Source organism: Aeromonas sp. S15(2024) (assembly GCF_041402265.1).
In the GTDB taxonomy this organism is placed as follows: domain Bacteria; phylum Pseudomonadota; class Gammaproteobacteria; order Enterobacterales; family Aeromonadaceae; genus Aeromonas; species Aeromonas dhakensis.
This window is the reverse complement of sequence record NZ_JBGLQY010000007.1, coordinates 1-54,525: the sequence shown is the minus strand read 5'-3', so window position 1 is coordinate 54,525 and position 54,525 is coordinate 1. Positions and strand designations below refer to the sequence as shown.

General features: G+C 60.3%; 59 protein-coding genes and 1 other RNA gene (1 of these 60 only partly in view). 16 read left to right on the top strand and 44 right to left on the bottom strand.

The genetic code is table 11. The annotated features are described in order from the left end of the window. From hppD to ACB033_RS15110, 3 genes are all read right to left on the bottom strand, one after another. Positions 1-685, bottom strand: the 5' portion of a protein-coding gene (gene hppD, locus ACB033_RS15120) for a 4-hydroxyphenylpyruvate dioxygenase (RefSeq protein WP_005302356.1). Its footprint begins 413 nt before the window's first position; only the first 685 of its 1,098 coding nucleotides appear in the window; it begins with the start codon at positions 683-685; the stop codon falls past the left edge of the window. Positions 686-922: 237 nt separating this feature from the next. Then, positions 923-1,576, bottom strand: a complete 654-nt coding sequence (locus ACB033_RS15115) for an HAD family hydrolase (protein WP_371140588.1) — start codon at positions 1,574-1,576, stop codon at positions 923-925. An 11-nt stretch (positions 1,577-1,587) separates the two neighbouring features. Then, entirely contained in the window at positions 1,588-2,247 is a 660-nt protein-coding gene (locus tag ACB033_RS15110; RefSeq protein WP_139725163.1) for a TIGR01621 family pseudouridine synthase, read from the bottom strand. A gap of 86 nt (positions 2,248-2,333) precedes the next feature. On the opposite strand from ACB033_RS15110, the gene ACB033_RS15105 reads away from it, so the two are divergent. Then, a complete protein-coding gene (locus ACB033_RS15105) occupies positions 2,334-3,917 on the top strand; it encodes a GGDEF domain-containing protein (protein ID WP_139725162.1) in 1,584 nt (527 codons plus the stop codon). Positions 3,918-3,984: 67 nt separating this feature from the next. Here ACB033_RS15105 and ACB033_RS15100 read toward each other — a convergent pair whose 3' ends face one another. The 4 genes from ACB033_RS15100 to ACB033_RS15085 form a co-directional block, all read right to left on the bottom strand. Next, a complete protein-coding gene (locus ACB033_RS15100; protein WP_025201504.1) occupies positions 3,985-5,538 on the bottom strand; it encodes a PAS domain-containing methyl-accepting chemotaxis protein in 1,554 nt (517 codons plus the stop codon). Between the two features lie 155 nt (positions 5,539-5,693). Then, positions 5,694-6,380, bottom strand: a complete 687-nt coding sequence (locus ACB033_RS15095; RefSeq protein WP_139725161.1) for an AcvB/VirJ family lysyl-phosphatidylglycerol hydrolase — start codon at positions 6,378-6,380, stop codon at positions 5,694-5,696. 9 nt (positions 6,381-6,389) lie between these two features. Continuing rightward, a complete protein-coding gene (gene mprF / locus ACB033_RS15090) occupies positions 6,390-8,939 on the bottom strand; it encodes a bifunctional lysylphosphatidylglycerol flippase/synthetase MprF (RefSeq protein WP_139725160.1) in 2,550 nt (849 codons plus the stop codon). A gap of 453 nt (positions 8,940-9,392) precedes the next feature. Next, on the bottom strand, positions 9,393-11,018 hold the full coding sequence (locus ACB033_RS15085) for an MCR-3-related phosphoethanolamine--lipid A transferase (RefSeq protein ID WP_026459105.1): 1,626 nt from the start codon (positions 11,016-11,018) through the stop codon (positions 9,393-9,395). A 388-nt stretch (positions 11,019-11,406) separates the two neighbouring features. Between ACB033_RS15085 and ACB033_RS15080 the strand changes: the two genes are divergently transcribed. Further along, on the top strand, positions 11,407-12,186 hold the full coding sequence (locus ACB033_RS15080) for a hypothetical protein (protein WP_139725159.1): 780 nt from the start codon (positions 11,407-11,409) through the stop codon (positions 12,184-12,186). 121 nt (positions 12,187-12,307) lie between these two features. Beyond that, positions 12,308-13,522 (top strand): MFS transporter, encoded by a 1,215-nt coding sequence (locus tag ACB033_RS15075; protein ID WP_371140587.1) that lies wholly within the window; start codon positions 12,308-12,310, stop codon positions 13,520-13,522. A gap of 130 nt (positions 13,523-13,652) precedes the next feature. Here the strand turns inward: ACB033_RS15075 and ACB033_RS15070 are convergent, their stop codons facing one another. The 28 genes from ACB033_RS15070 to sctW form a co-directional block, all read right to left on the bottom strand. Then, entirely contained in the window at positions 13,653-14,285 is a 633-nt protein-coding gene (locus tag ACB033_RS15070; protein WP_371140586.1) for an HrpE/YscL family type III secretion apparatus protein, read from the bottom strand. After that, on the bottom strand, positions 14,264-14,890 hold the full coding sequence (locus tag ACB033_RS15065; protein WP_371140585.1) for a Yop proteins translocation protein K: 627 nt from the start codon (positions 14,888-14,890) through the stop codon (positions 14,264-14,266). Before ACB033_RS15065 ends, ACB033_RS15070 begins: the two co-directional genes overlap by 22 nt. Next, a complete protein-coding gene (sctJ, locus tag ACB033_RS15060) occupies positions 14,890-15,627 on the bottom strand; it encodes a type III secretion system inner membrane ring lipoprotein SctJ (protein ID WP_371140584.1) in 738 nt (245 codons plus the stop codon). The genes ACB033_RS15065 and sctJ overlap by 1 nt, the downstream gene beginning before the upstream one ends. A 6-nt stretch (positions 15,628-15,633) precedes the next feature. Beyond that, a complete protein-coding gene (gene sctI / locus ACB033_RS15055) occupies positions 15,634-15,972 on the bottom strand; it encodes a type III secretion system inner rod subunit SctI (protein ID WP_371140583.1) in 339 nt (112 codons plus the stop codon). Further along, a complete protein-coding gene (locus ACB033_RS15050; protein ID WP_371140582.1) occupies positions 15,972-16,526 on the bottom strand; it encodes a YopR family T3SS polymerization control protein in 555 nt (184 codons plus the stop codon). Before ACB033_RS15050 ends, sctI begins: the two co-directional genes overlap by 1 nt. After that, complete coding sequence (locus ACB033_RS15045) at positions 16,523-16,876, bottom strand: YscG family type III secretion system chaperone (RefSeq protein ID WP_371140581.1); 354 nt, start codon at positions 16,874-16,876, stop codon at positions 16,523-16,525. Before ACB033_RS15045 ends, ACB033_RS15050 begins: the two co-directional genes overlap by 4 nt. Then, positions 16,876-17,133 carry a type III secretion system needle filament protein AscF gene (gene ascF, locus ACB033_RS15040; RefSeq protein ID WP_005302405.1) on the bottom strand — a complete coding sequence of 86 codons (258 nt, stop codon included), beginning with the start codon at positions 17,131-17,133 and terminating at the stop codon, positions 16,876-16,878. Before ascF ends, ACB033_RS15045 begins: the two co-directional genes overlap by 1 nt. After that, a complete protein-coding gene (locus ACB033_RS15035) occupies positions 17,126-17,338 on the bottom strand; it encodes an EscE/YscE/SsaE family type III secretion system needle protein co-chaperone (RefSeq protein WP_017786730.1) in 213 nt (70 codons plus the stop codon). The genes ascF and ACB033_RS15035 overlap by 8 nt, the downstream gene beginning before the upstream one ends. Beyond that, a complete protein-coding gene (sctD, locus tag ACB033_RS15030; RefSeq protein ID WP_139397817.1) occupies positions 17,301-18,602 on the bottom strand; it encodes a type III secretion system inner membrane ring subunit SctD in 1,302 nt (433 codons plus the stop codon). The genes ACB033_RS15035 and sctD overlap by 38 nt, the downstream gene beginning before the upstream one ends. After that, positions 18,599-20,443, bottom strand: coding sequence for a type III secretion system outer membrane ring subunit SctC (gene sctC / locus ACB033_RS15025; protein WP_193557966.1), 1,845 nt, complete (start codon positions 20,441-20,443; stop codon positions 18,599-18,601). Before sctC ends, sctD begins: the two co-directional genes overlap by 4 nt. Next, positions 20,416-20,841: a YscB family type III secretion system chaperone gene (locus ACB033_RS15020; RefSeq protein WP_005302418.1), complete on the bottom strand. Its 426-nt coding sequence runs from the start codon at positions 20,839-20,841 to the stop codon at positions 20,416-20,418. The genes sctC and ACB033_RS15020 overlap by 28 nt, the downstream gene beginning before the upstream one ends. Before the next feature lie 15 nt (positions 20,842-20,856). Next, a complete protein-coding gene (locus ACB033_RS15015; protein ID WP_005302420.1) occupies positions 20,857-21,675 on the bottom strand; it encodes a T3SS regulon anti-activator ExsD domain-containing protein in 819 nt (272 codons plus the stop codon). Positions 21,676-21,794: 119 nt separating this feature from the next. Then, positions 21,795-22,610: an AraC family transcriptional regulator gene (locus ACB033_RS15010; protein ID WP_005302423.1), complete on the bottom strand. Its 816-nt coding sequence runs from the start codon at positions 22,608-22,610 to the stop codon at positions 21,795-21,797. A 347-nt stretch (positions 22,611-22,957) separates the two neighbouring features. Next, on the bottom strand, positions 22,958-23,365 hold the full coding sequence (locus ACB033_RS15005; protein ID WP_139430480.1) for a YscW family type III secretion system pilotin: 408 nt from the start codon (positions 23,363-23,365) through the stop codon (positions 22,958-22,960). After that, positions 23,362-23,595: a T3SS regulon translocated regulator ExsE family protein gene (locus ACB033_RS15000; protein ID WP_139725155.1), complete on the bottom strand. Its 234-nt coding sequence runs from the start codon at positions 23,593-23,595 to the stop codon at positions 23,362-23,364. The genes ACB033_RS15005 and ACB033_RS15000 overlap by 4 nt, the downstream gene beginning before the upstream one ends. Positions 23,596-23,597: 2 nt before the next feature. Continuing rightward, positions 23,598-24,041 (bottom strand): type III secretion system chaperone, encoded by a 444-nt coding sequence (locus tag ACB033_RS14995; RefSeq protein ID WP_005302426.1) that lies wholly within the window; start codon positions 24,039-24,041, stop codon positions 23,598-23,600. Between the two features lie 134 nt (positions 24,042-24,175). Continuing rightward, positions 24,176-25,066, bottom strand: coding sequence for a type III secretion system translocon subunit AopD (gene aopD, locus ACB033_RS14990; RefSeq protein WP_139725154.1), 891 nt, complete (start codon positions 25,064-25,066; stop codon positions 24,176-24,178). Between the two features lie 12 nt (positions 25,067-25,078). Then, on the bottom strand, positions 25,079-26,266 hold the full coding sequence (gene aopB, locus ACB033_RS14985) for a type III secretion system translocon subunit AopB (RefSeq protein ID WP_139725153.1): 1,188 nt from the start codon (positions 26,264-26,266) through the stop codon (positions 25,079-25,081). Continuing rightward, positions 26,247-26,750, bottom strand: a complete 504-nt coding sequence (locus ACB033_RS14980; RefSeq protein ID WP_371140580.1) for a SycD/LcrH family type III secretion system chaperone — start codon at positions 26,748-26,750, stop codon at positions 26,247-26,249. The genes aopB and ACB033_RS14980 overlap by 20 nt, the downstream gene beginning before the upstream one ends. Before the next feature lie 9 nt (positions 26,751-26,759). Beyond that, positions 26,760-27,698: a virulence-associated V antigen gene (locus tag ACB033_RS14975; RefSeq protein ID WP_005302437.1), complete on the bottom strand. Its 939-nt coding sequence runs from the start codon at positions 27,696-27,698 to the stop codon at positions 26,760-26,762. Positions 27,699-27,707: 9 nt separating this feature from the next. Then, positions 27,708-27,992 carry a hypothetical protein gene (locus tag ACB033_RS14970; RefSeq protein WP_005302440.1) on the bottom strand — a complete coding sequence of 95 codons (285 nt, stop codon included), beginning with the start codon at positions 27,990-27,992 and terminating at the stop codon, positions 27,708-27,710. A 39-nt stretch (positions 27,993-28,031) separates the two neighbouring features. Continuing rightward, positions 28,032-28,487, bottom strand: coding sequence for an LcrR family type III secretion system chaperone (locus ACB033_RS14965; RefSeq protein WP_139725152.1), 456 nt, complete (start codon positions 28,485-28,487; stop codon positions 28,032-28,034). Then, the gene (ascV, locus tag ACB033_RS14960; protein WP_371140579.1) at positions 28,484-30,646 is read right to left on the bottom strand and encodes a SctV family type III secretion system export apparatus subunit AscV; all 2,163 of its coding nucleotides are present in this window, start codon (positions 30,644-30,646) and stop codon (positions 28,484-28,486) included. Before ascV ends, ACB033_RS14965 begins: the two co-directional genes overlap by 4 nt. Beyond that, positions 30,579-30,923 (bottom strand): type III secretion system chaperone AscY, encoded by a 345-nt coding sequence (gene ascY / locus ACB033_RS14955; protein WP_021464323.1) that lies wholly within the window; start codon positions 30,921-30,923, stop codon positions 30,579-30,581. Before ascY ends, ascV begins: the two co-directional genes overlap by 68 nt. A 2-nt stretch (positions 30,924-30,925) precedes the next feature. Then, positions 30,926-31,291: a type III secretion system protein AscX gene (ascX, locus tag ACB033_RS14950; protein ID WP_005347926.1), complete on the bottom strand. Its 366-nt coding sequence runs from the start codon at positions 31,289-31,291 to the stop codon at positions 30,926-30,928. Continuing rightward, entirely contained in the window at positions 31,288-31,659 is a 372-nt protein-coding gene (acr2, locus tag ACB033_RS14945; protein WP_139725151.1) for a SycN family type III secretion system chaperone Acr2, read from the bottom strand. Before acr2 ends, ascX begins: the two co-directional genes overlap by 4 nt. Beyond that, on the bottom strand, positions 31,656-31,937 hold the full coding sequence (locus tag ACB033_RS14940; RefSeq protein WP_139725150.1) for a TyeA family type III secretion system gatekeeper subunit: 282 nt from the start codon (positions 31,935-31,937) through the stop codon (positions 31,656-31,658). The genes acr2 and ACB033_RS14940 overlap by 4 nt, the downstream gene beginning before the upstream one ends. Beyond that, positions 31,918-32,796, bottom strand: a complete 879-nt coding sequence (gene sctW / locus ACB033_RS14935; RefSeq protein WP_139725149.1) for a type III secretion system gatekeeper subunit SctW — start codon at positions 32,794-32,796, stop codon at positions 31,918-31,920. Before sctW ends, ACB033_RS14940 begins: the two co-directional genes overlap by 20 nt. 187 nt (positions 32,797-32,983) lie before the next feature. On the opposite strand from sctW, the gene ascN reads away from it, so the two are divergent. From ascN to ACB033_RS14885, 10 genes are all read left to right on the top strand, one after another. Next, on the top strand, positions 32,984-34,306 hold the full coding sequence (gene ascN, locus ACB033_RS14930) for a SctN family type III secretion system ATPase AscN (RefSeq protein WP_017784910.1): 1,323 nt from the start codon (positions 32,984-32,986) through the stop codon (positions 34,304-34,306). Further along, a complete protein-coding gene (locus ACB033_RS14925; protein WP_139725148.1) occupies positions 34,303-34,764 on the top strand; it encodes a YscO family type III secretion system apparatus protein in 462 nt (153 codons plus the stop codon). The genes ascN and ACB033_RS14925 overlap by 4 nt, the downstream gene beginning before the upstream one ends. 6 nt (positions 34,765-34,770) lie before the next feature. Further along, positions 34,771-35,850 carry a type III secretion system needle length determinant gene (locus tag ACB033_RS14920; protein WP_139725147.1) on the top strand — a complete coding sequence of 360 codons (1,080 nt, stop codon included), beginning with the start codon at positions 34,771-34,773 and terminating at the stop codon, positions 35,848-35,850. Further along, positions 35,847-36,773, top strand: a complete 927-nt coding sequence (gene sctQ, locus ACB033_RS14915; protein ID WP_139725146.1) for a type III secretion system cytoplasmic ring protein SctQ — start codon at positions 35,847-35,849, stop codon at positions 36,771-36,773. Before ACB033_RS14920 ends, sctQ begins: the two co-directional genes overlap by 4 nt. Then, positions 36,770-37,423, top strand: coding sequence for a SctR family type III secretion system export apparatus subunit AscR (gene ascR / locus ACB033_RS14910; RefSeq protein ID WP_005347912.1), 654 nt, complete (start codon positions 36,770-36,772; stop codon positions 37,421-37,423). The genes sctQ and ascR overlap by 4 nt, the downstream gene beginning before the upstream one ends. A 2-nt stretch (positions 37,424-37,425) precedes the next feature. After that, the gene (gene ascS / locus ACB033_RS14905) at positions 37,426-37,692 is read left to right on the top strand and encodes a SctS family type III secretion system export apparatus subunit AscS (protein ID WP_033113185.1); all 267 of its coding nucleotides are present in this window, start codon (positions 37,426-37,428) and stop codon (positions 37,690-37,692) included. Then, on the top strand, positions 37,689-38,477 hold the full coding sequence (gene sctT / locus ACB033_RS14900; protein WP_123246430.1) for a type III secretion system export apparatus subunit SctT: 789 nt from the start codon (positions 37,689-37,691) through the stop codon (positions 38,475-38,477). Before ascS ends, sctT begins: the two co-directional genes overlap by 4 nt. Beyond that, positions 38,474-39,532 carry a type III secretion system export apparatus subunit SctU gene (gene sctU, locus ACB033_RS14895; RefSeq protein WP_139725145.1) on the top strand — a complete coding sequence of 353 codons (1,059 nt, stop codon included), beginning with the start codon at positions 38,474-38,476 and terminating at the stop codon, positions 39,530-39,532. Before sctT ends, sctU begins: the two co-directional genes overlap by 4 nt. Positions 39,533-39,643: 111 nt before the next feature. Then, positions 39,644-40,591, top strand: coding sequence for a hypothetical protein (locus tag ACB033_RS14890; RefSeq protein ID WP_139725144.1), 948 nt, complete (start codon positions 39,644-39,646; stop codon positions 40,589-40,591). Further along, on the top strand, positions 40,588-40,974 hold the full coding sequence (locus ACB033_RS14885) for a hypothetical protein (protein WP_139430468.1): 387 nt from the start codon (positions 40,588-40,590) through the stop codon (positions 40,972-40,974). Before ACB033_RS14890 ends, ACB033_RS14885 begins: the two co-directional genes overlap by 4 nt. Positions 40,975-41,335: 361 nt before the next feature. Here ACB033_RS14885 and gcvP read toward each other — a convergent pair whose 3' ends face one another. The 6 genes from gcvP to ACB033_RS14855 form a co-directional block, all read right to left on the bottom strand. Next, complete coding sequence (gene gcvP, locus ACB033_RS14880) at positions 41,336-44,212, bottom strand: aminomethyl-transferring glycine dehydrogenase (protein ID WP_139725143.1); 2,877 nt, start codon at positions 44,210-44,212, stop codon at positions 41,336-41,338. Positions 44,213-44,465: 253 nt separating this feature from the next. Continuing rightward, positions 44,466-44,855, bottom strand: coding sequence for a glycine cleavage system protein GcvH (gcvH, locus tag ACB033_RS14875; protein ID WP_010634317.1), 390 nt, complete (start codon positions 44,853-44,855; stop codon positions 44,466-44,468). Between the two features lie 107 nt (positions 44,856-44,962). After that, entirely contained in the window at positions 44,963-46,060 is a 1,098-nt protein-coding gene (gene gcvT / locus ACB033_RS14870) for a glycine cleavage system aminomethyltransferase GcvT (RefSeq protein WP_005299702.1), read from the bottom strand. Positions 46,061-46,469: 409 nt separating this feature from the next. Then, positions 46,470-47,690: an FAD-dependent 2-octaprenylphenol hydroxylase gene (locus ACB033_RS14865; RefSeq protein ID WP_162519858.1), complete on the bottom strand. Its 1,221-nt coding sequence runs from the start codon at positions 47,688-47,690 to the stop codon at positions 46,470-46,472. An 88-nt stretch (positions 47,691-47,778) separates the two neighbouring features. Beyond that, the gene (gene ubiH, locus ACB033_RS14860; protein ID WP_139725142.1) at positions 47,779-48,996 is read right to left on the bottom strand and encodes a 2-octaprenyl-6-methoxyphenyl hydroxylase; all 1,218 of its coding nucleotides are present in this window, start codon (positions 48,994-48,996) and stop codon (positions 47,779-47,781) included. Between the two features lie 183 nt (positions 48,997-49,179). Next, complete coding sequence (locus tag ACB033_RS14855) at positions 49,180-49,749, bottom strand: UPF0149 family protein (RefSeq protein ID WP_005299696.1); 570 nt, start codon at positions 49,747-49,749, stop codon at positions 49,180-49,182. 173 nt (positions 49,750-49,922) lie between these two features. Here ACB033_RS14855 and zapA point away from each other — a divergent pair, with 173 nt between their 5' ends. Then, positions 49,923-50,255, top strand: a complete 333-nt coding sequence (gene zapA / locus ACB033_RS14850) for a cell division protein ZapA (RefSeq protein ID WP_005299694.1) — start codon at positions 49,923-49,925, stop codon at positions 50,253-50,255. Positions 50,256-50,271: 16 nt separating this feature from the next. Beyond that, a non-coding RNA gene (ssrS, locus tag ACB033_RS14845) (6S RNA) lies at positions 50,272-50,454 on the top strand. A 149-nt stretch (positions 50,455-50,603) separates the two neighbouring features. Here the strand turns inward: ssrS and emrD are convergent. From emrD to ACB033_RS14830, 3 genes are all read right to left on the bottom strand, one after another. Next, positions 50,604-51,803 carry a multidrug efflux MFS transporter EmrD gene (emrD, locus tag ACB033_RS14840; protein WP_005299692.1) on the bottom strand — a complete coding sequence of 400 codons (1,200 nt, stop codon included), beginning with the start codon at positions 51,801-51,803 and terminating at the stop codon, positions 50,604-50,606. Between the two features lie 249 nt (positions 51,804-52,052). Then, positions 52,053-52,715, bottom strand: a complete 663-nt coding sequence (locus tag ACB033_RS14835; protein ID WP_139725141.1) for a glutathione S-transferase family protein — start codon at positions 52,713-52,715, stop codon at positions 52,053-52,055. A gap of 186 nt (positions 52,716-52,901) precedes the next feature. Further along, entirely contained in the window at positions 52,902-53,357 is a 456-nt protein-coding gene (locus tag ACB033_RS14830) for a hypothetical protein (protein WP_017765933.1), read from the bottom strand. A gap of 202 nt (positions 53,358-53,559) precedes the next feature. Between ACB033_RS14830 and suhB the strand changes: the two genes are divergently transcribed. Continuing rightward, positions 53,560-54,363, top strand: coding sequence for an inositol-1-monophosphatase (suhB, locus tag ACB033_RS14825; protein WP_005299686.1), 804 nt, complete (start codon positions 53,560-53,562; stop codon positions 54,361-54,363). The last annotated feature ends 162 nt before the right edge of the window (positions 54,364-54,525 follow it).

Here is a 54,525-nt window from a genome sequence, read left to right as displayed (position 1 = left end):
CGTTGATGGGGATGCGAATTTTGCCGCAGGGTGCCGTCATGGCACGGGAATGGAGCCCGGTCAGCTTGCCCTCGATGTCGAAGTAGCGGATTTCGCGAAAGTTGCCGATCCGCTCGTAGAAGTTGGACCAGACATCCATGTTGCCGCGCTGCACGTTGTGGGTCAGGTGGTCAATCTCGTAGAGCCCTGCATCCACCTCGGCCATGCGCGCCTGCCAGTCCGGATAGAAGACGAAGTCCACATCATAGATGGAGCCCTTGTCGCCGTAGCGGTCGACAAAGGAGAGGGTACTCTCGCCGATGCCGTAGATGGCGGGGATGTTGAGCTCCATGGGGCCAATCTTGCCGACGAACGGCTTGGCGCCCTTGGCGATGGCGTACTGCTGGGCCTTGCCGGCATCGCTCACCCGAAACGCCATGCCGCAGACGCTCGGCCCGTGCAGGCTGGCAAACTGCTCGGCCTGGGAGTGGGGCTCGGCATTGACCACGAAGTTGATGTCCCCCTGGCGGTAGAGCCAGCACTGCTTGTGTTTGTGCTTGGCCACCTCGGCAAAGCCCAGCGAGACGAACAGCGCCTTGAGGGCGGCAATGCCCTTGGCATCGGGCGCCGTGTACTCGACGAATTCGAAACCATCGGTGCCGAGCGGGTTGATGGTGTGAGTACGGGCAGAAGAAGTGGTCGTCATGATGCGCTCCTTGCGATTGACTGATAACGAAACGGGTCACACCGGGGCGCTGCGGGCAGCTGCCACCGGCGTTGTTAACAACTTGTTTCATTAGAGGCAGGGGCGTAGCGGAAGAAAAGAGGCGGCGTTCAGATAGTTTGGCGGGGGGCGGCGCCAAAAGATGTAAATAGATTGTGACATTGAAGCCGCAGCCTTGTGGCGCGCTCGGTGGCGACCCACAAGGCTGTCAGTTTTGCCTTACAGGGACCAGTATCTGGGCTCGATGCGGGGCAGTGACTGCCTCGCTCGTTGCAGCCGCGCCGGGGTGGGGTTGATGAGCCAGGCCGCCTGCCCCTCTGCCAGCAGTGGCAAGTCGTGCAGGCTGTCGCTCAGGGCCAGGGTGGCGCCGAGGGCCTGGATCCCGGGCAGGATCTTGTGGCGGCCGTGACAGTAAAAACGTGGCATCAGGCCGCCGAGGCGATAGTGCATGCGCGAGCCCAGAATGCGATGGGGCAGCTGGCCGGGCAACTGCTGATGGAGCTGACCCCGCACCAGGGCGCGGGGGCTGGCGGAGAGCACCCAGCAGCGCTGCCCTTCGGCCAGCAGCAGGGCGCGCGCCTCACGAAACAGCCCAGGCCGGGTGCGGCAATAGGCCCGCACCAGGCGTCGCCACCCCAGCGGCGACAGCCCGAGGGTGATGGCCCACCAGATCAGTGAAATGCCGCGCCGACGCTGGCTTGGCAGCAGATAGACCAGCCCGCCCAGCGCCATCACCGGCCACAGCAGCAGCGGCCAGATGCGGCGGCGCAGGATGAAACGCAGCAGCCCGGCATGGCTGTCATCCGGCGCCAGGGTGTCGTCAAAATCCGCCAGGATCCAGCCGCTGGCGGGCAGATCCGAGGCCCCTTGCATGGCAGCCCCCTTCATTCGGCCAACCCCGCGATGGCGGCATGCAACTCGGGCAGCACAAACAGCGTGCCTTCGTCGGGCGGACAGACGAAGTCGAACGCCTCCCCCGCCAGGGTGAAGGCGAGGCGCCAGGCGTGCAGATAGCCGCGATCGGCCGCCGTGCCGCCGTAGCGCTCATCCCCGAGGATCGGCGCCCCCACGCTCTTCAAGGCCACCCGGATCTGGTGGGTCTTGCCGGTCTGAGGCTTGATGCGATAAAGGCGCAACCCCCCGCGCACCGACACGGAGTCGAACCAGCTGATGGCGGGGTTGTCGAGTGTGCGGGTCAGCATCCAGCTGCCCCCCCGCCCCTTTTGCATGTCCCCCTTCACCCAGCCCTGCTTCTTCTTGGGCTTGCGATCGGAGAGGGCCAGATACTGCTTGCTCACCTCCCGCGCGGCAAAGGCCATGCTGAGGGCCCGGTTGGCCTCGGTGGTGCGGGCCAGCAGCACCAGCCCGGAGGTCATCTTGTCGAGCCGATGCACGGGATAGAGCAGCAGACCCGTGTCAGCCTTGACCCGGCTGACCAGGCCAGGATGGAGCAGACCGGACTCGTCGGTCTCGTCGTGCATGCCGAGCCCGGGTCCCTTGTTGATAACCATGAAATCTTTGTGCTGCGCTAGTATCCGGTACATCAATAACCCTTTAGAATGTTTTTAATTACAAGAAGATGACCCTGCGGGGTCGCACCCCATGAACACTCAGAACAAGACTCGCACGGATGAAGAGATGCTTGCTTTGGCTGCTGCTGATCGGTATCAGCCATGCTGTTCCCCTGCGGGCCAGCGAATCCCCCCTTGAAGCCCCGGAGCGGGTGGTGCTCCAGTTGCGCTGGCTGCACCAGCCCCAGTTCGTTGGCTATCACATGGCCAAGGCCAAGGGCTTCTATGCCAGTGCCGGGCTGGACGTCGAGATACGGCCCGGCGGCAAGGGCATCAGCCCGGTAGAAGAGGTGCTGAGCGGACGAGCCGACTTCGGGGTCGGCAACACCGAGGTGCTGACCAGCTATGCCAACGGCAAGCCGCTGCTGGCGCTCGCCAGCGTCTATCAGCACTCCCCGTCCATCTTTCTGGCCCGCCGTGACAGCGGCATTCTCACCGTTGACGACATGCGTGGCAAACGGATCATGATGTTTTCGGCCCATCAGGACGCCGAACTGCTGGCCACCCTCTTCTATCAGGGGCTGAGCGAGCGTCAGCTCATCCCGCTGCCCACCTCGGTCAACATCGAGGATCTCATCCAAGGGCGGGTCGACATCTTCAACGCCTACCTCAGCAACGAGCCCTTCTATCTGGAGGAGCGCGGCATTCCCGTCTCCGTCATCAATCCGCGCAACTACGGCATCGATTTCTACAGCGACATCCTGTTCACCACCCAGGCCCAGGAGCACGCCCATCCGGATCGGGTGGCCCGCTTTCGGGCCGCCAGCCTGGCCGGCTGGCGCTACGCCCTGGCCCACCCGCAGGAGGCCATCGCCCTGCTGCGCAAGGAGTATGGCGTCAACCGCAGTCAGGCCCACATGGAGTACGAGCTGCAGGTGAGCAAGGAGATGATCCAGCCGCTCTATGTGGAGGTCGGGTATATGAATCCGGACCGCATGGCGCATATCATGCAGCAGCTGGTGGAGATCGGGTTGGTGTCAAAGCCGGTCTCCTTGAGCGACTTTCTCTATCAGGCCCCCTCCGAGCAGTGGATCTTCTGGCGCCCCTGGTTCCTGCTGAGCCTGGCAGCCAGCGTGCTGATCCTGCTGCTGGCCCTCTATCTATTGATGTGCAACCAGCGGCTCAACCGCGAAATTGCCCTGCGCCGTCAGCGGGAAGAGGAGATCTGGCAGTTGGCCCGCCGCGACCCCCTCACCAACCTGCCCAACCGGCTGAGCCTGATGGAGCGGCTCGATGCTCAGGTCAAGGGGCCGGCGCCAGGCTGCCTGCTGTTTTGCGATCTCAACGACTTCAAGCAGGTCAACGACAACTTCGGCCACAGCCACGGCGACGCCCTCCTCTGCCAGCTGGCGGAGCGGATCAGCCGCAGCCTCGGGCCGCAGCACTTCTTCGCCAGGCTGGCCGGCGACGAGTTCGTGTTGCTGTTGCCGGGCCATGATCAGGCGCAGGCCGACGCCATCGCCGAGCAGATCAGGGCCACCATGCAACCGCCATTCGAGGTAGAAGGGATCCCGCTGTCGGTCGGCATCAGCGTTGGCATCAGCCAGTACCAGCCGGGCTGGCGCCCAGAGCAGTGGTTGATCCAGGCCGACCGCGCCATGTACCACGACAAGGGAAACCCGCTGGGCCAGGCCGCGATCTGATCGACACGCCTGACAGCACAAGGCCACCCGTGGGTGGCCTTGTTCTCTTGTTGATGGCAGGCGCCGGCTAACCGAAGGTCTGCCCCAGGGATTTGAGCTGTCTGGCCTTGGTCAGCAGGATCTCGCTCGACTCGTCCACGTCCTGCATCTTGTTGCTGTTGGCGTGGGAGTGCTGGGAGATGAGGTTGACGTTCTGGCTGATGTCCTCCACCACCGCCTGTTGCTGCTCCGCCGCCGCCGAGATCTGGGCCGAGAAGTCCATCACCAGCTCGATCTCCGCCAGCACCTGATGCAGGCTGTCCGACCCCATCCGGGTCATCTCCACGCAGGCCTGGGTCTGTTGCAGGTTGTTCTGCATCATTCCCTTCCAGCCGTTCAGGGTGCGCTGGATCTGGCCGATGCTGCCCTGGATCTGTTCGGTGGCCTTGTGAGTGCGGGTAGACAGGGTGCGCACCTCGTCCGCCACCACCGCAAAGCCGCGCCCCTGCTCGCCGGCCCGGGCCGCCTCGATGGCGGCATTGAGCGCCAGCAGGTTGGTCTGATCGGCGATGCCCTGGATCTCCCCCATCAACACCCCGATGCGATCCGACTCGCTGGCCAGCGCCACCGCCGAGGCAAAGGCGTGCTCCGCCTCCTTCGCCAGATCGGTGATCTTGTGCTCGGTCTCGATCAACTGCTGATCCGTGTGCTGGCAGTGGGCCTTGGCCTCGGCGATCTGGCTGTTGGTATCCTGGATGTTGCGGGCAATCTCCTGCGCCGTACTCGCCATCTCGGTGATGGCGGTCGCCATCTGCTGGGTCTGGGCATCCTGCTCGGCAATGTCCGAGCTCGCTTCGCTGGAGGCGCTCTTCAGATGCACCGCCAGATCCTGCAACGAGTGCGTGGCGTCATCCACCCGGCCAAGCACGGTGCGAATACGGGCCTGCAGCAGCTTGATATGAAAGTCGGCGATGGCGCTCGGCTCCTGCCCCGAGTAGATGAGACGGGTCAGGCTGTCATACTCGCCGGCCAGTTGCTGCAAGTAACGGGGGGTGGTGATGAGCTCGTGGCGGTAGAGCAGCCCCAGCAAGATCAGCGGCAGCGCCATGTAAAGAGCGGCCCATCCGCCCAGTTCTACTGTGCCGAACCAACCCAGTGCCAGCAGCCCGGCCACCGCCACCCCGTGGCGCAACCGCGCCAGCGAAATCCTGGGCCTGCCACCGCCCTGCTCAGCCGCCCGCAGCCGCGCATAGGTGCGGGCAGCGACCTGCTTCATTTGAGGATCGGCGCGGCAGCGCACCGACTGGTAGCCGCTGATCTTGCCCTGCTCGAAGATGGGGGTGACATAGGCATCCACCCAGTAGTAGCGACCATCCTGGCAGCGATTCTTCACCATGCCGCGCCATGGCTGGCCCTGCTTGAGCTTGCCCCACAGGTCGGCAAATGCCGCCTTGGGCATGTCGGGATGGCGCACCATGTTGTGGTGCTGCCCCACCAGCTCGGCCCGGCTGTAACCGGCGACCCGGCAGAAGTTGTCATTGGCGTAGGTGATCACGCCCCGCAGATCCGTGGTGGACACCAGCTGTTCATCGGCGGCGAAATCCACTTCCTGATCAACTAGATGAGCTCTTTGTTCGCGCATGCAGCCCCCTCTACTGTTTTATTGCTCAGTAGAGTGTTGGGAAGCAATCCACGCCTGTAAAGGCGAAATCAAAAAGAAACAGGCCGGCTGCGCACAATCCGGCCTGATAGGGAATGAACTTTGATTTACATCAAGTTTTTTGCCCGCGCGCACACTTACTGCAGGTTGAGATGGCTGGCGATGGCCTTGAACAGCACAGGGTAGTCATCCTCGAAATGGTGGGCACCTGGCAGGGTCACAGTCGTCACGTTGGGCTGCTGCAAGTGGGGGCAGAGCCGCACCGGCGAGTCGTCTGCCGCCCCCTGCAGGCAGAGCATCGGCAGGGAGTGAATGGCGTTGACCTCGGGCTGGGTGGGATAACTGCCCGCCTTGTCGCGGGTCACCATGTCGCTGACGAGGATCTCGAAGTCGGAGGCGGTCGAGGGGGAGAGCATCACGGCCCCGATCAGGCTCTTGCGGTAGGGTTCGGGCAGCCGGTTGATGACGAAGGGCACGATCTCCGCCCCGAAGGAGAAGCCCACCAGCAGCCAGCGCTGGCGCCCCCAGCGGGACTGGTAATCGTCCAGGATCCGCACCAGATCGGCGGTGACCTGCTCTGGATCCTTCTTCTTCCAGTAGTAGGTGAGCGAGCTCCAGCCCACCACCGGCATGCCGTGCTGCTGCAGCTGGGCGCTGAGCCCCTTGTCCAGCGCGGCCCAGCCGCCGTCACCGCTCAGAAACACCACCATGGGGGCACTCGAGGCTTGCGCCACCGGCAGCTCCACCAACCCGAGATCTTCTTTCACCGGCGCGGCCGAAAGCGAAAAGGCGCAGCACGCCAGCAGCAATAACAGGATCCTCATGAACGACTCCTACTTTTTGATGAGCCCGAACGGGCCTCGGCTGATCAGGGAGATCAGGTTGGTCAGCACCCGCGGCAACACCAGCTTGCTGGCGCAGAGCAGGTAGCGCGGCTCCCAGTCCGGCGAGAACTTCTCCTTGTAGCGTCTGAGCCCCTGGAAATTGTAGAAACGGCTGCCCCGGGTGAAGATGGTGTTGCCAAGCTTGGTCCAGTAACCGCTCAGGGGGTGATCGTTGAAGCCGGACATGGGGGCCATGCCGAGATTGAAGCTGGCGTAGCCCTCGCCCTTGCCCCACAGCAGCAGCTCGACGAACAGGAAATCCATGATGGGGGCCGTGCCCGTGTCCAGGCTGTAGCGCATCAGGTCGATGGAGAGGCTCGCCTTGTTGTCGCTGACCCAGAGGTTGGCAAAGCCGACGATCTGACCCTCGTGCCACACCAGGGCGGCCGGGCTCAGACTGAGATAGGTCGGCTCGAAACTGCCCACCGAGAAGCCCTTCTCCTTGCCCTGCTTGCTCTGCAGCCAGGTGTCCGACACCTCCTTGAGGCGGGGCAGCAGCGCAGGCACGCATTCCGGCGCCACCACCTCGAACGACAACCCCTCCCGCTTGCCCTTGGCATGGCTCTGGCGCAGGTTGCGCAGCCGGCTGCCGGCCAGCTCGAAGGCTGCCAGATCGACGATGGCCTCCTCCCCCAGCTTGAACGGGATCAGTCCCAGCTCCAGATAGAGCGGCAGGTAGCGGGCCGACACCTGGTAGAACACCGGGCTGGCATCGTGCTGGTCGCACAGCTCGCGAAACTGCCAGAGCAGCTCCTCGATAAGCTCAGACTGACCGATGGGATCTCCCATCACGATCCAGCCGTTGCCCTCGACGCCGTACATCAGAAACGCCTCGCCGCCGGGGTGAAACAGCAGCGACTTGTCGCCAAGCTGGGCCAGGTAACCGTGACCGCCCCCCTCGCGCAGCACCAGGGCATGGGCACGGGCCAGCTCGTCCGGCTCCGGCTTGCGCCCGGAGACCCGCAGCGGCGCCAGCAGCTGGGCTACCCCGACCACCGCCAGTACCGCCACCACGCTGCCCATGGCCCGCAGCCCGCGGGAGGCGGCGCCATGGGGCGAGAAGTGGAACCAGAGGGCGTGGTCATACTCCACCTGGCGGTAGGAGAAGAGCAGCAGCCAGAGCGCTCCCAGCAGCACGGCCCCCACCGAGATGAGCCAGCCCGGGGTGAACTGGGCGTGCAGCAGGGAGCCCTTGCGATAGAACAGTGAGCGACAGGGGGTGATGATGAGCAGGAACAGCCCGAGCAGCAGGGCCGACTCCCAGTCAAACCCCTTGAGCAGGGAGAAGATCATCCCCAGCCCCAGCAGCAGCTGGGTGATACGAAACGCGGCATCGTGGCGCCGGTAGAGGCTGCGGGCCAGCAGGATCAGCAGCACGCCGCTGACGCTGCCCAGCACATGGGAGAGCTCCAGCAGGTGCAGCGGCAATACCTGCAGGAACATCTCGATGCGCCCGCGCATGGTGGGGATCATCCCGGAGCAGAGCAGCAGGCTGCCCGCCGCGAACGCCCCCAGGCTGATGAGGGCCGGCAAAAACTCGCGCACCGCGCTCATGATGCCCTGCAGCCGGCTCCAGCGCGCCTTCTGCTGCAGCAGCTCCTGGCTGGTGAACAGCAGCAGGGCGCACAGGAAAGGCAGCACATAGTAGATGCAGCGATAGAGCAGCAGGGAGGCCAGGAGCTTGTCCACCGGCAGGTACTTGGCCAGCAGCAGGCTCATGCTCGCCTCGAACACCCCGATCCCGCCCGGCACATGGGCCAGCACCCCGAGGAAGCTGGCCAGCACGAAGGCACTGAGCAGCACCGGATAGGAGACGCTGTCCGCCGGCAGCAGCACATAGAGCACGGCGGCGGCGGCCATCCAGTCCAGCAGCGCCACCAGCAGTTGCAGCAACCGGGTTCTGAATACCGGCAGCACCAGCTCGTGGCCGCGCCAGACCAGCACGGGCTTTGGCCAGCACAGGTAGCCAAGCACCGCCAAGAGTGCCAGCCCCCCCGCCAGGTTGAGCAGCTGATCGGCCCACAGCGGCCAGTCCGGCAACAGGGTGGTGGCCTGCCCCACCAGCAGGGCGGAGCCCCCCCAGGCCAGCAGGCCGAGGAAGAAGGTCACCGAGCAGAAGAGGATGATCCTGGCCACTTCCCCGGTGTTGAGCCCGAGGGCCGAGTAGATGCGATAGCGCACCGACGAGCCGGTCAGCAGGGCGAAACCCAGGGTATTGGAGAAGGTGTAGGCGATAAACGAGGTGACCCCCACCTGCTGCCAGGGCAGCCGCTTGCCGAGGGCGTGCACCGCCAGCATGTCGTAGCAGCAGAGGCAGCCATAGCTGAGCAGGGTCAGCAACAGGGCACCGCCCAGCAGCGGCAGCGGCAAAGACCAGATGGCCAGCCGGATGTCGTGCCAGTGCCAGAGGTGGGTCAAACGATAGAGGACGACCAGCGCCGCCCCCAACAACAACAAGCTACATAACGGGCCTAACCAGATAAACAGATGACGCCGCATTGCCAATCCCTACCGACGCGGCTCATGGCTGCCTGCGTCATGTTGCTGAACATTGCACCGAGGCGGGCAGTGCCCCTGGCACGTACTCGCCCCTTGCTCTTTGATTGCTGTGTGATGCGCCATGACGGACGAGCCGGGAAGGTGAGCGTGACGGCCTGTTCCTCCGGCAAACCAGCGCGCCCCAGCATGGCATCCCACTTTATATCGACTCTTTTGCAAAAGACGAGTCTCGCCGTGAAAATAAATTACTCAGCCCTGGCCGGATTAATTCCCCGGCGACGCAGACCCACATCCCGCCATCGCTCTGAACAATTAATAATCAGAAATATCATACACCAGATAAAGGGATCCGCCCGCCCCATCTGGTCGGTGCGACAAGTCGCTCAAAGAATCATCATAGTGGCGCGCCAAAATAAAAAGGGGAGCCTGGCTCCCCTTTATCTCGCTATGGCGTTATTGCACGCTGCGACACTGGCTGAAGATATCCAGCGGCTGTTCATATACGGCCGTATTCACATCCCAGATCCCCAACATGGAGGAAAACAGGTTGTCGTGAGAATAACGGGTATTGGCCGCCTTCTGCTGCAAACAGTCGAGGTTCATCCCCTTCTCTTTGGCAAAACCCGATGACATCCACACCTGCATGGGGACCCGGGTCTGATCATCCGGCGCAAATTTATAAGGGGTGCCGTGCAGATAAAGTCCCAATGCCCCCAGTGACTCACCGTGGTCGGAAATATAGACCAGCGCCGTATTGTATTTGTCCTCGTACTTTTTCAAGCGCTCGATCATGCTGGCAATCACATAATCGGTGTAGCGAATGGTGTTGTCATAGGTATTCTCCAGCTCCTGATCGGTGCAGTTCTCGATGTCGCTGCGCTGGCAATCCGGCAGAAAGTGGCGGTGCGAGCCCGGATAACGCTTGTAATAGGTCGGCCCATGGCTGCCGATGAGGTGGAAGCCCACCAGCTTGTCCCCCTTCATGCCCGCCAGTTCGTCATCCAGCCCCTCCAGCACCACCTCGTCATAACAGGTGTTCTTGTCGCAGAACTTGGGGTGATCCTTGGGGTTGACCACCATGTTGGGCACCCGATCGCACACCCCCTTGCAGCCGCCGTCGTTCTCCTTCCAGAAGATGGAGACGCCGCTCTTTTGCAGCACGTCCAGCAGCCCTTCGCTGTTGCGGGCCTGGTTGCCGTCGAACTGGTTGCGCCCCATGTTGGAGAACATGCAGGGCACCGAGACCGCGGTCGCCGTGCCGCAGGAGCGCACGTCGTTGAAGGAGATGATCCCCGCCTGCTTGCTGGTGAAGGGGTTGGTCTCCTTGTGATAGCCGTTCATGGAGAAGTTCTTGCCGCGCGCCGTCTCCCCCACCACCAGGAACATCATGGTCGGCTTGTCCGCACCGGCCACCCGCCTGGCGTCGTCGCCCAGGCGCTGGAACGGCACCGGCTCTGTCAGATAGCGTTTCTGCAGATACCTGGCGGTACTGTACATGTAGTTGGCCGGCACTATCTCCCGGTTCAGGGTCTGGTTGTTGCGCCCGACCGAGGCGTAGTCCTGGTAGTAGGCCGCGGCGATGAGCCCCAGCACCACGAGGGAGGCCAGCATGGAGAGCCCGCGCTGCAGCAGCCCCTGATACCATCTGGCCGGATACTCTATCTTGACGAAGAACAGCAGCACCGCCGGCAGTACCCCGGCCAGCAATACCCAGATCACGATGGGCACGCTCAGATAGGAGTGCGCCTCACTCTGGTTGGTCTCAAAGATGTTCTGGATCATGTCGCCATCAAACAACACCTTATATTTCATCATGGTGTAGCTGGCAATGGCACCCGTGATAAACAGAAAGGCAAAGAAAGGCTTGATGAAATAACGCACAGAAAATGGTATGAAGACAAAGTTCAATGCCGCAACCAGCACGATGGGAATAGAGATGGCAAACCCGATTTTAAAATGTTCAAGCTGCGTCAATATTTCATAAAAATGCAGCAATACTGGCCAGTTCAGCAAGAAGGCAAAGATGAATGCCAGCAAAAAAACAAATGGAACAATTCTTATTCTAAGAAAAGAAGGCATGTATATCTCCCTGTTACACTTCTTTATTACACCTTGAAATACCCGCTCCGGAGTCGACACGCCGATATTTGGCGCCGGATAGTAACAGTGTGTTGAAAACGCCAAATGCGATATTTTCAGACATTCTCAATAATGTGATAAATATCAACAATCACAGCAAACCGACAGCCTAACCGGCAAAACTTAAGGAAGAATTAAGCAATCCGTGTTATGTGGTCGCTCAAAAAACCGGCGCGCTGTCATATTGAATGACAACGCCCTCCCATCGGCACGTCGTTACCACCATTTTTCAGGTCCCTCTCCCACGCTTAAGTTTTGCTTAAGAGTGCTCGGCGACGCTGTCTCCTGACGAGTCCTCGTCATACGACAGATACGAGAGAGGGTTAACATGCACGACAACAGCAAGGCAGCGATCAGCAAGGTGCCAGAGATCACCCTGGCGTTCTGGGTCATCAAGATCCTGGCGACCACCCTGGGGGAGACAGGGGGGGACGCCGTTTCCATGTCGATGGAGCTCGGTTATCTGGTGAGCACAGGCATCTTTGCCGTGATCTTCTTCGTCTCGGTCAGCGCGCAGATCGCAACGACCTCCTACAACCCCTTCCTTTACTGGACCACCATCATCGCCACCATCACGGTCGGCACCACCCTGGCGGATTTTGCCGATCGCTCGCTCGGGCTGGGCTATGCCGGCGGCTCCACCCTGCTGCTGGCCTTGCTGATGGGCTCCTTCCTGCTCTGGTATCGGCTGCAGGGCAGCATCTCCACCGGCAGCATCACCACGCCGCGCACCGAGCTGTTCTACTGGGTGACCATCATGTTCTCCCAGACCCTGGGCACCGCATTGGGGGACTGGACCGCAGACGAGGCCGGCTTTGGCTATGCGGGCAGCACCCTGCTGTTTGGCGGCATGCTGGCCGCCATCGTTGCCGCCTACTACCTGACCCGGGTATCGCGCACCCTGTTGTTCTGGGCCGCCTTCATCCTGACCAGGCCCCTTGGCGCCGTGGTGGGGGATTTTCTGGACAAGCCGCTCAGCAAGGGCGGGCTTGAACTGAGCCGTTACTCCGCCTCCTTTGCCCTGCTGGCCGCCATCGCCACCCTGGTGCTCATCTCGACCCTGCGCAACCGGCAACCGGTTCGGGCCGAGCTCGACATCGAGCAATGATGCCGTGACTGCAGGCAACCGTCTGCGGTCACGCTAGCAGACATGATCAGCCAGCCCGGCAGCCTTGTGGCGGCCGGGCTGGCTATGCTCTGGGTGAATCGATGCAAGGCAGGAGAACCCCATGACCACGACAAGCCGCCCCCCCGCTCCCCAACCCGCCGGCCGGATCCCGGGTGGCGTCTGGGTGCTGGGGTTTGTCAGCCTGCTGATGGATATCTCTTCTGAAATGATCCACAGCCTGCTCCCCCTCTTCATGGTGACCGTGCTTGGCAGCAGCGCCCTCACCATCGGGCTCATCGAAGGGATGGCAGAGGCGACGGCCCTGATGGTCAAGGTCTTCTCCGGCACCCTGAGCGACTATCTGGGACGCCGCAAGGGGTTGGCCCTGCTGGGCTACGGGTTGGGAGCGCTGACCAAGCCGCTGTTTGCCATCGCCACCGGCAGCGGACTGATCCTGACCGCCCGCCTGCTGGACAGAGTTGGCAAGGGCATCCGTGGCGCCCCCCGCGATGCGTTGGTGGCCGACCTCACCCCCCCTGAGCTGCGCGGCGCCGCCTTTGGCCTGCGCCAATCCCTCGACACGGTCGGCGCCCTGCTGGGACCGCTGCTGGCGGTGGGGCTGATGCTGCTCTGGCACGATGACTTTCGCGCCATCTTCTGGCTGGCGGTGGTGCCTGGGCTGGCCTCGGTCACCCTGCTCGCCATCGGCCTGCGTGAACCCAAAGCGGCTGGCCACCACGCCCGCAGCAACCCCTTGCGGCGCGACAACCTGCGCCGGCTGGGTAAACCCTATCGCTGGGTGGTGCTCATCGGCGCCCTGTTTACCCTGGCCCGTTTCAGCGAAGCCTTTCTGGTGCTACGCGCCCAGCAAAGCGGCATGGCGCTCGCCCTGGTACCGCTGGTCATGGTGGCGATGAATCTGGTCTATGCCCTCAGCGCCTATCCGTTCGGGCGCCTCTCGGATCAAATGAGTCACCGTACCCTGCTGGTCTGGGGGTTGCTGGTGCTGGTGGCCGCCGATCTGGTGCTGGCGGCCAGCCCCCACTGGGTGTCATTGCTGTTGGGGGTGATGTTGTGGGGCATTCATCTGGGGATGACCCAGGGTCTGCTGGCCGCCATGGTGGCCGCCAGCGCGCCCGCGGAACTGCGCGGCAGTGCGTTCGGCTTCTTCAATCTGGTCTGCGGCCTCGCCATGTTGCTGGCCAGCCTGCTGGCCGGGCTGCTGTGGGACACTCTTGGCGCCTCTTGCACCTTCTACGCCGGCGCCGCCTGCTGCCTGCTCACCCTGCTGGTGCTCGGCAGATACCCGCAGCCCACCCCCGGCAGCCAGCCATGAGCAGCGCATCCGGCTTGCTGCAGACAGCAAAAAGCCCCGGCAACCAAGTTGTCGGGGCTTTTCTCAATACCCAAGAGCCAGCCATCCACTGACGGAGCGGACTGCGATGTCGTGATGCTATATATGTGTGCTATGGGCGTGCTTCACCCCGTTCCAGGGTCAGAGAAATGGCCCGAGACAAAGCATCCAACTGGCCATCCAGACTGGCATCGATAATTCCCACTTCGGTTTCCAAAATACAGCCGCCCTGATCCAGACGGGCATCGGCAGAGATCTCCAGATAACCGATTTCGGGGAAATCCTTGTGTACCTTGGCGATCTGCTCACGCACCGCCGCAACCTGTTCAGGGTTTACCCGAACCGTTACCTGTTTCTGGTTGCTCACCAACGAGAGTGCTTCGCGCACTACCTTGAGGGTCAACGCAATTTGGTCATAGTCATGCAGGATCTTGCGCACGGCCTGCAACACGACCTCGCTCATTTGCTGCTCCACAGTGCGATAGTACCCCTGACACTGCAACTGGGTCTGATGGATCAACACGGCTTGCTCACGACGAGCCTGCTCCATGCCGGCTTGCCAGCCAAGTTCGCGCTGCTGCTCATATACGCTGTGCGCCTCCTGCACTATCTCGGCAGCCTGTGCTCTGGCCGCATCAACCAGGGCCTGTGCACTCAAATAGGACTGATAATCCTGACTACGCAAGATACGCTGGCCTGGGGCCAGCTGCAGGTGTTCACTCTTTATTTCAACAAATGGCAGCATTGCGGCGTTACCTGTTTGGCTATTTTGAGACAAAGCGCCCGGGCAAGTGGCACCTGCTCAGTTGCCATATGCCATGTTGGTGCGGGAATCATTGGAGGCAACCGCAACACCAGCCGCTGATACCAGCCGGGCGCCGTCTCTCCCGCTGCTGCCAGCCAGAATTGCAAACCGGTGGCCTCCAGACAGACATCATTCAGCTGTTGTGGCAAGGCTCGTTGCCAACCGGTAGGCCAGGGACCGATCAACAAGTCAAGCTGGGACAACAGGGTTCGGTACCCATCTTCCCCCAACAAATTGATGATATGGCGCAAGGAGGAAGCCAGCAGGCAATGACGAATGGATTCACCGTGCAAGACGGCACCGAGGTATGTCAGCAGGCGGATGAGTTCACTCCGAGGAAAGAGAGCCAATCCACCCAGAGGGGAAGGCAGCTCATAGACAGTATCCAATGCCAGTTCATCCAGCAACGCCTCGTTTACGGCAGGCAGAGTGCGCCACTCCGGCATTGTTTCCTGCACCCAGCGCCAAGACTCGGGAAAATGCCCCTCATCAAGATAGGCTGCCGGGCAAAATCGCAATTGGTAGGGCGTCAGACCAACCGTCATCAACGACTCCGGCTTCGATGCCACATATATTGGGCCAGGTTGGTGGTCACCACCAGCATCAACAAGAGGGTAATCAACCCCGTCAACCGCCACTTCGATGACTCGCTCACCTCGATGGAGAAAATGCTGGTATTGCGCGATACCAGAGGCATTTGGCGAATATCTGCAGAAGGCACCAGCACAACGCTGATCCTGTCATAAGCCAGCCCTTCGATACTGTTATTGACCAGTTGTTTTATCTGCGGAATATAGGTATCCAGCTGGATGTCTGCCGCATGCTTGATAAAAACGGAAGCAGATGCGGGGGAAGGTTTCTTGCTGATCCCTTCATTCCCCTCGGGCAGAACCACATGCACCCTGGCTACCAGTACACCGTCTATTTCGGACAAGGTATGAGAAATCTCCTGGGCCTTTGCGTAGTTCAGGCGTGCCCGCTCCTCAGTCGGGGATGAAATGAGTCCATCTTTGGGAAAGACATCCTGCAAGGTGGAAAAGCTCTCGCGCGGATAGCCTTTACGCTTGAGTGCCTCTATGGCCTGCGCTACATCAGACTCCTCCACCAGCAATTTGACATGGCCATCCTTGTCCGGCTGCTTGTCCGAGGAGATCCCCTCGGTACGCAGCAACGCCAGCATCTCGTTACCTTCTTTCTGACTGACCCCGGTATAGAGTTCCACCTTGCAGCCACCGAGCAGCAGTGAGGTGAACACCACCCCCATCAGCATTGATCTCTTCACACTACCTCACTGGGTCTTTAACAGAGTTTCAACGTTCTGGCTCATCTTGCCGACCGTCTTGGCAATCAGTTCTTCCTGCATGGTGATCCGCATCAATGACCACTGCATCTGCATCAGACTGTTGGGATCATCGCCTGGCGTCGATAGCTCGGCGCGCAAGCTCTCCTTGGCTTCTACAAATTTCTGCCTGATCTCCCCCAACTCCCCAAGCAAAGAACCACCAATCCCCTGGGATGGGGAACTCATCGCCTGTTCAAAACTGGCAACTTGGGAAGAGGTCGCATCCGTCGTCTTCAACTCATCCAGGCTGGTTACGACCGCCTGGGCTGACTGGGAAATTTCCATCATGCCTCCAGATCAAGTTTGTGCGAGTGTCGCATCAGGTTGTTCACCATGCCGTTGAGCGGGATCAGCGTCATCAATTCACGGCGGGCCAATTCATCGAGATATATCAGGTCAGTTTGATCTCCGGTGGCAACTTTCTTGAGGTCTGCCATTACGTTTAGGAGTACCTTCTCCCGTCGCGACGGCAACGGGTCAAACTCGCGCATCAGAGCCCGCAACTCCGGCAGATCAATCGCGGCCACGACAGGCAACTGACGACCTGAAAAATGGGCGATCAGCTTGTCTGTCACCGGCTGAAACAGCTGACTGCCAACCAATTTTGCCTGCTCCCCTCCTTGCTGATGAATTTGCCATAGCAGATCCCGCTGAACCGCAGATGACGCACCCTGCAATAGGGATTCCAATGCAGAGCCCTGTTTCCAGCGTTCAAACAGTTTTGGTTCATCCGTGCGAGCCAGCAGACGTTCAAACCCGTGCTGCACCAGCGGCTTGGAAAACGTCTCGGACTGCCCCTCCCCATAGCCAAGGGAATTGACGCCGCCTTCAATCTTCATGATGCCATCTGCTCACGCAAGCCAGCCGCAAACTGCTGCAAAGCGGGTTGCCCGCTCTCTTCCAGCCTTGTCAGGCGCACAACCAGCTCATCATGCATATCAAGGCGCCATTCACACAGGGCTAACCAGGGCTCAATATCCGGCGAAGATTGAGTGCGCCCCAGTAACAGAGCCCCCTGATAGTCTCCTTGATTCATCAGGGAGGAGAGGCGAATCAAGGTCACGCATTCAGCCATGGATGTTTCATGAGCCAGCCAGTCGGCGATGGAAGCCGTCTCCCGATGGCAATGATGCCCTGTGCCCGCCAGAGCCAGTTCTGCCAGAAGCTTCTTGAGTTCAATATTCATCATCAAATCTTCTGCAAAATGCCCTGCATCAGATCCTTCATGGCCCGAGTCACGGTGGAGTTGATGTTGTAGATAACCGACCATTTGTTGATCTTGTGCTGCAGCTCGGCAAGCAACGCAGGGTTGTCCGGGTTGGTTTTCATCGCCTCAATGGCCTTGTTGACCTCAGTATTAGCCGTATTGGCCTGTCCCGAGAGGTTGGTTGCCACCTGGTCGAGGGTGTTACTGTTCTTGTCTGTATAGGTAAAGTAATCAGCCATGGTTGTACTCCTTTATCTTGCCAATGATCTTGAGCCCCGCCTCAATGGCGTCAGCCTCCTGTTGCCACTCTCGATATTGTTGCGGGGTTCCACCGCGCAGCAGTTGCCGTTTCACAGCCCCCAGTGCCTGCACCAGCTGCTCCTGCAGCTCGCGAGCAAAGGTGGGATCAACGCCGGACAGTCGCGCTTCCAAATTGGTCATCATGACGCTCGACTCCTTTTAACTTGACGATATATTGTTGTTTTCCCTTGCTGACCACCACGGCATCCGGACGGATGGCCAGCACGCGAACCCCACCAGCCGTCGCACCACCGACGGGATAACGCTGGTTATCAGCCAGGATCACGTAAGGAACGCGGCCAAACGAGACACTGCGTACCTCAAATTCCAGCTCATCCTGACGTGGCGTCCTGGTCTGATTAATCAGCTCCAGCACAGGATGAGCACCAAACTCCCGCCGAAATTGCTGTTGTACCAATTGAAACTTGACAAGCTGGGTGCCATCCAACTGCCCGGAAGCTTCAAGCCGCCCTTTCGTTTCACTCACGCGCAGCGCACGGGACAGTCCTTGTTCCTGCAACAATCCATCCAGCCGCTCGCGATAAGTACCTGCGATCTGCACCTGATTTTCAATCCCCATCAGCCCGGGGACCTCCTGTCTGAGCAGGGAATCAAGCTTGTTCCAATTTGGATCCTGCGTATCAATCTCGCCGCTCAACCGCAGCCAGCCAGGCTCCTTGCCATTGCGGATCTGCAGCTGCTCATAACCTAACTTCTGCAAGATGAAGCCGGCACCCTGGCGAAGATCCTCCATGGTGCGAACATCCAGCCGATAATTGAAACCACTGCCGTCCAAATACTGTTGCAGTGCCAGTCGAGTGCTGTTCTCATCCACATAACCGGACAGCAGCCACAACCCCTGGACATCGCTGCTGAGCGTTACCTGCTGATAAACCGGTGACACAAGAAAACGCTTCAGGGTCTGCTCCTGACGAACAACGTCATTGTCACTGTTTCCCTGCCACCAGCCATGTCCAAGCAGAACCAGCACTGCGATGACCAGCATCAGACACAATCCCCCCATCCAGAGGTCGGCGCGCCGGGCACGCTTTGGTGGGCGAAGAACAGTCTGAGCCACCAATAGCGGTTCCAACTGCTCTGGCAGTGATAGACTGCCATCACAAAAACTCCAGAGCAGCGGGCCGGCTTCAAGCCGGGTAGCCGCCTTGAGCAAGGCTCCTACCTCCAGCACGTCTCCGTCCTGGGTAGGGACAACCCCTTCAGCCCACTCCTGCAAAGTGATCCCTTCCGAGGTCACCATCAAGGTCAGGTGAACGGGAGCCATTCCCTCATCCACCAAAACCAGATCGGCTTGCAGCGGATCTGCACCGATGACCAGACGCCCCTCTGGCAGCGTGACTTCGACCCCCTGATTCAACCCGCGGTATATGCGACATTTCCAGCTCATCGCGCTTCCCCGGCTTGCACACACCACTCCAGAGCCGGTGTGCATTTCTGTTCTTTGCTCATTTCGACCAGGCGCCACCCCTGCTCACGACCCATCTGACAACGAGTCAGAGAAGAGCTCCTGCCCCCCTGGCGCAGCAGTTGCTGTACCTCACGGGCTGCGGCCAAGGGTTGACACTGGGCTCCGCCGAGCACCTTGCCAAGGGAGAGACTCTGATTGGAGATCTCATCGACACCCAGCACCCCGGCGCGCAGATCCTGCCCATGCCCCAACGACAGGTAATGAGCGATGCCATCATCGATCAGCCGGGGCTCGATGATGAATAACCTCACCTGACGGCGTGTCTGGCTCTCCTTGCTGCGAAACAGAGCCCCCAGATAGGGGATATCCCCCAGAAAAGGTACCTTGCTCAGGCTCTCGCTCAATTCGTCACGGTAAATCCCACCGATGAGCAGGCTCTGCCCATGTCCAACCCGAGCAATGGTATCCACAACGGTACGACTGATGGTGGGAATACCATCCAAACCCGAACTGTTGGGTTTTTGACTGCCATCCTCGATGTGCAGGCTCAGGCTCACTTCCGGCCTGTCTCCCAATTGGATCACCCTGGGTGTCATCCTCAACATGGTGCCGTAGGTAATTCCTTTCAGCTCTGCTACCCGTTCTCCGCTGATCTTGACGTAATAGGTTTCACTGTGATCGATCACGGCCTGAGTATTTTCCTGGGTCAGCAAGGTCGGCCGAGACACCACCTGGGCATTTCCTTCATTTTCCAGCAGATTGACCCTCGCCAGCAGATAATCGAGTCCTCTGGAGTCCACCAGACTGCCGAGAGCGGCCCCCCCTTCTATCCCTTTGCGGTCCCCCGTGGTCTTGATAATCACCTGTTGGTTGGAACCGGTACGGATCCCCACTCGCCAATCAACCCCCAGCTGGGAGAGATCCTCGGCGTTGATGTCAATAATGGAGAGCGCAACCTCGATACGAGCGGCAGGTTTGTCCAGAGCCGCAATCAGCTTGCCATACATGGCCATCCGCTCCGGCGCATCACGAACCAGCACGGCATTGAGGGAAGGGTCTGCCTGGACAATGGCCTGGCCCGAATTGGTGCCAACCCCTTTTGCGCCTTCGCCATTGACCATCTGTACACCTGCATCGCTGAGCAACCGGGAAAGAATGGTGGCGACACCAGGGGCATCGACATCTTTGTCACGATATTGAATGGCCCGGTCGGTGGCTGACGCGTACTTGAGCGGAAAAATCTCGATGGCAAGTGGTCCAGTCTTTTCGCTGCGCAGTTGGGACTGCTGCTCCAGCGCCATGGCGGTCTGCTCAATCAGTTCGAGGTAACGCGGAGGACCGGAGACATAAACCAGACGATTATCTGCGTCCGGACGCCAGCCAAAACGAGGCTCCCAGATACCTGCACGCAACAGAGCCTGCTTCAGCTCCGCGGCACCGGTCTGTGCCAACTTGATGAGTCGGGACTGGACTTCACTGTTCTTGAACACGTACAACACGTTGCCGTCGTAGTACCAGACCAGGTTGTAGAGGGATGCCAGCTGCTGCAAGAATGCCAAGGGTTCCTCATGTTCAAACTGGCCATTCACCTGATCGTTGATCTTGTCGCTCACCACTACGGAAACCTCGTAGTTAGCACCAAAATTGACCAGTACATCCCGCAGACTTTCCCCTTCAGCTACATAGCTGTAAGGCATGGGAAGCCAATCCAGTTCTTGCGTCAGTGCAGGGCGAGACCATGCCATCGCTCCCATACAGAACAACAACAGAGGACGAAGCAGGCGTTGCACGCTCAGGGATGCCATATCATCTGTCTCCATTGGGGGGCCATGGCCGCCTCATTCAGTTGGGGTTCGAGCCTTTCCAGCAACGCGATGTGCTGACTCAGATGAGCCTCCAATTGATGCTCATCAAGCCACTCCAGGGCGAGTCGGGCCTCCAGCTGCAGATTGCCCAATTCGTCCAGTACCAAAGCCTGGGGAGCATGGCGCGCCCAAGCGACGGCTTGTTGCAGAAGGCTCTTCAACAGTGACGGTTCCAGCAATTGGGCTCGCTGCCCGGCGGCACTTGCCAGGGGCGTACTCACCAAGAGTTCATTTGGTCTTGGCAACAGAAAAAGAGGATAACCATCAAGCCGCAGATGGTACTTTCCCTGAACATCGGCAACAAAAGGCCCTTGGCCCAGCTTTTCGGCCAATCGATTGAGTAGAGTTTGCATAGGTCCTCGGGTTATCTAGCGGGCCTGTGGCAGCCAGTAGAAACGATCCTGGGAAAGGGCCAATCCTCTTTCTGCCAGCCACGCATGCAATGGCTCGGCAGCAGTGGACTGAACTGGCAGGGCTTCCAGTAAATGCCAGAATTTTTCCAGCTCCAGCGGGACCGGCATCAATGTCTGTAGCTCGCCCTCTGTTGTGTGCCGCGCATACCATGCAGGCCAAGCCAGATGAAGACGTGTTTCACATTCGGCTTGCAACTGCAGCAGCTCCTGTTCACGCCGAGTCAACTGGGCAAGCTGGGCGTCAATCTTGCTCTCGATACCGGATTGGACATCCACCACCGTCTGCCAGAAAACGGCTTGAGCATTCAATTGACGCCGCATGATCTGCAGTTGCGCCAATTCGGTTGTCCAGCCTGAGTGGAGAGGCTCCTGATGGCAAACCCACCAGCGATGCAGGGGGTAGAGCACCCAGTGCCATAGTAACGGGCGTTCAGCCAGGTTGATAACATCTCCCAGTTGCTCGACCCAGGAGCCCTCTTCTGCGTTCGCAGCCGAGCGCAGGATCCGTTGCATGTCCTGACGTGACACAGCCATGGCAACCTCCAGACGGCGCTGCAGCCAGACAGATGCAAGCAGACCCTCCAATCGGGTTCTGGGCAACACACGCTGCAGCAGGTTCAGTTGCTGTGCCGTGAGCACACCGGCATCCTGGTAGCAGAGCACGGATTGCTGGCCAACCAGCTGCTCTAGAGAAAGACGCTCTGGCTGGACAACCGTAACCCGACGGCCTGCAAACAAGCCTCGTTTTGGGGAGTGGTGATCTTGCTGACTCATGCTATGCCTTGCTCATCTTGCTGCGGGCAATAATCGAATAGTGTGTTGATATGCGGGCTATTCTATCCATTACTCCCTCTTCCGACTTATAAAAAACGTCCGATTATTTTAGTCCGGCGTTAATCTTTGCCATGTCTGGCGCGGCTTGGCGTACAACCAAACCGGCGCCGATAACTTTGAGTGAAATAGGACTGGCTGGAGAAACCGGCTTCCATCGCAATATCCACTATGCTCATCTCGCTATTGAGCAATAACTGATGAGCATAGAGAATACGGCGCTCGCTGATCCAGGCACGAGGAGAAACACCATAGATAGAGCCGAAAAGCTCCTTGAAGGTGGTCAGTCCCATACCAAACTCTTTGGCAAACTCGCTGAGTTTCCACTCCATCAGGTAGTGCTTTTCCATGAAATGCTGCAAGCGCTCAACCTGTCGATTACTCAGTTGACGCAAGATGGACATCAATTGCGGACCGTGCTCCCCAAATGCCAGCAGAAACAGCAGTTCCTCGGTACGCAATTGGGCAAGGGCTGGTGGATATTCGTGTTCAGTCAGGCCATGCAACCCTTGGATGCATTGAGCCAGCAACGGTGAGGTGCCGAATGGCAATAAACTAGGTGCAATCGTGTCTATTCTGGGCACGTCACTCAACAGTGCACCAAAACGTTGCAAAAAACCTTGCAAAAAAGTATTTGAGAGGGGTAACCAAAGCAGGTGACAAGGCGCTTCACCGGTACAGACCGCATAATTGCCACGGCGCACGAACATCAACTCGTTAGCGGATAACTCGTAAGTATCGGTGCAGTCCTGCCAGGTCATAGTTCCATCCAAGAGGATATATATTCCCTCCTGCGAATGCTCAATGACACTAAAAGCAGACATGCACCACTGGAGCTGGGCTATATCGCCCTTCTCTGTGGTTGTAATGCCTTTCATATTGTCGTTTTCCTGAATCTGCGCGTGGTGCCTGTGACTCCTCAGCAAAGACAGGATTTCTGCCGGGCGTCTTATTATTGGCGTTTTATTTATTCTGTATTGAATTAACTGATTCCAATATAGGCAATTAATTAATCACCTTTGAAATGAGGGGGAGCATCCTACAACAGCTATGCGCAAGAAAACCAGTCATAAATTAGAGCCAATACACTATTGATGTATCATTTTGATGACTAAACTAAAGCTGTCGTTATATGAGGATGATAGTTTGTTACAAAAATAAACTTTTCCAATAAGACAGATTGTTGATAAACAATTGATTTTAGCGTCGTTTGTTAGTTCAGCATTTATTGACATTGTGGATAACAAGATCTTGGCCGCAATTCGAAATGATATGTATCCGGATTAAATTCCTTAAAAACTTTTTGTTGATACGCTGCTTGCACAACTGAACTGTCAAGGAAACGCAATCTGGCTCGCAGATATATATTGCCTTCTGCCATTTGCAGCGGTGTCAGACGTAGCTCGAATATCAGTGGCAACATGGTTACTTCGTATTCCGTTGCAGCCACCACCAGAGGACGACCGTCGATAACGCTCAGCGCAGTGACCTCCACTCGGGCAGGCCGAGGGAGTGTTCCAGCCAGATGAACCTCTCCCTTCAATTGCCTCAACGCTGGCTTGACCATCGGCGTCGTGACGCAGCCTGTCAGCAAGCCCAACATCATCAACACCAACACCAGCCATTTTTTCATACGACCCTGATCCTCCGCTCCGACAGTGGCAAATGTTCTCCCTGCTGCAAGCGTTGCAACGCTACTTCCTGAGTTTGATCAAGGTGGATGGAAGCACGCAATTGTACCGCCAACGGTTGAGGATCACTGCCAATCGAAACTATATGCATCTCCCGCCCGGAAAAGTTGCCATCTTGAGATCGTGCGGCACCTTGCGACAGGGCCATCACTTGCTGCTCTTGTATCTTCATGGTTACACCCGAACACCCTGCATCTCATCATGATTCGTCTCAACGTGATGTGATGACCTCAGCAGCTCCTGCCAGAACTCGGCATGTTCAAGCATGCTGGCAAGGCTTGTTTCAAGAGAGGCCAACGTCAGCTGGCTGGCTGACATCTGACGATAGAGCTGTACCATCAGCGACGATTCGTCAAAACCGAAGTGCAAATTGAATTGATACCAATGACGGTTGAAACTGGCCAACTGGCGGAATATACCCTCACCAACCTGATGCAGCTCGGCTACGTTGGCCTGCAAGACCAGCTGATCTCGCTCTGAAACCAGGATTAAGGCTAGTTGCAAGTGATCATCAAAACACAATGCCGCAACACCTTCCTGGTTCAAAACCAGAGATGGCAGGCCGTACTTGGTAGCAAACTCAGCAAGCAGCTGATTGATGATGAGGGGTAGATCCATGTTGTCCTCCAGCAGAGAGGAGAGGATGGTAGCCTGCCATTCCACCTCAGGCTGTCACTCAAGGGCGGCTCTTTTATGAAAAATGGCCGGAAAACAAAAAGGCGCCCGAATGGGCGCCCTGACGATCATGGTGTTTATGCAACACCAAAGGCCGCTTTCCAAGCCTGGTTCTGGCTCTGAGCATACTGCTGCATCAGTTGCAGCACGTCTTTCATGAAGTTGACATTGAAGGACATGTTGTCCTCAATCTTCTGCTTCTCGGCCTGACTGATGATCGCTTTGACCTCGTCTTCCTTGGCCTCTGCCTGGCTCGTACCCTGCGATACCTGCACTGCAGAATTACTCATTTGTCCCACTGACTGGGTCACGGTGCCGGCAAGTTGTTGACGGCTATTGTTGGCATCAAACTTCTTGTTCAACGTCAGCAGGGCTGCCTTGTCGTTCTTGATCCTTGCAGTCAGATCCTGGCCAGCATCCCCCATCTCAAGACCCGCCGTCTTCTTGATATCCCCGATCTGCTTCAACTCCTGCTGTCGCCCGGCAATATTGGCATTCAGCGCCTTGTCCTGTTTGATCGTCTTGGCCGATTTGGCCATGGAGAAGCCTCCCATGACCGCCGATGCAACAGCCATCACACCGGAGACCACGGCAGTGGCAATCATCAACATGGCGCCATGGCGCATCTCATCGACTTGCGCCTGCTGATGACCGATAACCAGCTTGTTCTCGGTATCCCGCTGTACCAGTCCCATTTCACGGGCCTGACGTGCCAGCTTGAAGAGCAGCGACATCATGTCCATCACGCTTTCCAGCTGTTCCGTCATCTGGGTAACGCCCTTGGTATCAAAGGGGACGGAGGGACGCGGCAGCACTGGCAGGCTCTTGTTTTCTGCCGCTCGCTGACCGCCCGAGCCAGCAGCCTCATGGATCGTTTCCGGGTGACGAACCTGTTGGCTCTCGCCGGTGCGCATTTCGGGTAACAGGCTGGTATGGTTTACGCCATTGGCATAATCACTGTTAATCATGAGCAATACTCCTTAGATAGCGGCCGGCCTGCGGGCCAGGTTGTTCATCATGTCACCCTTGGCGTTGAGCATCTGAAAGATCATCTCCATGGTCTGCTGAAACGCCTCGATCATCTGGGCAATCGCCTCTTTGAGTTTGTCGATCACCCCTTGCAGCGCCGTCATCTCTTGGCGGTTCTCCAGTAGATCAGCTTGCTTGAGCAGCAGCTTGGCCTGGTTTGCACTATCGACGGTCTTGGTCACACCATTGCCCACATCAACGATGATATCCGCTGTTTGGGTACCGATCTTGGCCATTTTCGCCGTGGTACTCGCGGCATTCCCTGCTACTTTGGCCGAGATGTCGGCGGCCTTCATATAAACCTTGGCGGAGTTCTGGATAAGCTTGAGGCCCATTTCACTCGCCCCCTTGCCCGCCATCTTGAAGCCCATTTTTACCCCCAGCTTGGCAAGTCCCTTGACCGCTCCCGCGCCAAATGTCACCACCGCCGAGGCAACTGCGAGGATAATTTCCACCGCCATAAGCACAGGCCCCAGCTTCTCCATCACCTCCTTGGAGATAAGACCATCCTCAGCTGCCTGCTGTACCGCCATATTGACGACACCGACCGCACCAGCGGCAATCATCAGTGCACCTGCTGCGGCCCCGACACCGGTCGCCACCATGATGGCCCCGATGATCATGGACGCGATGGCACTGATCCAGCCAAAGATCTTGCTGGCCAGACCCGATTTTTTGGCCTTCTGGGCACTCTCTTCGGCCTCTTTGATCTTCTCCTGGTTCTCGGCGATCTTCTTCTCGTTCTGGGTGCGGGCCCGATCGAGATCGGCGAGTTTGAGCCTGTTCTGGGTCTTCTCCAGATCACTGGTCAACTTGCCCAGCTCAATTTCAAAGGCTTCCGGCGAGGTAAAGGCGGCCGAAACCAATGCGTTGGTGTGCGGCAGGAGCAGGCTGGCATTCTGCTTGACCTGTGTCAGCAATCTGCTGACGTCAGTCAATTGCTGAGAAGCGGGTTGACCATTGCTCACTGCCAGGGGGGCGTTCAAAGAAACACCCGGCTTGCGGACCTGCCCACTGGCTGGCGCCGTCGCGGCATCGAGCCGCGTTTCACTGCGAGGCTGAGCAACGGGCTTCAGACCCGTTACGTCACCTGTGTTTCCCAGCGAGGAAACGCTTCTTTCATTGCTGATCGGGTTCATCTTGCTGATCCCTTCTGATTGCGATGGCTTCCAACATGACCTTGGCGCTTGCCGCCAGATCGGCCTGCAACGGATCCGCGTCCGCCAGCAGGTGGGCCGAGTAGAAGCCACTCTCGGCCCCGTTCAAATCACCTTGTTGCAGCCGGCACTCGGCGGCATGAAACGGGAAACGGGGATCGTTCAGATCGAGCATGGCGCCAAAGCTGTAGCTCTCGACCGCCGTCTCGAACTCTCCCATTGCCTGCCGGCAAGCACCGAGCCCAAGGAAATAGCGCGACTCGTAGTGATCCAGCATGCAGAGGGCCTGAAAAATCTTGTGGGCATCCTCCCACTTGCCAGCCTGATACTGACCAAAGGCCAACGCATAAAGCTGCTCCAGGGTGTCGTCGGAAATATCCTGCAGCATGGCCAGGGTGCCACCATCGGCCATAAAGGCTTCCAGCTTGGCTTCATATTCCGGAGTCTGGGTGGTATCGGTCTGCATGTTATCTCCTCAAATGGCGCCAAGAATGTCGCGCATGATGCTGTCGTATTTCTGGATAAAGCGGTTGAGTGCCTCGATGGCGGCGTTGTAGCGCGAGCTGACGTCGTTGAGGCGGGTGGTTTTTTCACTGACCTGATCGTTGAGCGGCCGCGAGCGGTCACTCACGCTGGTGGAGAAGTTGCCAAGCTTGTTGTTGTCCTTGTTATAGGCATACTCGGCCTCTATACCACTCATGGCTCCGCTCTGCTTCTTGTCGCTTTCAAGAAATGCCTTCACCGTCACCTTGCCGGCACTATCTTGCATTTGCGCAAGCAACTTGAACTCAGCCCCCAGCTTGAATTGAGCCTCCGAGCCATAGCCATAGAGCTTGTAATCCATCAGGTTGAAGTCGGTCTTGAAGGTCTGGTCAGATTTTGCAGAGAGCGCCTTGTTGATCTCCGACTGGATCACCCCATAAATCTTCAGCTCGGCGGTCATCCCCTTGAGCTCGTCACTGAGCACCTTGCGCTTGTTGTCCTGAAACGCCATCACTCCGGTAAAGGTGGTGATGATGTCGTCATCCAGACGATCCATGGTCAACGCGCTGAGAGATAGCAGCATGAATTCAGATACGCTCCACTGCGTCTTCGGCGGAGTCTGATTCTTCCCCCGTTCGATCATGCCTTTGATGGCATCAATTGCCGCCTCTTGGCCTGCCTGGAACTGGCCTGTGGCCCAGCCCCCATGAATGGCGTCAGGATTGGTCAGATAGGCGGCCAACAACTTCTCAAGCTGTGCCTTGGTCAGCAGTGTCGGTTGGTCGGCGCTGAGGGTGATCTTGCCGTCGAGCAAGGCGAGCAACTCGGCCAGTTTGGGATTTTTATTGCCCGGCAACTGGTCGAGCGATTGCCCATCGAGCCAGCCGACGAACCCGCCGGGGTTGGTGTTGTAATCAGGGATAGTGCTCATCACGACTCCTTAAATCATCAGTCCGCGCATCATGGTAGGGCGACGGCTCTTGCGGGACTCTCCCGGCTGGGATGGAGATAACGCCTGCCGGCGCTGGATCTCCGCCAGCATCTCCTGTTCGGCCACTGCCACCTGTTCGGTCGGTGCATCGAACAGCAGTTGACAGGTCTGTTCTGACAGATCCAGTCCGGCCAGCATCTCCTGCAACAGGGCATGGCGGTGATCATTGTCTGCAATGGCCTGCTCCGCCTGGGCGACGGTTTCGCTATGGTGGGCATAACGCGGTTGTTTCATCTTGGCTCCTATTCTATGAGGCCCTTTTGGGCATGCCTGTCACGCAAGGCCGCCCTTTTGTCGTTTTCGCATATCTCGCAGTGAACAGACGCGCTCGGCCGCCAACATGAACCAGCCCGGCTCGGGTTCGCTGGCGCCGGTCCAGCGCGAGTAGAAGCGGCTGAGCCGTTCGCCGCTCAGGGAGCTGCCGCGAAAGACATCGACATTGCCGTAGAGAAAATGGCCCGGTCCGAGCACTGCCAGAGTGGCTTCAGCCAGCAGATAGAGGGCGGCGAAGGGGTTGGCCAGCCCGGGCCGCTCACCGTGGCGGCGTACCAACAGTATCCACACCCGCCGGGTTGCGGGATCGACCCGCCAGGCGAGATAGACACTGCGGTACCAAAAACCGTGACCAAGCTGGACTGGGGTATTACCGAGATAGTAGGGCGCCACCTCTAGCCCCCTGGCCAGCAACCAGGGGAGCAGGGGCTCGCAGGCCGGCCGCTCGACACTCACAGGTAGACCCTTCCCAGCGGCTGAATATTGATCTGCTGGGTCAACTCCTGATAGGAGAGCACCGGCAGGGCATGGTAATCCCCCTCAATGAGCTTGCGCACATAGCGGCGGATATCCATGGAGACGATGAGCACCGGCTTGTTCTGCATCTGCGTCAAGTCTCCCACCGTATGGCGAACCTGATCGAGAAAGCCTTGAGTAATGGTGGGATCGAGCGCCAAATAACTACCGGCACTGGTCTGGCGAATGCCACCGCGGATCTGCTCTTCCACCTGCTGATCGAGCAGATACGCAGGCAGTATGTTGTTGCCGTTGGCGTACTTGTAGCAGATGTAGCGCTTGAGACTGCTGCGGATGTACTCGGTGAGCTGCACCACATCCTTCTCTTTCTGGCCCCACTCCACCATGGCCTCCAGGATGGCGCGCATGTTGCGGATGGAGATGTCCTCCCCCACCAGCCGCTGCAGGATTTCGGTCATGCGCTGCAACGGAATAATGCGCTGCGCCTCCTTCACCAGCTCGCCGTAGCTTCCTTCCATCTGCTCCAGCAGATAGCGGGTCTCCTGAATGCCGATGAAGTCCTCGGCATACTCGCGCAGCACGTGAGAGAGGTGCCAAGTCACCACCTGATCGGGGGTGAGTGAAGCCAGCCTGGTCTTCTCAAGCCGCGCCTGATGCTCCTTGGCCACCCACAGGGTCGGCTGCCCGGGCAGCAGAGGGGCACCCTCTTCATAGGGAACCCCCAACAGGTCGAGCTGGGAAGCATTCTCCTGCACCAGCAGATGACCCGGCCGCAGCAGACCGCGAGCCACCGGCACCTCCTGCAACTGGATCAGGTACTCCCCCTCTCCCATGCCTTCATTGAAACGCAGGTGAATTCCCGGGAAGGGCACCCCGAGATCGAGATACAGCGCCCGCCGAACCCGTACCAGCTCATCGTTGAGCGCGATGGCTTCCAGCTCGGCCTGCAGGGCGGCATCCACATCGATCAGAAGGGGCACCGTCATGGCGAACTCCTCCTTCTCACCGAGCTTGCCGCGGGGTTTGCTGCCAGCCTTGGGCTTGCTGCGGGCCGCCGGCGCCCCCGCCCCCTGCGCCAATACCGTGGGCAAGTCCTGGTTGCTGCTTTGCGCGTTGCGCTGACGCAGCCCGATGAAATAGCCCCCGGCCGTCACCACAGCGGCCAGGGTGAAGAAGGTGACCATGGGGAAACCCGGGATCAGGCCAAACAGCACCAGCAGCACGCCGCCAATCAACATAGCCTTGGGTTGGGCCACTACCTGGGCACCGATATCGGAACCAAGATCGGCGGACTCTTCGGAAGAGACCCTGGTGACGATAATGCCCGCCGTAATGGCGATCAGCAGGGCCGGCACCTGCGACACCATGCCATCCCCCACCGTCAGGATGGAGTAGAGCTGCAATGCCTCGGCTGCCGCCAGCCCCTTCTGGGTGACCCCTATGGTGACCCCACCGAGGATGTTGACGAAGATGATGATGAGGCCCGCGATGGCGTCCCCTTTCACGAACTTCATGGCACCATCCATGGAGCCGAACATCTGGCTCTCCTTCTCGATGATGCTGCGCCGTTCCCGTGCTTCATGGACATCGATTACGCCAGCACGCATGTCGCCATCGATACTCATCTGCTTGCCAGGCATGGCATCCAGAGAGAAACGGGCACTGACTTCCGCCACCCGCTCCGAGCCCTTGGTGATCACCAGAAACTGGACGATGGTGATGATGAGGAAGATGACGATCCCCACCACCAGATTGCCCCCCACCACGAAGTTGCCGAAGGTGTAGACGATCTGCCCCGCATCAGCCTGCAGCAGGATCATCCGGGTGGTACTCACCGACAGGGCAAGCCGGAACAGGGTGGTGATCAGCAGCACCGCAGGAAAGGCGGAAAACTGCAGCGGCGAATTGATATAAACCGCCATCATCAACAGCACCACCGAGATGGTCATGTTGATGGCAATCAGAATATCGAGGGCCACCGGCGGCAGCGGCAAGACCATCATGAAGACGATGGCCAGCAGCAGCACCGCCAGCATGATGTCCTTGCGCTCGCCTATCCGGCGCAGCAGCTCAAGGGAGCGTTGATTCATTCTGCTCTTCCAGTTCGAGATAGTGTTGATAGGCGAAGCGGGCTTCATCCAGTCTTCCTGCCAACTGGCAGGCACGGCTGCGACAGAGCCACAAGGCCCCATCCGCCTCACCTTCAGCCACCAGCTGTTCCACGTGCGCCAGCGCCTCCTCGCCACGGCCCAGCTTGAGCAGTGATACCAGCAGCATGCGTCGTCCGGCCTGATGCGCCGGGTAGAGCTGCAACAGGGCTGCCAGCAGCGTGGTCGCACGATCGGCGTGGCCGTACTGCAGATGCAGCCAACCGGTGAGCAGCAACAGATCCTGCTGCTGTGACGAAAGAATCATGGTCATACCTTGTGCAACAGATGGAGGGTCATCTGCATCAGTTGTTCATCCTCGTGCATCCGCTCGAGCAGTAATCCGGCCGCCTTTAACTCGGCCGTTTGCCCCTCCATCAGCACGGCTCGCAACCCCTGCATCGCCATACTGAAATCCCGCGGCCGCCGCAGATCGTGAAAGCCACGCTCTGGCGCCGCGAACTCCAGCAGCGCCCGCTCGGCCAGACGCTCGGGATAAAGCCTGGTGATATGGGGTTCGATGGATTGGCCATCCGGCAACAGGGCATAACGCCCCGGCAGGCTCTGATCCTGCTCATCGAGCCGGATGGCACTCAGTTGCTCGATACCGATATGGGCCGCAGTAATACGACTCATGACACCAGGGCCTCACGCTGCAACTGGGTCAGGGTGCGCAGCGCCTGGTGCAGAAGAGGAAGGGTGACGTTTCGCTCATCCAGTGTGACGAACAGGATCAACTGATCCTCTTCCAGCCAGCCGCAACGTACCGGCAGGGCGGGAGCCTGAGCCGCGGTGGTGAGGCTCATGGCACGGCGGATGGCCTCGCCACTCTGGTGCCATGGCACCCGGCGAGCCAGCCAGAGGGTCAGCTGCCCCTGATGACGTTCCAGTTGCAGGGTGCCGCTCTGCTCCAGTTCAAGCTGGATCAGGGAATGGGGGTTATCCCCGATGGTAATACCCAGATCCTGGCAAAATTGCACCAGCTGGGGTTCAATCCAGTTCATGACGGGTCTCCGGACAGCTCATCCTCTTCGCGCTCGATGGCGTTATCGAGCGCCCCCTGACAACATTGCAACAGGTTCTGACGCTGCTCTTCCTCACTGAAGAGCTCCACCGGCAGCAACCGGACCAATCGCTTGAGCTCCTGGTAGAGCAACACCTGCATCTGGACCTCAGCCAGTTCAAGCGCCGCCCCGACCTGCTCCACATCACGGACGGTTGCCCAGCGTTTTTCCACCAGTGCAATCAGATCGCCCATCAGATCAGAAGGCCCGTATGCCATGGGCCGTTCCCTCCTTCACTCGTTGCCACAGCTCATCTACCTGGGCCGACAAGGTATTGAGCAGCCGCAGTTTGTGCATGTCGCTCATCACCCGCTCCAGCTTGACCGGATCGAGCCAACGTTGCTGGCTATCCAGATCGGCGCTGAGGGCCTTCATCATGAAGCCGGTTACCTTTTCCAATGCACCGTTGCCAAAGCGGCTGTGAATATCACGCCAGGCCACCGAGAGTGCGCGATAGTCTTGTACCGCATCACGGTAGAGATCACGCAAGTCCTGCTCACTGCCGACTCCTTGTCTGGCTGCATCGGCCGCCGGCCCTGTGATACGGGCACCCAGCACGATAGCGGCACCTTGATCCTCAGCCAGCTTGGCCAGCGCCTGCTCGATAAGATTGAGGGTTCCCTGCATCTCGGGCCGCCCGGCCAGCGCCTTGCGGGCCTGACAGAGCGCCTCAAACTGTTCACTGACTTCGCCGGAATAGCTTTCCAGATAAGCCAGCAGCTGAGATAGATTGGCCAGCCTGCCGCTGCCGAGATGGCTCACCATCTCCTTGATCTTCTGCTGGCGCTCGAGCTCGGGCACCTTGTCCAGATAGTCGCCCACCAGTGCCTCGATCTCGCTGATACGGGCATGGCTGTCACTCAACTTGCGCTTGGCGAGCGAGAGCTCTGAACGTTCGGAGAAGACAAAGGTGAGCTCTTCCGCGGCATCTGCCAGGGATTGAGACGCAGAAGCCAGCACGACCCGCTCGCCCTGAAACAACCCTCCCGGCAGAGGAAGTTGTTGCCGAGAGGCCTCCTCCCCGCGCCCTTCAGGTTGGGTAGCGGTAACGTAGGGGTTGCTCTGGATAGTGGCCATGGAAACTCCCGTGATGAATGGTTTGATGAGGGTGGCATTATAAAAACCGCCTCATTGCACCTATGCCAAAATCAGCCGTGAATTTTTAGGCCTGCCCCAACCGTTTTCTAAAAAGTCCCGACTCGTGCTGAAATCCAGCACGACAGGGTTTCCTTATAGTGGCCACCGTTTCCACTGGTGCAGTTTCATGACCCTTTCCCTCGACCACATCTCCGGCCAATTACGTCATGCCATCGACGAGTGCCGTCTTATCCAGATCCGTGGCCGGGTCACCCAGGTGACCGGCACCCTGCTCAAAGCCGTGGTGCCCGGAGTGCGCATCGGCGAGCTCTGCCATCTGCGCAACCCCGACAACACCCTCTCCCTGCAGGCCGAGGTGATCGGTTTTGCCCAGCATCAGGCGCTGCTCACCCCGCTGGGCGAGATGTTTGGCATCTCTTCCAATACCGAAGTGAGCCCGACCGGTGCCATGCATCAGGTCGGGGTCGGCGAACATCTGCTGGGCCAGGTACTGGATGGCCTTGGCAACCCCTTCTCGGGCGGCCAGCTACCGGAGCCCGCCGCCTGGTATCCGGTCTATCGGGATGCACCGGCCCCCATGAGTCGCAAGCGAATAGAACAACCAATTTCGCTGGGCATTCGCGCCATCGATGGACTGCTCACCTGCGGCGAGGGGCAGCGGATGGGGATCTTCGCCGCCGCCGGTGGTGGCAAAAGTACCCTGCTGGCATCGCTTATCCGCAGCGCCGAGGTGGATGTCACAGTGCTGGCGCTGATCGGTGAGCGGGGCCGGGAGGTGCGGGAATTTATCGAGGCAGATCTGGGGGAAGAGGGTCTCAAGAAAGCCGTGCTGGTAGTGGCCACCTCGGATCGCCCCGCCATGGAGCGGGCCAAGGCCGGCTTTGTCGCCACCTCCATCGCCGAGTATTTTCGTGATCAGGGCAAGCGGGTGCTGCTGCTGATGGACTCTGTCACCCGCTTCGCCCGCGCCCAGCGCGAGATTGGTCTGGCCGCCGGCGAGCCGCCGACCCGGCGCGGCTACCCGCCGTCCGTCTTCGCCGCCCTGCCCCGCCTGATGGAGCGGGCCGGTCAGTCGGACAAGGGCTCCATCACCGCCCTCTACACCGTGCTGGTGGAGGGGGACGACATGACAGAGCCGGTGGCCGATGAGACCCGCTCCATCCTCGATGGTCACATCATCCTCTCGCGCAAGCTGGCGGCGGCCAACCACTACCCGGCCATCGACGTGCTGCGCTCCGCCAGCCGGGTGATGAACCAGATCATAACGCCAGACCATCAGGCACAGGCCGGTCGCCTGCGCAGTTGGCTGGCCAAGTACGAAGAAGTGGAGCTGCTGTTGCAGATCGGCGAGTACCAGAAGGGGCAGGACAAGGTGGCCGACGAGGCGATCGCCCGTATCGAGGCGATCCGGCAGTGGCTGAGACAAGGAACCCATGAGCCGAGCGCTCTGCCAGACGCGCTCGCTACCCTGGATGCACTGACCCGATGATCGGGCGTCTGCAAAAAATCAAGCACTTGCGGCTGGAACGAGCCGAGCAGCAGCTCGCGGCCCAGCAGGCCCGGCTGCAACAGGCCCACGCCCGTCAGCGGGAAGCCGAACAGGAGAGCCAGGACTACCGCCAGTGGCGCCTTGCCGAGGAGGACCGCCTGTTTGCCCTCTGTCAGCAAGAGCAGCTCGATCGCAAGGGGCTCAAGGCGTGGCAACAGAAGGTCGCCCTGCTGCGAGAAAAAGAGGCGCACCTCGAGCAGATGGCGGCCGAGCAAGGCGAACGGGTGGCCGAGGAGCGCACCCGCTTGCAGGCGTGCCAACTGACTGTGCACCGCGCTCGCCAGCAGCAAGAAAAGTTTGCCGAATTACACCGACAGGAGCAGGCCGCCCGGCAAGCCCTGCGCGACTACAACGAAGAGCAGGAACAGGAAGAGTTCCGCCAGCAGATCAGGATGTGACCAGAGATGAACCGACTCATCACCCCCAGTGCAGACACCATGGCCACCTCCGAGCCGCTGAGCCTGCGACAGGAGCTCATCAAGGCCGATCAGGTGCAGCAGCAGCGCTTCGAGCAGGCCCTGCGCCTAGGTTCCACACAGCCGAAGGCAAGTGGCCCACAGGAGCGACTCGGCAAACCGAATGAGAGCCGCAGGTCGACACCGGATGACGACCTTGCCGGCCGCCAGGGCGCTGCCGAAGAGAGAAGACTCGCGCAGAAGCGGCAAGCTCGCCAGGCCCCACAGTCCAAGGAGCCCTCCGACCTGCTAGAAGGAAGCGATCGGCAGGAAGCCCAACCACTGCCCGCCGCGTCACCATCAACAGGGGCAGGCAACACGGCGCCGGTTGCACAACAAGGGAGCGAGGACGCTCAGGAGACGAGGTTGCCGCGCGATATTGCAAGCGATGCCACGTCCCCTGTTGCGGTCGAACCCAGCGCGCAGGAACAACACTATGTGCACACGCCGGCTCTGCAAGTAGAAAGCCAGCCCCCGACAGAGGGCGACACACTGCCGGAGCGCGGCGAGCTCGCATCCCTGCGATGCGTTGAGCCGACACCACCAAAAGAGGAGCCGCTCGAGAGTGCGCCCATCAGCGACGAGGAAGTACCGCCTGAGGGGGGACGCTTTGTCGGCTCGGTCATCCGGGTGCCCCCCCTCACAGTGACACCGGGGGATCTGCTGCTGGCTCGAGTTGCCCCCAGTTCTGATTACCACGAGCTGGGTCAGCTGCTGAGCCGGCTTGCGGTAGACATTCAGCTGGAAGTGGGTCGCCCGGATCGCCCACCCCTGCTGCAGCTCACCCTGCCTGCGCTCGGCGATCTCGCCATCCGCATCGAGCACCATCAGGGGGCGCTGCAGGTGGAGATCCTCGCCAGCGAGCAGGGACAGCTGCTGCTCAATCAGGGGCGCAGTGAACTCATCGATCGCCTGCAGCGGCTCTACCCCGGTGAGCGGGTCGCCTTCGATCTCTTCACCCGAGGCGACAGCGAACAGGGATCGCGCCAGAAACGATCCATCTATGACGAGTGGGATGCCGACGCATGACATCGATTGCCTTTACCCTTGCCTCGCAGACTGAGCTGACCCTGCAGCAGCGGCTCAGCCAGTGCCGCCACCACTACGACTGGAGTGGCGGCGAGCTCCGACTCACCATCGCGCCGCTGCCGGCCAGCCTCGACTGCCGCTTGCAACTGCAGTGGCAGGGGCTCTCTGTGACACTTCTGTGCCATGGCGCCGAGCTGGCCCGCTGGCTGGCACCGGATCTGCAGCAGGCGGCCCTGCTGAGCCTGCCCGAGTCCCTGCAGCTGGCACTGATCGAGCGGCTGGGGCAGCCCCTTGGCGGCCTCACCTGCTCGGCGCTGGCCGCTCATGCTATCGGTGAAGAAACCGACGAGCCCGCGCTGCAACTCCTGCTCAAGCGCGAGGGGGCGACCCTCGCCCTCTGGCTCGCCGAGCCCGGCCCACTGCTTGGCAAACTGCCTCCCCGGCCTATCCAACAGCGGTTGCCGCTGCCGCTCACCCTCTCCTTGCAATGGGGGGCGATGCGCGTCGCCATCGCCGATCTCGAGACGCTGGCCTGTGGCGATGTGCTGCTGCCGCCGCCCCACCCTCTGCTCGGCCAGCAACTACTGGTCTGCGTCGAGGGACGCCCCTTTGCCTACTGCCAACCCCATCCACAACATCTGGAACTGACTGCCATGCACAACGCCGCCCCCGATGACGCCCTCGACGCCAGCCAGCTGGAGGGCCTGCCCATTCAGGTCACCTTCGAAGTGGGCCGCCAGACGCTGGATTGGCACACCCTCACCACACTGCAACCGGGCTCCCTTGTCGATCTCGGCGCCCCCATCGATGGCGAGGTGCGTATCATCAGCAATGGTCACCTGCTCGGCAGCGGTCGACTGGTTGAAATCCAGGGACGGCTTGGGGTACGGGTCGAGCGCCTCAAGAGCGAGTCGCCGTCATGATCCAGTTGCCGGACGAGCTCAATCTCATCGTCGGCTTGGCCCTGCTGGCCCTGCTCCCCTTTATCGCCGTGATGGCCACCTCCTTCGTCAAGCTGGCGGTGGTCTTCTCGCTGCTGCGCAACGCCCTCGGGGTGCAGCAGATCCCCCCCAACATGGCGATGTACGGGCTGGCCATCATCCTCAGCATCTATGTGATGGCACCGGTCGGGTTTGCCACCCAGGATTACCTGCGCCAGAACGAGGTATCGCTCAGCAAGTCAGAATCGGTGGAGAAGTTTCTCGACGAGGGGATGGCCCCCTACCGCGCCTTTCTGAAAAAGCAGATCAAGCCGCGGGAGCACGCCTTCTTCATCGACAGCACCAAGCAGCTCTGGCCCAGCGAATACGCCGACCGGCTGGAGCCTGACAGCCTGCTGATCCTGCTACCCGCCTTTACCGTGAGCGAACTGAGCCGTGCCTTCGAGATTGGGTTTTTGATTTATCTGCCCTTTATCGCCATCGATCTCATCATCTCCAACATTCTGCTGGCGATGGGGATGATGATGGTCTCCCCCATGACCATCTCGCTCCCCTTCAAGCTGCTGCTGTTTGTGCTGCTCGATGGCTGGGCCCGCCTCACCCATGGGCTGGTTACCAGTTACGGAGGCTAGTCATGAGCCACGCCGATATTCTTCACTTCACCAGCCAGACCCTCTGGTTGGTGCTGATCCTCTCGATGCCCCCCGTGCTGGTGGCCGCACTGGTGGGCACCCTCGTCTCGCTGTTGCAGGCGCTGACCCAGATCCAGGAGCAGACGCTGGGCTTTGTCGCCAAGCTCATCGCCGTGGTGATCACCCTGTTTGCCACCACCGCCTGGCTTGGCAACGAGCTCTACAGCTTTGCCGACATGGTGCTGCTCAAGGTGCCGCAGATCCAATGACCCTCGAGAGCCTGCAGGGCCAGATGCTGGCCTACACCCTGCTGCTGCCGCGCTTTATCAGCTGCTTCGTCATGCTGCCGGTGCTCAGCAAGCAGATGCTGGGGGGGGCGATGATCCGCAACGGCGTGGTCTGCTCGCTGGCGCTATTCGCCTATCCCATGGTGGCCGACACCCTACCCCCCACCATCGATGCCCTCGATCTGGCCCTGCTGGTGGCCAAGGAGGTACTGCTCGGCCTGCTGATCGGTTTTGTCGCCGCCATCCCCTTCTGGGCCGTTGAGGCAAGCGGCTTTCTGGTAGACAACCAGCGCGGTGCGGCCATGGCCTCGCTCTTCAACCCGAGTCTCGCCAGCCAGACCAGCCCCACCGGCCTGCTGCTGACCCAGACCCTGATCACCCTCTTCTTCTCCGGGGGCGCCTTTCTCGCCCTGCTCTCGGCCCTGTTCCAGAGCTATGCCAGCTGGCCGGTCACCCGCTTCTTTCCCGCCATCGGCGATCTCTGGGTGAGCTTCTTCTACAGCCAGTTCAGCCAGATGTTGCTGCTCTGCGCCCTGCTGGCGGCGCCGCTCCTGATCGCCATGTTTCTGGCCGAATTCGGGCTGGCTCTCATCAGCCGCTTCGCCCCCTCCCTCAACGTCTTCGTACTGGCGATGCCGATCAAAAGCGCCGTCGCCAGCCTGCTGCTGGTCATCTACATCAAGCTGATGATGGATCACGCCTATAGGCAGGTGCTGGCGGTGATGGATCCCCTCCGGCTGCTTGCCCCCATACTGGAGCCACGATGAGCAGCGAGAAGACCGAACAGCCCACCGCCAAGAAATTGCGCGATGCCCGCAACAAGGGGCAGGTGGTCAAGAGCAAGGAGGTGGTCTCCACCGCCATCATCCTGAGCCTGGTCGGCATGCTGATGGCGATGTCCGATTACTACCTCGAGCATCTGGGCAAGCTGATGCTGATCCCGGAGTCCCACCTCAATCTCCCCTTTGCCCAAGCCCTCAACCATGTGGTTGAGAATCTGTTGCAGGAGCTCGCCTACCTCTGCATTCCCATTCTGGCGGTTTCGGCGCTGGTGGTGCTCGTCTCTCACATCGCCCAGTACGGCTTTCTGCTGAGCGGCGAATCGATCAAACCCGATATCAAGAAGATCAATCCGGTAGAGGGGGCCAAGAAGATCTTCTCCATCAAGAGCCTGATGGAATTCGTCAAATCGCTGCTCAAGGTGAGCCTCTTGAGCCTGCTGGTGTGGGTCACCATAGAGGGTAACCTGCAGGCCATGCTGCAATTGCCCGGCTGTGGCATGAGCTGCATCGCCCCTGTGCTGGGAGGCATGCTGGGCCAGCTGATGGCGATCTGCGCCATGGGTTTCGTGGTGATCGCCATCGCCGACTATGCCTTCGAGCATCATCAACACATCAAGCAGCTCAAGATGAGCAAGGACGAGGTGAAACGGGAGTACAAGGAGATGGAGGGGAGCCCCGAGATCAAGAGCAAGCGTCGTCAATTCCACCAGGAGCTGCAATCGAGCAACATGCGCGCCGACGTGAAGCGCTCCTCGGTCATCGTGGCCAACCCGACCCATATCGCCATCGGCATTCGCTATGAGCGGGGGGAGACCCCGCTGCCGGTGGTCACCCTCAAGTTCACCGATGCCCAGGCACTGTTGGTGCGCAAGATTGCCGAAGAGGAGGGTATTCCGGTGCTGCAGCGCATTCCGCTGGCCCGTGCCCTCTATCGTGATGCCCTGATCAATAACTACATCCCCGCCGATCAGATAGAGGCGACCGCCGAGGTACTGCGCTGGCTGGAGCAGTGGCGCCAGAGTGAAGGTCCGCAGTGGTAAACGCAGCCCCCCTGACACGAAAAACTGACAAATCCCCGACCGCGGATTGATATAGCACACATCCATGACTCGTTATGATTCGTACTCGTCAGCCATTTCAGGAACAACAGCATGGCCTTATCTGCCATCGGGGGACCCGTTCAGCAAGCCCCCGTCTCTTCCCCATCATCCCAGGGCAGTCCTCTGCTGGCTCGGGGGAACACACTGTTTGAGCAATCGGTACAGCGGGGCATCGGCCATTTTCAGAGCGGCGACCTGAAGAATGTCATTCATGCGCTGCGCCAACTGCAGACCACCCCGGATGCAGGCAGGGCACAGCGGGTACAAGACGCCATCCAGCACTGGGAGCAGCATCACCCCAAGGAGGTGGCGGCCCGTGGCGCTCGTCTGACCGAGTTGAAACAGGCGCTGGCGGAGCAGGGTGCCATCGCCAGACCCCAGCAACAGACCACTCGCGTGGTCGGCGGCGGAGCACAGGCGTTATTGCAACGGAGCATGGCGGGCCTGGAAAAGTTGGGCAGCTATGCCTGCACCGACGCCCAGACCTTCGTGCAGCCGAGTAACCCGTCGTACCAGAAGATCATTGGCAAGCTCAATGCCTTCGGACAGGATCCACAACGTCTGGCCGCCAATCAGCGCGCCAATAACAGCGCCAACATGGCCGCCATTCAAATAACTCGTCACAAGCAGCCCATCTCACTGCGTACCATGGAGAACATCGCCAAGGCGGTGGATGAAGCCAAAGCGGGTTGCTGTTCAACCCTGGCCTACTCGGCCGCGGCCGAGCTGCTGCGCCACAACAGCGATCAGCGGATCGAAGTACTGGCTCATCGTGGCGCTCAGGGGCACTCCCAGACGCACTGCTTCGTGGTGATCGGTCGGGCCGAAGGGAGTGAACTCTCCAAGCCCCAGAGCTGGGGCCCTAATGCCAAGGTTATTGATCCTTGGGCTGCCACCATCGGCGCTCGCCTGGTCGGCACACCGGACAAGCCCCCGATCGCCAATCTCTGGCCGCCCACCGAGTCCGTTTTTGATACCACCAGTCAGGAGTCCCGATGATGTTCAATGCCCTGCTATCTGCCCTCTGCCGCCATCTCTCACTGCCACAGGAGTATCTGCATGGGGATGGACTGGACATCCCGGTCGGCGCGTTCAGCCTCCATGTCCGGCAGCGGGATCAGCTGGTTACCCTGTTCATTCCACTGGGGAACGTTCAGGCAACATCGCTGGCCAATATGGCCGATTGGCCGGTGCTGCAGCTTAGCAGCACGGATGAACACACGACCCTGCTCTGGGCTCGTGAGTGGCTGGACAAGCTCGATCTGGAGATCATGGTGGACCTGATAAGCCGCATGCTGCATCAGGCGGAGGCTTTGACCATGGAGAGTCCCCCGCTCACGGCCTTTGCAAGCTGCCAGCACTCGGCGGCCATCCGCGGTTAAAGGCGCAGGGGGGCATCACGCCCTCCTTCTCTAGATGGTCAAAACCGAATAGAAAAAAGCTATGGCAAGTTCACAGAACATCGCGTTATTGCCCAATGATGCGACGGCAGTTTGTCGCAACTGACGCAGGTTCGCTAAGAGTGACGGCTCGCATTTTGCCTCTATCATAATGATCGCGATAAAAATCCGACCGCAAGCGAGCCATCGACGCGGATCTCGCCACTTAATATTACCCAATCAACGCCCAGTTTTTGCGCAATTCATGTACCGCGTAAATAGAAAGACCCTGCGAAGCAGGGCCTTTCAGTTTCCAACTTAATTGTCGGTTTCCAACTTAAATGATCGTGATCAGCACCTGCGCTTACTTGGCGTAGTCCTCGGTCGGGATGCAGGAGCAGAACAGGTTGCGATCGCCGTAGACGTCGTCGATGCGGTTGACCGACGGCCACAGCTTGGCGGCGCGCACGGCGTCCGACGGGAACACTGCCTCGGCGCGGCTGTAGCCACGATTCCACTCACCGTCCATCACGTCATCCTGGGTATGCGGAGCATGGACCAGCGGGTTGTCGGCGAGGCTCCAGTGGCCGTCCTGCACCTTGGCGATCTCGGCACGAATGGCGGTCATCGCCTCCACGAAGCGGTCCAGCTCGCGCTTGGATTCAGACTCGGTCGGTTCGACCATCAGGGTGCCCGCTACCGGGAAGCTCATGGTCGGCGCGTGGAAGCCGTAGTCCATCAGGCGCTTGGCCACATCCATCTCGCTGATGCCGGACGCTTCTTTGAGCGGGCGGATATCCAGGATGCACTCGTGAGCCACCCGACCGTTGCGCCCGGAGTAGAGCACGGGGAAGGATTCACCCAGCTTCTTGGCCAGGTAGTTGGCGTTGAGAATGGCCACCTGGGTGGATTTCTTCAGCCCCTCGTCCCCCAGCATGGCGATATACATCCAGCTGATGGGCAGGATGCTGGCCGAGCCGAACGGTGCCGCCGACACGGCGCCGTTGTTGCGGCTCTCCTTGTCGGTCTTGACCACGGCATGACCGGCCACGAACGGTGCCAGGTGTTTCTTCACGCCGATGGGGCCCATGCCCGGGCCGCCACCGCCGTGAGGAATGGCGAAGGTCTTGTGCAGATTCAAGTGAGAGACATCCGCCCCGATAAAGCCCGGCGCCGTCAGCCCGACTTGCGCATTCATGTTGGCGCCGTCCAGATAGACCTGACCACCGTGCTGGTGAACGATGTCGCACACCTCCTTGATGGTCTCCTCGTACACCCCGTGGGTGGAGGGATAGGTCACCATCAGACAGGAGAGCTGATCCCCCGCCTCGGCGGCCTTGGCGCGCAGGTCGTCCAGATCCACGTTGCCCGACTTGTCACAGGCGGTGACGATGACCCGCAGGCCCGCCATCTGGGCGGAGGCCGGGTTGGTACCGTGCGCGGAGGCCGGAATGAGGCAGATATCGCGATGCCCCTCGCCGCGGGACTCGTGGTACTTCTTGATGGCGAGCAGACCGGCGTATTCGCCCTGGGCGCCGGAGTTGGGCTGCATGCAGACCGCATCGTAACCGGTCACCTTCACCAGCCAGTTTTCGAGGTCGGCCAGCAGCAGCTGGTAACCCTTGGCCTGGGCCAGCGGAGCGAACGGGTGCAGCTTGCCAAACTCGGGCCAGGTCACCGGGATCATCTCGGCGGTGGCATTGAGCTTCATGGTGCAGGAGCCCAGGGAGATCATGGCGTAGTTGAGGGCCAGATCTTTGGCTTCGAGACGGTGGATGTAGCGCAGCATCTCGGTCTCGGAGTGGTACTTGTTGAACACCTCGTGGGTCAGCACGGCGTCGGTGCGCAGCAGATCCTGCGGGATGGCGTGATGGGCCTGGGCCGCCTTGTCGAGGGCCTCGATGTCCAGGCCGTGGCCTGCGCCCAGGAACAGCTCGAACAGCTCGGCCACATCGCCACGGGTAGTGGTTTCAGAGAGGGAGACACCCACCGCACCATCCAGATCCGCGCGCAGGTTGATGCCGAGCCCCTCGGCCTTGGCGATCAGCGCAGCCTTCTCGGCGGTCTGTACGGTCAGGGTATCAAACCAGCTGGCATGCTTGAGGGCCACGCCCTTGGCCTTCAGACCGAGCGCCAGAATGGTGGTCAGACGGTGCACGCGGGAGGCGATGGTTTTCAGTCCCACCGGGCCGTGGTAGACGGCGTAGAAGCTTGCCATGTTGGCCAGCAGCACCTGGGCGGTACAGATGTTGGAGTTGGCCTTCTCGCGGCGGATATGCTGCTCGCGGGTCTGCATCGCCATGCGCAGAGCGGCCTTGCCGCGGGCATCCTTGGAGACGCCGATGATGCGACCCGGCATGGAGCGTTTGTAGGCATCGCGGGTGGCGAAGAAGGCGGCGTGCGGGCCACCGTAGCCCATGGGCACGCCGAAGCGCTGGGCCGAACCCAGCACCACGTCGGCCCCCAGCTCACCCGGGGATTTGAGCAACAGGAGCGACAGGATGTCGGCGCTGACGCAGGCCAACCCTTTCTGGGCCTGCACCGCGGCGATAACCGCCCGCAGATCTTTCACTTCCCCCGTGGTGGTGGGGTACTGGAACAGGGCACCGAACACCTCTTCGGCGCAAGCCTGCTCGGCCGGGCCGACTGCCACGTCAAAGCCGAAGTGGACCGCCCGCTCCTTGACCACGTCGATCACCTGGGGGTGCACGTCGTCGGCCACGAAGAAGAGGTGGGACTTGGACTTGGCCATCCGCTTGGCCAGCGCCATCGCCTCGGCGGCGGCGGTCGCCTCATCCAGCAGGGAGGCACTGGCCAGATCCATGCCGGTGAGATCCAGGGTCAGCTGCTGGAAGTTGAGCAGGGCTTCGAGACGGCCCTGTGCCAGCTCGGGCTGATAGGGGGTGTAGGCGGTGTACCAGCCCGGATTTTCCAGCACGTTGCGCAGGATGACGTGGGGCACGTGGGTGTCGTGATAGCCCATGCCGATGTAGCTCTTGGCCACCTTGTTCTGGGCGGCATAGCCCTTGAGCTTGGCCAGCGCTTCCACTTCGGTCATGGAGGCACCGATGCCGAGCGGGCCCGGCCGGCGAATGGCGGCGGGGACCGTCTGCTCAATCAGATCGTCCAGGCTCTCGGCGCCCACCACGGCCAGCAGGGCGCGCAGATCTTCCTCACCCGGCCCGATGTGACGGCGGATGAAATCGGTTTTTTGCTCGAGTTCAAACAGTGACTGGGTCATTTCCCTATTCCTGATAAAAAGTCCTGATAACTAAGTGCCTGACAGCCAGCCTCGGCCGGCTTCACTCATGTTCGGGTGGCAGAGTGGCCCCTGCCGGCACCGGATGTCGCTCATAGCGACAGGGGGTCGTCTTGTGGCTGCCCGGTTTGCCGCGGGCAAACCGGGACGGACGACTTCACCCTCACCGGCCGGCCTCCTGGCCGACGGGCATGCATACAAACGGGCCCTGCGCGATTGGCAGGGCCCGGGGGCATTACTCTTCGTCCACCACGTTCTGGTAGCCTTCTGCATCCAGCAGGTTGGCAAGCTCGCCCGCGTCATCCAGCTTGATGCGGAACAGCCAGCCAGCACCGTAGGGGTCGGAGTTGACCAGCTCGGGGCTGCCTTCCAGCTCTTCGTTGACGGCCAGGATCTCGCCGCTCACCGGGCTGTAGATGTCAGAGGCGGCCTTGACCGACTCGGCCACGGCGCAGTCATCACCGGCACCGACCTGCTTGCCCACTTCCGGCAGATCGACGAACACCATGTCACCCAGCAGCTCCTGGGCGTGCTCGGTGATACCGACCACGGCCTCGCCGTTGGCTTCGACACGGATCCACTCGTGGGAGGTGGCATATTTCAGTTCGCTCGGGATATGGCTCATTTGTGCTTCCTTTATTCACTTGGATCACTTGTCCCCGGCGCGTTCGACAGGCGTTGCCGGGGCAAGGGGGTCTGGCGAAGGGCAGTCCCTTCGCCGCAATGGGGTCGTTACACCAGCTTCTGGCCGTTGCGCACGAAAGCCGGCTTGGTCACTTTCACGGTGACCAGCTTTTTGCGGATCTCCACCGAAGCCTGCTCGCCGATATCACGGGGCACCCGCGCCAGGGCAATACTGTAGCCCAGAGTGGGCGAGAAAGAGCCGGAGGTGATCACACCTTCCCGCTCTTCTCCAGCGGCGGTGGTGAAGGTGACCGGCATGCCGCTGCGCAGCACGCCCTTCTCTTCCATCACCAGGCCCACCAGCTTGGGCTGGCTGCCGGCGGCTTTCTGGGCTTCCAGCGCGGCGCGGCCGATGAACTGGCGATCGCTCGGTTCCCAGGCGATGGTCCAGGCCATGTTGGCGGCCAGCGGAGAAACGGTTTCGTCCATGTCCTGGCCGTAGAGGTTCATGCCGGCCTCGAGGCGCAGGGTGTCACGGGCACCCAGGCCGCAGGGGGCCACGCCGTTGTCCAGCAGCGCCTGCCACAGATCGCACGCCTGCTCTTGCGGCACCACGATCTCGTAACCGTCTTCACCGGTATAGCCGGTGGTGGCGATGAAGAGCTCGCCGGCCTGCACACCGAAGAAGGGCTTCATGCCTTCCACTGCGGCATTTTGCTCGGCGCTGAACACCTTGGCCGCCTTGGCCTTGGCGTTGGGCCCCTGCACCGCGATCATGGCGAGCTCTGGGCGCTCGGTCACGGTCACCCCGAAGTCCTGGGCATGGTGGCGGATCCAGGCCAGATCCTTCTCGCGGGTGGCGGAGTTGACCACCAGGCGGTAGAAGGTCTCGCCAAGGTAATAGGTGATGAGGTCGTCGATGACGCCGCCTTCCGGGGTCAGCATGCCGCTGTAGAGGGCCTTGCCGAAGAGGGTGAGCTTGGCCACGTCGTTGGCCAGCAGGTGTTGCAGGAAGGCTTTGACCCGCTCGCCGGTCAAATCGACGATGGTCATGTGGGAGACGTCGAACATGCCGGCATCAGTGCGCACCTGATGGTGCTCTTCCAGCTGTGAGCCGTAGTTGATGGGCATTTCCCAACCGTGAAAGTCCACCATCTTGGCGCCGGCTTCCAGGTGCTTGGGATGCAGTACTGTAGTCTGGATCATCGCTGTGTTTCCTTAAGCGTTCGCGACAACACTCACGATCCGCCCCGCCCGGCCGCCCTCCGGCGGTTCACCGGGGTCGCAGCAAGAGCAGAGAGTGCCTGAGTCTGTGCTCGTTCCGGCCCGCAAGGCCGGAGTGATTCCTTGAACGCAGCGGATTATATGCCAAGCGGACGCGCATGCCGCTCAAAAAAAACTAATCCACCGCCAGTCAACAGACTCCAGACACTAAGGTAAAAACAGTGATAAAAACAGACCAAACTCGGTAATGACGATATTAAATTTCGATTTTTACCGTTTCGTCACAATTTGAAGAAAAACGTTTCGCTGCCAGCCCAGATTAAAGGCTGATACCCAAACCGGGTCATCAGCCTCCTCACATTAGTTTTGTTGTGAAAACACCCGAGTATTATTAGATTTTTTCACCCTTGGCCAGCGCGGGCAGCTCCCCCTCCAGCCCCATGGCGGCCCGGATCACGCTTTGCTTGAGCGGCGTCAGCAGATCGAAGGCGCACAGGCCCGCCCCGCGCACCAGCTTCTTGAGCGGGTTGGCACCGGCAAACAGCCGCTTGAGCCCCTCCATCGCAGCCAGCATGCTGGCCGCCTCGCTCTTGCGCCAGCGTTCGTAGCCGCGCAGGTTGGCGAGCAGACCGATATCCTTGCCCGCCGCCTGATTGCGCAGGATCTGCTCGGCCAGGGCGGCGGCGTCCAGCAGCCCCAGGTTGACCCCCTGCCCCGCCAGCGGGTGTATGGTGTGAGCGGCATCCCCCACCAGCACCAGCCGTTCGCGGGCAAAGTCACGGGCATAGCGGGCGGTGAGCGGGATGGCGCTGCGCGCCCCTTCCACCTGGCACAGGCCGAGGCGGCCGTCGAATGCGGTGGTGAGCTGGCGGTTGAACTGCTCGTCGTCGCACTGACAGAGCGCCTCGGCACGAGCGGCCGGCAGCGACCAGACGATGGAGCAGAGATCCGGTTGCCACAGGGGCAGGAAGGCGAGCGGCCCCTCGGGGGTGAAGATCTGACGCGCCACCGCTTCGTGTGGCTCGGCACAACGCACCGTCGCCACCAGGGCATGGTGGCCGTAATCCCAGCTGGTGAGCGGAATGTCGGCCTGCCGACGGACCCAGGAGTGGGCACCATCGGCCGCCACCACCAGTTTGGCCGACAGCGCGCGGCCATCTTCCAACAGCAGCAGGGAGCCCGCCTCGCCGCTTTGCAGGCTGCTCGCCCGGGCCGGGCTCAGCAGCTGGATGTTGTTGGCCCCCTCGATAGCGTCCAGCAGCGCCAGCTGGATGACCCGGTTCTCGACGATGTGGCCGAGCTCGGGCTGGCGCAGGCTGGCGGCATCAAACGCGATCCGGCCAAAGCTGTCCTGCTCCCACACCTCCATCTGCCCGTAGGGCTGCAGGCGGCGGGCCTCAATGCCGCGCCAGGCGCCCACCTGCTGCAGGATGAGCTGACTGGCCAGACTCAGGGCGCTGACCCGGTTGTCCGGCGCCTCGTCAAGCGCGGGAGCCGGCAACCGGCCCTCGACCACGGCCACCTTGAGCGCACTCCCCTTGAGCGCGGCGGCGAGCCCCAGGCCCACCATGCCGCCCCCCACAATCACCACATCCACGTTTTGCATCTGCATCGTTTTATATCCTTTCAGGGCTGATCGCCGGGATCAGCGAGGGCACGCCCGAAGGCTGACCCCTTCAATACGCAAGCTGTGACCAGTCTCAGGGGCGGCACAGGTCGGCAACAAAGCCCAGGGTGCGAGAGGCCAACGGCGCCTTGAGGCAGTCCAGCCGCCCCATCAGGGAGAGCGCCAGGTTGCGGCCCGCCACCAGCGGGTCGTGCTCATTGGAGAAGAGCTGGGCCAGCGAGGAGGTAAGCCAGACCGTCTGCGCCTGATCCCCCTTGCGCTGCTGCCAGTAACCGTTTAGCACCTTGAAGCTGCCGATATCCTCCCCCGCCGCCAGGGCCTGACTGACGGCGCGGGTGAGCAGGTCCAGGTCGCGCATGCCGAGGTTGAAGCCCTGGCCGGCAATGGGGTGCAGCAGATGGGCAGCGTTGCCCACCAGCACAGTGCGCTGGGCCAGCGGGTAGTCAGCCACCGTCAGCACCAGCGGATAGACGTGGCGCTGGCCGGTTTGCAGGAAGCGACCGAGGCGCCAGCCAAAGGCCTGCTGCAGGCGGGCCAGAAAGGTGGCGTCATCGAGCGCCATCAAGGCCGGCGCCTCATCCCGTGCCACGCTCCAGACCAGGGAGGAGAGCCCCCCCTGCATCGGCAGCAGCGCCAGCGGCCCCCCTTGGGTGAAACGCTCGAATGCCTGGCCGGCCGGATCCTCGGCCGTCTTGACGGTGGCGATGATGGCGCTCTGGCCGTAGTCGTGGCGGCTCACCGCCAGCTTGCACTGCTGGCGCACGAAGGAGTTGCCGCCATCGGCCGCCACCAGCAGACGGGTCTGATAACGCTCGCCACTGGCCAGGGTCAGGTTCACCCCCTCCGTCAGCGGCTCCACCCGTTCGAGCTGGGCCGGACACAGCATGCGGATCTGCGGGCAGGCAGCGATCGCCTGTTGCAACTCGATGCCCGCCGCCGACAGCTCGATCACCTGGCCGAGAGCAGACAGGCCATACTCGGCGGCCGTCAATCCGGTCTGGCCGAAGTGGCCCCGATCCGACACATGAATGCGGGTGATGGGGCTGCAATGGGGGGCAAAACGGGGCCAGAGCCCGTGCCGGGCCAGCGCCTCGCAGGTGCCGGCGGAGAGCGCGATGGCGCGGGCATCGAAGCCGGGGTGTGCATTGAGCTCGGGGGCGCTCGCCTCCAGCAGCAGGATCTGCAGGGGCTTGGGCCCTGGCAGGGCCGCGAGGGAGAGCGCCAGCACAGCGCCGCTCATTCCACCACCGACGATGGCCACATCGACGTGGTTCAGATCAGATTGAGACATGAGATCAGGGGAAAAGCTGAAAACGTGGGGTCATGCTAACACAAAGCGTGGGGTCGGGATGCGAAGCCACGGGCAAAAAAGCGCAGTCCCTGTCGTTACTTGCCTCATCACAGCCGGCCGGCGCGGGCAACATCCAAATGTAAAAAGAGCACCACCTGGCGCTCTTTTTCGGACTTGCTCGACTCAGTGCAGGGTCGGCGGGGTGCTCGGGGCATCCGGCCGCTTGCCAAACTCCTCGAACGCCATCATGACCCCGAGGCGCACGTGTTCGTAGAGCACCAGGAAGGAGGCTTCGTTCTCTTCATCTTCCTGATCGAACTCGGCAGAGACCTGGGTGATGCTGGCGATGTCCTGGATCATCTCCTGCAGCTCTTCGGAGGCCTTGGAGAGCTCCTGCTGCACCACGCCGAAACCAGCCAGAAAGGCCTGGGACCAGTCCACCAGCGAATCGATGCGCTCGTCGAGGGGCGCTTCGTCGCTTGGCAGCAGCAGCTCGACCCCTTTCTGGGCCATCAGGCTCTCGATCACCTCATGATAGAGATCGGTCATCACCTGGCGCACCGGGGCCGGCAGACCGAAACCGTCGTTGACCAGATCGTTGAAATGGGGCAGCCAGCTCTTGTCGTCCAGAGCCACACCACCGCACACCAGACCGCAGATCACGCCATGGGCCTCTACAGCCGTTGCCATCAGCTCGTGCTGTTCCATCAGGTCGGCCACGGCCGCGTATTTCAGGGGGTTCGTTTTGCTCATCGAAGATCCGCTCAAAGTTCAGGCAAATATGCAGAATTAATGGTCAGGATCCTAGCATTCTCCCCCTTCCAGAGCCAGCAAGGCCTTGAAACTTCTGCATCTGCGCTATATAGTCCCGCCCAGTTGTCCACGTGGATAAAGGCGGAATGACACTCCGCCGTATTGAGGAAGGCATGAGCACAGAGGCCGTAGAAATCGTCATTTTGGGACGTCCCTACAAGGTATCCTGTCCCCTGGGACAGCAGGATGCCCTGCGCCAGGCCGCCGACCAGCTGACTGATAAACTCATCGAGCTGCGTCAACGCTCCAAGGTCTCCAGCAATGAACAGCTGGCGGTGATGGCAGCACTCAATTTCTGCCATGAGCTCTGTCTTGAAAAAGACAAGAATCACCAATACTCTGAGACCATGGACAAGCGGATCAAGATGCTGCAACGCACCATCGAAGCGGCCTTGATCGAGCACGGACAATATGGCGAATCCAGCGACGAAGGCGTACAACCCTAACTCGCAACGTTTTTGAAATTCCCTGGGGTGTTTGTCAGCCGGTTCAAGTCCCCGAGCCGATATTCATACCAAACAGGGGATCTGCCTTCTGGCTATTGCGCATGCTCGGCACGACCGAGAAGCCTGCGGTCAGATCCGATCCCCGCCTTGAACCGACGGTTCAAGGGCCCAAACCGGCAACGGCATCTCCGGGGTACCAACAGCAAAAAGCCCGTCACCAGTGTGACGGGCTTTTTCTTTGCCTGCGCGGCAGTCCCCTCCCCTGCTTCCGTCACCCGGCATATCAGCCCCCAGCGGCGGCCCATAAAAAACCCGCCAACTCGGGCGGGTCTTTTCACATCATTAGGCTCACACGGCCATCTGCTCGTGGGGCGAACCGTGGTGGCGCAACCAGAGGAAGCTCAGCGCCACGATCAGCACCATCAGTGTCATGATGGCGCCCAGGGTCACCTGCCCCTCCATCGGGAAGCAGGCCGCCAGCAGGGTCACGATGCCGGCCCCCAGATTCTGCATGCCACCGAGGATGGCACCGGCGGTGCCCGCCTGGCCCGGGAAGGGTTCGATGGCGCAGGAGGTGGCGGTCGGATAGAGGATACCGCTACCGATGAAGTAGACGGCAGCCCCACCCACCAGGGAAGCAGCACTCACTATCCCGAACAGACCGGGCAGCAGGATGATGAGTGACCCCAGCGCCAGGAAGGCGATGCCAAGGCGCATCAGCTTGCCCTGGCTCAGGCGAAAACTCAGCTTGGCGGAGAGCCAGGCACCGAACAGATAGCCGGGCAGCGGCAGCACGAACAGCACGCTGACGGTACGGGCACTCAGCTTGAGCACGTCGCCCAGCAGCACGCCGGCGGCCGCTTCAAAGACCGCCAGACCGGCGAAGGTCGCCATCAGGCAGAGCAGGTTGCCCTGAAAACGCGGGTTGCCGAGCACGTGGCGATAGGCGGCACCTACTCGCAGCGGCTGCTGACGGGCCTCCTCTGGCAAGGTTTCGACGAACCAGGCCAGTATGGCCAGGGTCGCCACGGCGCCAAAGCCGAACAGGAACCAGTAGCCCGCACGCCAGTTGAACAACTCGGTCAGCCAGCCACCCAGCACGGGGGCCAGCAGCGGGGAGAAGATCACCCCCATGCTGACCAGGCTGTTGGCCCGGTTGAGCTCGGCGCCGGTGTAGCGGTCGCGCATCAGGGTGCGGCTCATGGCGCCGCCGGCCCCGGTCCCCAGCCCCTGGATGAAGCTGCCCGCCAGCAGCGCCATGAAACTCGGGATCAGCTGGATGGTCAGGGTACCCACTAGGAACACCATCATGCCGATGATGATGATGGGGCGACGGCCGATGCGATCCGACAAGGGGCCGTAGACAAACTGGGAGAGGCCGTACGGGATCAGGTAGCAAGCCATCACCGCTTGCAGCTGGCCGGAGGCCACGTTGAAGTCCCCCGCCATCATGGGAATGGAGGGCACGTAGAGGGTCTGGGTCATCTGGCCCACAGCGACCATCAGAATGGTCAGAAAAAACAGCGGATAAAAACTGTGCCGATACATATCTCAGTCCCGAAAAATCATCGAAAAGCTGCCCGCCTCTGGCAGAAAACCGCAGAGGGGATCCAACAAACAGGGTCAATCAAAGGTGAAAACTCAAGGCGGAGAACCCGCACCGGCCGGGAGCAGGACACTCCCATGGCTTGCCGTCATCTTAGTGATTCAGATCACGAAAAACGAACGAATCTTTATAATCAGCTTTCCTTAGTTTTTCTAATGTGACGGGGTTTTAGGCCCCGTCAACGATAAAAATCAACGCGTTACCATCTGCTGGGCCTGCTTGACCAGATCTTCCGGCTTCTCGTTGCGCGGCGGTATGGTGATCCCCTTCTGGCAGGCCGGCTTGTCAGCCATCCGGTCCATCCAGGCCTGCAGATGGGGCAGCCCCTTGATGGAGATACCGCTCCAGTCATAGATACGCACCCAGGGCCAGGTAGCAATGTCGGCGATGCTGTACTCGTCGGCCAGATACTCGTGCTGGGCCAGATGGCTGTCGAGCACCTCGAACAGGCGGCGTCCCTCCTTCTGATAGCGTTCGATGGCGGCCGGGATCTTCTCCGGGAAGTAGCGATAGAAGACGTTGGCCTGCCCCATCATGGGCCCGACCCCACCCATCTGGAACATCAGCCACTGAATGGCCTGGGAGCGGCGCTTGGGATCCGCCGGCAGCAGCTTGCCTGCCTTCTCGGCCAGATAGAGAAGAATGGCACCCGACTCGAACACCGCGAAGTCCCCGTTGTCCCGATCGACGATGGCTGGAATGCGACCGTTGGGGTTGATGGTCAGAAACTCGGGTTTCTTCTGATCCAGCGCCGACAGGTCGAGCGCAATGACACGGTAGGGCAAGCCCAGCTCTTCAAGGGCAATCGCCACCTTGAAGCCGTTTGGGGTGGCTGCGGTATAAAAATCGATCATCATGGACTCCTTGTGATTCACACATTGGCACAGGACGGACAGGGCCTCGCCCATGTCGGCCAGAGAAATGAAGCGGGATGGACAACATGGACATCCCCCGGCCTGAACATGACGAAGCGGCACAATACCGGTCAGTTATGACAAATATTGTGCCGCTTGAACAGCCCGGCGCAGAGAAGGAAGAGCCTAGTTGCACAGCCCCATGGGTTGACGCTGGCGCAGCAGAATGAGGCGGGAAAGCAGCGGGAAGTAGGACTCCAGCTTGTTCAGCAGCACCCGACTGCAGGCAGGATCGGCAAGTTCAGACTCTTCCAGCACGATGCCGTTGGAGACAAAATAGAAGCGCGGGTCCCGCACATCCGGCCCCTGAATGGTGAGAGTACCGTCTCCCTTGCGCATCAGCAGCGGCAACACCGGCAACCCGAAGGTGTCGCTGTTGCGCTGCCAGGCAAACTCGGGCCAGGCCGCATCCCCATCCAGCAGCAGGATGGCCGCCTCTTCCTTGCCAGGTTGCCAGTGGGATGGCTGGGTAATGGTTAGCTCGTTGAAGTAGTCGCCGTATCCGGTCGAGTTCCGCAAGGCGGCCAGCAAACCCTGGGTGGAGGTTGCCGACGGTTTTTGACTCACTAATGACAAATTCATGATCCACGTCCCTATGCTCAAGGCAGCCTGTTATTCGGCTGCTGCCCATAAGACTAGACCAAAAAGAGCCTATATTGGAGCCGTCAGATCTGGCAGTCGCCAAGGCCGGAGCGATAACGTATAACAGTTGCCATTGTCGAAAAGACTGGTATGATACCGCGTCCTTTTATTCCCCCGTTCTTTAACATCCAGTGGTGAACCTATGCATCCGATGCTGAATATTGCCGTGCGCGCTGCGCGCAACGCCGGTCAAGTAGTAGTAAAAGCCTTTTCTCAACCCGAGAACATCGAGGTTATCCAGAAGGGCAGCAATGACTTCGTGACCAACGTTGACCGTGAAGCCGAAGCGGCCATCATTCACACCATCAAAAAATCTTACCCGGAACACAGCATCGTGGCTGAAGAGTCTGGTGAGATTGCCGGTACCAATCCGGACTACCAATGGATCATTGACCCACTGGATGGCACGACCAACCTGGTCAAAGGCATTCCGCACTTTGCCGTCTCCATCGCCCTGCGCGTCAAGGGCAAAACCGAACAGGCCGTGATCTACGACCCGATCCGTGATGAGCTGTTCACTGCTACCCGTGGCAGCGGCGCCCAGCTGAACGGTTACCGCATCCGTGTCGGCAAGGCTAAAGAGCTGGCCGGCACCATCCTGGCCACCGGTTTCCCGTTCAAGCAGAAGCACCACATCGAGCCGTACCTGAAGATGTTCCAGAGCATGTTCATCGAGTGTGCCGACATCCGTCGTGCCGGCTCCGCCGCGCTGGATCTGGCCTATGTGGCCGCCGGTCGCGTCGACGGTTTCTGGGAAATCGGCCTCAAGCCCTGGGACACCGCTGCCGGTGAGCTGCTGGCCAAAGAGGCCGGCGCCATCGTCACCGACTTCGTCGGTGGTCACAACTACGAGAACTCCGGCAACATCGTGGTGGCCAACCCGCGCGTCCTGAAAGAGATGCTGGGCAAGATCCGCGAAGAGCTGCCGGAATCCCTGGCCAAGTAAGCCAGCACTACCCGCACTCATCAAAACCCGGCTCAGGCCGGGTTTTTTTATGGCGCTGTCCCAATTATGTGTTGGAAGGCTAATCTGGAAGTAGGTCATCACCATGAGGACCTCCATCATGGATACCCCAGCCTTCCAACACCTGTTGTCCCTCTTTCCATT

What these genes read in the sequence shown, in the direction of transcription:
- ACB033_RS15115 (WP_371140588.1), bottom strand. Translation starts at nt 1,576, where the DNA reads ATGCAAGGGGCCTCGGATCTGCCCGCCAGCGGCTGGATCCTGGCGGAT.
- ACB033_RS15110 (WP_139725163.1), bottom strand. Translation starts at nt 2,247, where the DNA reads ATGTACCGGATACTAGCGCAGCACAAAGATTTCATGGTTATCAACAAG.
- ACB033_RS15105 (WP_139725162.1), top strand. Translation starts at nt 2,334, where the DNA reads ATGAAGAGATGCTTGCTTTGGCTGCTGCTGATCGGTATCAGCCATGCT.
- ACB033_RS15100 (WP_025201504.1), bottom strand. Translation starts at nt 5,538, where the DNA reads ATGCGCGAACAAAGAGCTCATCTAGTTGATCAGGAAGTGGATTTCGCC.
- ACB033_RS15095 (WP_139725161.1), bottom strand. Translation starts at nt 6,380, where the DNA reads ATGAGGATCCTGTTATTGCTGCTGGCGTGCTGCGCCTTTTCGCTTTCG.
- mprF (WP_139725160.1), bottom strand. Translation starts at nt 8,939, where the DNA reads ATGCGGCGTCATCTGTTTATCTGGTTAGGCCCGTTATGTAGCTTGTTG.
- ACB033_RS15085 (WP_026459105.1), bottom strand. Translation starts at nt 11,018, where the DNA reads ATGCCTTCTTTTCTTAGAATAAGAATTGTTCCATTTGTTTTTTTGCTG.
- ACB033_RS15080 (WP_139725159.1), top strand. Translation starts at nt 11,407, where the DNA reads ATGCACGACAACAGCAAGGCAGCGATCAGCAAGGTGCCAGAGATCACC.
- ACB033_RS15075 (WP_371140587.1), top strand. Translation starts at nt 12,308, where the DNA reads ATGACCACGACAAGCCGCCCCCCCGCTCCCCAACCCGCCGGCCGGATC.
- ACB033_RS15070 (WP_371140586.1), bottom strand. Translation starts at nt 14,285, where the DNA reads ATGCTGCCATTTGTTGAAATAAAGAGTGAACACCTGCAGCTGGCCCCA.
- ACB033_RS15065 (WP_371140585.1), bottom strand. Translation starts at nt 14,890, where the DNA reads ATGACGGTTGGTCTGACGCCCTACCAATTGCGATTTTGCCCGGCAGCC.
- sctI (WP_371140583.1), bottom strand. Translation starts at nt 15,972, where the DNA reads ATGGAAATTTCCCAGTCAGCCCAGGCGGTCGTAACCAGCCTGGATGAG.
- ACB033_RS15050 (WP_371140582.1), bottom strand. Translation starts at nt 16,526, where the DNA reads ATGAAGATTGAAGGCGGCGTCAATTCCCTTGGCTATGGGGAGGGGCAG.
- ACB033_RS15045 (WP_371140581.1), bottom strand. Translation starts at nt 16,876, where the DNA reads ATGATGAATATTGAACTCAAGAAGCTTCTGGCAGAACTGGCTCTGGCG.
- ascF (WP_005302405.1), bottom strand. Translation starts at nt 17,133, where the DNA reads ATGGCTGATTACTTTACCTATACAGACAAGAACAGTAACACCCTCGAC.
- ACB033_RS15035 (WP_017786730.1), bottom strand. Translation starts at nt 17,338, where the DNA reads ATGATGACCAATTTGGAAGCGCGACTGTCCGGCGTTGATCCCACCTTT.
- sctD (WP_139397817.1), bottom strand. Translation starts at nt 18,602, where the DNA reads ATGAGCTGGAAATGTCGCATATACCGCGGGTTGAATCAGGGGGTCGAA.
- sctC (WP_193557966.1), bottom strand. Translation starts at nt 20,443, where the DNA reads ATGGAGACAGATGATATGGCATCCCTGAGCGTGCAACGCCTGCTTCGT.
- ACB033_RS15020 (WP_005302418.1), bottom strand. Translation starts at nt 20,841, where the DNA reads ATGCAAACTCTACTCAATCGATTGGCCGAAAAGCTGGGCCAAGGGCCT.
- ACB033_RS15015 (WP_005302420.1), bottom strand. Translation starts at nt 21,675, where the DNA reads ATGAGTCAGCAAGATCACCACTCCCCAAAACGAGGCTTGTTTGCAGGC.
- ACB033_RS15010 (WP_005302423.1), bottom strand. Translation starts at nt 22,610, where the DNA reads ATGAAAGGCATTACAACCACAGAGAAGGGCGATATAGCCCAGCTCCAG.
- ACB033_RS15005 (WP_139430480.1), bottom strand. Translation starts at nt 23,365, where the DNA reads ATGAAAAAATGGCTGGTGTTGGTGTTGATGATGTTGGGCTTGCTGACA.
- ACB033_RS15000 (WP_139725155.1), bottom strand. Translation starts at nt 23,595, where the DNA reads ATGAAGATACAAGAGCAGCAAGTGATGGCCCTGTCGCAAGGTGCCGCA.
- ACB033_RS14995 (WP_005302426.1), bottom strand. Translation starts at nt 24,041, where the DNA reads ATGGATCTACCCCTCATCATCAATCAGCTGCTTGCTGAGTTTGCTACC.
- aopD (WP_139725154.1), bottom strand. Translation starts at nt 25,066, where the DNA reads ATGATTAACAGTGATTATGCCAATGGCGTAAACCATACCAGCCTGTTA.
- aopB (WP_139725153.1), bottom strand. Translation starts at nt 26,266, where the DNA reads ATGAACCCGATCAGCAATGAAAGAAGCGTTTCCTCGCTGGGAAACACA.
- ACB033_RS14980 (WP_371140580.1), bottom strand. Translation starts at nt 26,750, where the DNA reads ATGCAGACCGATACCACCCAGACTCCGGAATATGAAGCCAAGCTGGAA.
- ACB033_RS14975 (WP_005302437.1), bottom strand. Translation starts at nt 27,698, where the DNA reads ATGAGCACTATCCCTGATTACAACACCAACCCCGGCGGGTTCGTCGGC.
- ACB033_RS14970 (WP_005302440.1), bottom strand. Translation starts at nt 27,992, where the DNA reads ATGAAACAACCGCGTTATGCCCACCATAGCGAAACCGTCGCCCAGGCG.
- ascV (WP_371140579.1), bottom strand. Translation starts at nt 30,646, where the DNA reads ATGAAGCCCGCTTCGCCTATCAACACTATCTCGAACTGGAAGAGCAGA.
- ascY (WP_021464323.1), bottom strand. Translation starts at nt 30,923, where the DNA reads ATGATTCTTTCGTCACAGCAGCAGGATCTGTTGCTGCTCACCGGTTGG.
- ascX (WP_005347926.1), bottom strand. Translation starts at nt 31,291, where the DNA reads ATGAGTCGTATTACTGCGGCCCATATCGGTATCGAGCAACTGAGTGCC.
- acr2 (WP_139725151.1), bottom strand. Translation starts at nt 31,659, where the DNA reads ATGAACTGGATTGAACCCCAGCTGGTGCAATTTTGCCAGGATCTGGGT.
- ACB033_RS14940 (WP_139725150.1), bottom strand. Translation starts at nt 31,937, where the DNA reads ATGGCATACGGGCCTTCTGATCTGATGGGCGATCTGATTGCACTGGTG.
- sctW (WP_139725149.1), bottom strand. Translation starts at nt 32,796, where the DNA reads ATGGCCACTATCCAGAGCAACCCCTACGTTACCGCTACCCAACCTGAA.
- ascN (WP_017784910.1), top strand. Translation starts at nt 32,984, where the DNA reads ATGACCCTTTCCCTCGACCACATCTCCGGCCAATTACGTCATGCCATC.
- ACB033_RS14925 (WP_139725148.1), top strand. Translation starts at nt 34,303, where the DNA reads ATGATCGGGCGTCTGCAAAAAATCAAGCACTTGCGGCTGGAACGAGCC.
- ACB033_RS14920 (WP_139725147.1), top strand. Translation starts at nt 34,771, where the DNA reads ATGAACCGACTCATCACCCCCAGTGCAGACACCATGGCCACCTCCGAG.
- sctQ (WP_139725146.1), top strand. Translation starts at nt 35,847, where the DNA reads ATGACATCGATTGCCTTTACCCTTGCCTCGCAGACTGAGCTGACCCTG.
- ascR (WP_005347912.1), top strand. Translation starts at nt 36,770, where the DNA reads ATGATCCAGTTGCCGGACGAGCTCAATCTCATCGTCGGCTTGGCCCTG.
- ascS (WP_033113185.1), top strand. Translation starts at nt 37,426, where the DNA reads ATGAGCCACGCCGATATTCTTCACTTCACCAGCCAGACCCTCTGGTTG.
- sctT (WP_123246430.1), top strand. Translation starts at nt 37,689, where the DNA reads ATGACCCTCGAGAGCCTGCAGGGCCAGATGCTGGCCTACACCCTGCTG.
- sctU (WP_139725145.1), top strand. Translation starts at nt 38,474, where the DNA reads ATGAGCAGCGAGAAGACCGAACAGCCCACCGCCAAGAAATTGCGCGAT.
- ACB033_RS14890 (WP_139725144.1), top strand. Translation starts at nt 39,644, where the DNA reads ATGGCCTTATCTGCCATCGGGGGACCCGTTCAGCAAGCCCCCGTCTCT.
- ACB033_RS14885 (WP_139430468.1), top strand. Translation starts at nt 40,588, where the DNA reads ATGATGTTCAATGCCCTGCTATCTGCCCTCTGCCGCCATCTCTCACTG.
- gcvP (WP_139725143.1), bottom strand. Translation starts at nt 44,212, where the DNA reads ATGACCCAGTCACTGTTTGAACTCGAGCAAAAAACCGATTTCATCCGC.
- gcvH (WP_010634317.1), bottom strand. Translation starts at nt 44,855, where the DNA reads ATGAGCCATATCCCGAGCGAACTGAAATATGCCACCTCCCACGAGTGG.
- gcvT (WP_005299702.1), bottom strand. Translation starts at nt 46,060, where the DNA reads ATGATCCAGACTACAGTACTGCATCCCAAGCACCTGGAAGCCGGCGCC.
- ACB033_RS14865 (WP_162519858.1), bottom strand. Translation starts at nt 47,690, where the DNA reads ATGCAGATGCAAAACGTGGATGTGGTGATTGTGGGGGGCGGCATGGTG.
- ubiH (WP_139725142.1), bottom strand. Translation starts at nt 48,996, where the DNA reads ATGTCTCAATCTGATCTGAACCACGTCGATGTGGCCATCGTCGGTGGT.
- ACB033_RS14855 (WP_005299696.1), bottom strand. Translation starts at nt 49,749, where the DNA reads ATGAGCAAAACGAACCCCCTGAAATACGCGGCCGTGGCCGACCTGATG.
- zapA (WP_005299694.1), top strand. Translation starts at nt 49,923, where the DNA reads ATGAGCACAGAGGCCGTAGAAATCGTCATTTTGGGACGTCCCTACAAG.
- emrD (WP_005299692.1), bottom strand. Translation starts at nt 51,803, where the DNA reads ATGTATCGGCACAGTTTTTATCCGCTGTTTTTTCTGACCATTCTGATG.
- ACB033_RS14835 (WP_139725141.1), bottom strand. Translation starts at nt 52,715, where the DNA reads ATGATCGATTTTTATACCGCAGCCACCCCAAACGGCTTCAAGGTGGCG.
- ACB033_RS14830 (WP_017765933.1), bottom strand. Translation starts at nt 53,357, where the DNA reads ATGAATTTGTCATTAGTGAGTCAAAAACCGTCGGCAACCTCCACCCAG.
- suhB (WP_005299686.1), top strand. Translation starts at nt 53,560, where the DNA reads ATGCATCCGATGCTGAATATTGCCGTGCGCGCTGCGCGCAACGCCGGT.